Here is a 45,709-nt window from a genome sequence, read left to right on the forward strand (position 1 = left end):
TCATCGGGCTGATCGTTCTCTACATCATCGGCTTTATATCGATCCGCCGACTGATTGATCTTAAGGTTTGAAATGCTAGCTAACTTTGCCCTTTCGACATCTATGCGGATCGCCCTGCTGGTGCTGATCTTCCTTTTCGTAGTCGTCATTGTCATGCTTGCTTCGAACTACCTCCTAAACCGCTCGGCGGTGCGTGGAAGGCTTGACGAGCTCGGTTCGGGAAATCTAGGTACAAGCCAAGGTGCCAGTCTGCGACGCGATCGGATTGCGGTTGGCTGGGCAAAACTGACCGACCGAATCGAAAAAGCAGGTATTTCGCTCGTTGACTCCCAAGGAGACAAGTTGCGGGCACAACTTATGGCCGCGGGATATACCTCTCCGACTGCACCAAAGTTGTTCACCCTTATCCGGATGATCACGCTTTTCCTGCTGCCGGGGTTACTTCTGCTCTATATTTTTGTGAGCGGAATCGAAGTCTCAGCGTTGAAGCTCTATATTTTTGGCGTCCTGCTGGCCGTGTTCGGGCTTTACGTTCCCAATCTCTTTATCTCTGCAAAAGCAGATCGCCGCCGCGAGGCCATGATCAACGGCTTTCCAGACAGTCTGGACCTTACGCTGGTTTGCGTCGAAGCTGGACTCGGTATGGAATCGGCATTTGATCGTGTCGGCCGGGAAATGGTCCACTCGCATCCTTTGATAGCCGAACTCTTGTCGATGGTGACGTTGGAGCTTCGCGCAGGCGCTTCTCGTGAACAGGCATTGCGCAAAATGGCTGACCGCTCTCAAGTCGACGAGATCAAATCTTTCGCGACACTCCTGATTCAGTCCGACAAGCTTGGTTCCAGCATCGGTGAAACACTCAGGGTCTATGCCAATGAAATGCGCGAGAAGCGTCGGTTAAGAGCGGAAGAAAAAGCACATCGACTACCCGTTCTGCTTTCAATCCCATTGGTCGCCTGCATGCTACCAGTGATGATTGGTGTGCTTATGCTTCCAGCATTTATCAGGGTTATCCGGCAAGTTGCGCCAGCTATGGCGGGAGGATGAATATGAAAAATCACCGGCTTGAAATCGCATATTCCGTCGCTGCTTTCGCAATGCTGGGTGGATGCTCTGCCTTCCAGCCGCAGGCGAGACTTGAAATTCGCAGCGTGGAGACGGCACACAGAAGTTCGGATGCAACCGATCCGGTCGCCGAAGGCCGCGGCCTTCTCGCGCTCGGGCAAAATGCGAATGCGATCTCCGCGTTTCGCTCCGCCTTGCGCGAAGATCCTAACAGCGGCGACGCATATAACGGACTAGCCATCGCCTATGACCGGATCGGTCGACAGGATCTTGCCCAGCGCTATTTTGAGCTCGCCGTTTCGGCAAGCCCCGATGATATGCGATATCGCGGCAATCTGGCCCGTTTGTTCGAACGCACCGGCCAGCCCAAATTAGCCTTGGGGTTGGTCGACGCAGCCTCACCCCGAAACGATACAGCCCAAATGCCGGAGCATATAATTCCTGTTGCGGTCACTCCGACACAAAGTCCTCAATTTGTATCGGCCATTGCTGCAGTGGAACCGTCGGTTCATGTGATCGCTGCTCCGATCAATTTGCCGACTCTGGCGGATTTGGAAATCGAAGGCGCGATTGCCGAACAGCACGGAACGAAGACTGATAAAACAGATACTACCGTTCGGCTGGCAGGCTTAACCAGCAAGCCTGCAATCATTCCGGCAGTTTATCGGCCGAATGCGGCTTTGACCATTAATTCGGCGGCCATTGAAACACGCAACTTGCCGAAGCCGGGACCGCAGCGCAGTCCCCATCTGCCGTCCGAGCGACAGCCGGCCGATCTGCCGCGACAGGCCGTCATGCCTGTCCAGCGCGAAGGAATCCGCCTCGAACGTGTTTCGCTTGGCGAAGTGCGTTTGGTGACCCGGCTCTCGACGCCCAAACTTGCAAACGAGACCACCAATTTCGCCAGTTTCGGCGTGCGTCTTGCTACCTGGCTTCCAGGTGCAATCGCAGTCGAACGGCAAGGACACGAAGTTCGTTTGGCCGAAAGCCCGAATTTGAAAGGCGCGATTGCACGCGCGCAGATCGAAACAGCCATAGATGATGTCACACAGGAAGTTGAGGAAATAGCGAAACTGCAGACATTCACATATGCGTTCTTCCACGATGAGGGTGTGGAAGAGGTTACACTGGCCACATTATGAGCTTTACGATGCGTCGCTGCATCGGATTTCTGATTGCCCTGTCGCAATTTCCTTCCTTGGTTGCGGCAGATGACGACCGCCTGGATCTGCCAACAGCAGAGAGCCACCTCACCCAGATAGAGTTGGCAGTTTCTGCAGGGCGCGTGACCCAGGCCGGATCAATGCTGCAATGGCTTGAGGGACGGATGCCAGATGAGTTGCAGGCACGCCGATCCCTGCTGTTGGCCGAGTTGCACATGGCAAAGGGCGAAAGCGCGGCCGCTGCGGATGCTCTCGCCGATGTCGCTGCAGAAACTTCTGATCAATGCCGCTATGCCGGCATCGCTGGCTGGCTGGCCTATGGGCATCGCGATTGGAACCAAGCCATTTCAATGCTGGCAAAATCGGTCGAGGCCTGCCCGGACGATCCTGGTCGCTGGAATCTTCTTGGCCTGGCTTTGATCCAAAAGAATGAAACCACCGCCGCATTGGAGGCATTTGATCAGGCATTGACCGTCGCACCCGACAACCCATCGCTTTTGAACAATCGGGCACTGGCCTATGCCTATTCGGGCAAAACAAGCGCCGCGCTGGCTGATCTGGAACGGGCGGTATCGATGGGCAATGATACGGGCATAATAGCAAATCTTTCGATGATGCGCGCCAATGCCGGTTTGGACGCGCCGCTGGAACCCTTGCAAGATCCCCAAACACAAAGTGCCATTCTGGCAAAAGCGGGCGATGGTGCCCGCGCGGCAGATCGGCATGACGTCGCTCGCGCCTATTATGCTCAAGCATTGTTGCAGAGCGAGCGGTTTGACAAAGAGCTGTGGGCTAGGGCAACCTTACAATCTGCAGGACCCGAAATTATATCTGAGGATAGGACAATAACACCATGATTGAAAACGGCATTCTGGCAGCGGCCGCTTTCGTGCTACTTGGTGCGGCCTATTCGGATCTGAAACAGTTCAAAATCCCCAATCTCATGCCCGCCCTGCTTCTGGCGCTTTACGGCTGTTATGTCGCCATCGTCGGCCTGTCCGCATTCAGTTGGTGGCACGCAGCGCATTTTGCCATTGCCTTGATTGTCGGGATGGCGCTGTTTGCGATGAAGTGGTTTGGCGGCGGGGATGCAAAACTATATGCCGCCGTCGCCTTATGGTTCCCATTGCAGAAAGGGCCTTTTCTGCTGTTTTATGTCGGGATGGCTGGTCTCGTTCTGGCAATTATGTTCATGCTTACCCGCAGGTTCACAAAGGGAGCAGACGGAAAAAAACGCACCGACCGGCGCATCCCTTATGGTGTCGCGATAGCGGTTGGAGCGATCGCCTGCTGGCTGTTGCAAGCCCCTGGACAGCCGACGAAGATGAATGTCGGGGATTTGGACAATCGCGGCCTGCCCTCGCTGTAAAAGCTCATTTTCAGGCCAAACTCAAATGCACCCACAGCACATCCTCGCCTTTCATTGGCGGAAGTGACAGGCCTGATTTCGCCAGCCAGCCACCATATTGGGTGATAGTCGGCTGCCGCTCTGTTTCGATAGTGTAAAGGCGATCATCCAGAAGCATCGGGAGACGCAGTTGAGGTGCAAAGCGCAAGGTTTGCGGCGAGATCCGAATAATCTGGATCATCAGATCAGAGGGATCGCCAAAGGCCAGCCAGCTTATTCCATCGGCCCCCTCGCCGCGCCAGCACCGGCCATTGTGAACGAGGTCGCGACTTTGCTTATAGGCGGTTATGCCCGCCGATAGACGCGCCAGATCCTTCTCGCCCAATTTCCTCAGATCGAGTTCAATCCCGTAATGCCCCGCCCGTGCCACGCCGGACCGGAACCGCATCGATTGGCTGCGCCCTGTGCTGTGCGCGGGCGAAGCGCCGACATGTGAACCCATCAATTCGGGTGGCATGAATTGCAGATAGCCCCGCTGGATCGACACACGCGACACGGCATCGATATTGTCGCTGGTCCAGAAACGATGGGTGTGTGCGGCAATTCCGGCATCGATGCGCCCACCGCCGCCTGCACAGGCCTCTATCTCCACATCGGGAAAGGCCGCTCGAAAGCGCTGGAACAGAGCATAGGCGCCCAACACTTGCGAGCGGTAGCGTGGGCTGTTTCCGGCATGCGCCAGATCGCGATTATGGTCCCATTTCAGATAGGATATGGGAAGCGCCCGCAGGAGCGCCGAAATCTGCTCGAACAGATAATCGCGCACATCTTGCCTGCCCATGTCGAGCACAAGCTGGTTGCGCGCCGCAAGCAGGGGCCGCCCCGCAATCTGCATGGCCCAGTCCGGATGGGCGCGGAACAATTCGCTTTCAGGATTGACCATTTCCGGTTCTACCCAAAGCCCGAATTCCATACCCAGCCCGACAACATGCGATGCCAGAGGTTCCAACCCGTCCGGATATTTATCAGCATCGGGCCACCAATCGCCGAGCGAGCTGCTGTCATCGTTCCGGCCTTGAAACCAGCCATCGTCGAGCACAAAGCGCTCGACGCCGATGGCCGCGGCGGCAGCGGCGAGTTCCTTCAACGCATCAAGATCATGGTCGAAGTAAAAACCCTCCCATGTGTTGAGATGAACCGGGCGCGGCTTCATCCGGCCACCCGGCCAGCCGATGTGCTTGCGGATTGCGCGGTGGAATGCCCAGGCAACGCCATTGGCCCCTTCCCCGCTGCAGGTCGCCAGTAGTTCGGGCGTCGAGATTGTCTCGCCACTGCCAAGCCGCACTTCGCCCGGGGCAAGCCATTCGCCCATCTGCCAGTGCCAGCGCCCGTCATCAAGCCATTCGATTTGCTGAACATGATTGCCCGACCAGGCCAGTTGCGCGCCATAGGCCACACCCCCGGCGCATTCGACAACAGCCCCGGGAAAGCAATCATGCGAGGTCAGCCCACGGCGGTTCTCGCGCCGCCATAGCGACCGCGACAGCCGGTCCTCGATCGGCACGAACTCGCCATTGTGTCGGCCACCATAGGACCGCACCATTTGAGCATCATCGGGCAATGGGATATTGCCTGCCGCCAGCCACTGAACATCAAGCGGCGCATCGCCATCGTTTCGCAAAGATGTCGATAGCGTCAAAACGTCGGTTTCAGGATCCAAAACCGCGCGGATCGAAATGGTGAGCGCCGCAATTTCGTCCGTAAGGTGGAAGACCACGCCATTGCTGACAGGTTCGACGGCGCAGCTGGTAATGGCGTGGGCCCAATCACCGCCGTTTCGGTGCGCCAGCAACGCCGTTTGCCCGAACCATCCCAAACCAACGCCGGGGAAAACCGATAGAGGCTGGTCGAAATGCAGCGAGAAACTGGGCTCTGGTCGCGTATCCCGCAATTGTCCGGCGGGCATAGCATCCTCCGCCAGCCGGGGCCCCCAATAGCGCCACAATGGTGCCTCGTCAGGACGAGTTTCCCAAATCGCGGTGCAGCCTACGCTGTCTAGCCTGATATAGTCGGTCATGATGCGCATTCATGCGCCGCAAAGTGTGAATCTGCAAGACCGCTGACAATCGATTGCACGGCGTTTGGAGATTTAATCGTATGTCACGGAGGACAATTCTCGCAGGTGACGAATTTCATGGAGGAAAGTGGTGCCTCGGGGCGGATTCGAACCACCGACACGCGGATTTTCAATCCGCTGCTCTACCAACTGAGCTACCGAGGCATCTAACGGCGCAGCCACATGCACACCGCGATTTGGAGCGCCGCCTATAGGCAGGGCAGCGGGCGCTTGTCCAGCCCCAAAATCAAACCTCTTCGGGGAAATCGGGGTCTGCCGGTGGGCCTTTCATCCGATAGCCTTCCCCCAGCCACTGCAGCAGATCGCGATCCTTGCAGCCCTTGCTGCAAAAGGGTTTATGCTCCGGCACCTCGGGCTTTCCGCATAGCGGACATTTGGCGGTTTTAGCTTTGGCTGACATGCACATGGCCATAGCCGCTGACCGACGAGTCGGGAACCAGTTCGATTGCGGCGCCCAATTGTTTTTGCAGCGCCGCAACTTCGTCGGGCCAGCTGCGCAGCAAGTCGATAATTGCAGGATTGGCAACTAATTGCCTTTGGCCATGGCCTTTCGAATGCGCCGCTTCACGCAACAGGGCGATTGCGCGGCTTTCGAGCGAAAGACGCTCGGGCGTAATTCCGCAAAGAACTTCCGGGATCGAAGGGCCGGGACGCGGGCGAACGATCTGCGCAAAACCAAAGCCGTTTATGGCGGTCCGCTCATGGGGTCCAAGTGCCTTGCAAGCCTCGGCTAGGGCCGAATCGACCGAGAGACGGGTGCTTCTATCCGGCATCGCAAGGAAATCAATTCCCACTTGCCCACCAATGTCGAGCAATCGCAACAGGCGGGGTATCTCGCTGGCAGCCGCCAGATTGAGAGCTACGGCATCGCCACCGCCATCAATATCGATCATCGTCATCGCACGGGTGCGCTCAATCGAAATCTGGCCATTTTCGAACGCGAATTCACCGGAAACCGAAATCTGCTCCAGTTCATCAAAGTCGACCGCGTCAAAGGCAGCCGGCTCGATCGTTACCGCGATTTCGGCGTCGCCCAACATCTCGCGGAGCGAGGCAAGTGCTATCTGATCAGAAACAATTATGGTTTCGGCACCCGATGCTTGCACCATTGCAGATGGGAGTGAAGTTCTATGCGCATCCAGATCGGCAATCGCGATGTCTTGACGGGGCTTGCAGATAGCGCGTTTCCAGCGGCCGGGCTCCGCTATGGGTGGGCGACTAATTTCGACCACAAGACGCGTGCCTTCGGGCAGCATTGGTGCAGGTTCGAGAAATGCTTCACCATCTTCGGCAAACCGAACCAGTGCCTTTCGCAGACCTAAATTTTCGACAATGCGCGCAACCCGGATGTCACCCGAAAAAGTTGACGCGAAGGTGCCGACAGTCCGCAAGATACGAAACTCCGCGGGTTGGCCATTTTCGATCAACGCCAATCGATGCTCGCCGGGATTAACCTCCCAGAGCAGATGCGACTTCATTCGACCGGATAGCCTGACGCGTTTAGCAAGGCGCGCGTTTCGTAAAGCGGCAGACCGACGACGCCGGAATGGCTGCCTGCCATCCAGTCGATCAGCGCCTCTGCCCTGCCCTGAATGGCGTAGCCACCTGCTTTGCCGAGGCCTTCGCCGCTGGCAATATAGGCTTCCAGTTCGGCCGGGCCCAGCCGTTTGAAACGGACGATGCTGTCACTGACGCGGCTGCGCGCGCGACCTTCGGCATCGATCACGCACACCGCGCTCAAGACATGATGGCGCCGCCCGCTGAGCAGTTGCAGGAAACCGCGCTGCATGTCCGCATCGGCGGCCTGCGGCAAGATTCGACGACCGACGGCCACGGTGGTGTCGCCTGCCACCACAATTTCGTCAACCTCGCGCGATACCGCATGCGCCTTTTCCACCGCCATACGCAGCGCATAGACGCGCGCCGGCTCGCCTTTGCGCGGCGTTTCGTCGATGTCGGGGGACGCGATCCGGTCCGGAACCACGCCGATGCGGGCAAGCAGTTCGCGGCGACGGGGGGATGAGGATGCAAGGACTAGCCGCAAGGGCCGCTATCCTTCACTTGAAGCGATACGTGATCCGGCCTTTGGTCAGATCATAAGGGGTCATTTCGCAGAGTACCTCGTCACCAACCAGCACACGGATGCGATTTTTGCGCATCTTGCCGGCGGTGTGGCCAAGGATTTCGTGGCCATTTTCCAGTTCCACACGGAACATCGCGTTGGGCAGCAATTCGCGCACCGTTCCGCGCATTTCGATCAGTTCTTCTTTTGCCATTCGGCCCCTGTGAAGTTTCTGTAGTTCAACTTGGGAGCGCCCTTAGGCCTTTTGTCACAAAAAGGGAAGAGCATGCGGCTTCAATCGGTTCGTCGAAGATTACGGGCTTTTTGCCTGATAGCTGCGACAAATTGTGACATCTATGGGCTGTATCTGCGACAAGCTATCGCGATAAAGGCCACCGAAACCAAGAATATAACGGAACCCATAATGCCCTCTCCCCGCATTTCCCCGATTTCTTCCAGTCTGGTTGCGCTTGCCGCAGCTGTGGCAACGCCAGCAATGGCCAATGCGGTCGGCGAGGAAGCACTGGAAGCCTCCGAAAACCAGGCCCCGGTCGTCGATACCGAAGCTGCAGATGACGAGACAGCAACGCCCGACATCATTGTAACGGCAACACGGTTGCCCGGGTCGATCGATACCGACGCGCCACCCATCGATGAACTGTCCGAAGGTGACATTGCCGCTATTGGGGCTTCGTCGATCAGCGACCTGCTGGCCGCTGTTGCACCGCAGGCCGGTTCGGGACGCGGGCGCGGTGGTGGCGGTCCTCCTGTCATCCTGTTGAACGGACAGCGCGTATCGAGCTTCCGCGAGTTACGCGACCTCCCCCCCGAAGCGATCCGCCAAGTCCAGATATTCCCCGAAGAAGTTGCGCTGAAATATGGCTTCCGTCCCGACCAGCGCGTCGTCAACTTCATCCTGAAACCCGATTTCGCATCGTTTAATGTCGAATATGATTTCAAATTGCCCGAGAAAGGCGGCCTCACCACCAAGGAGTTCGAAGCCACCTTCACCCGCATCGGCGAGAATAACCGACTCAACATCGACACGCAGTTCGAAAGCAGTAGCCGGTTAACCGAGGACGAACGCGCGATCATCCCGAGCAATGCATCTGCGCCTTTTGCGTTGGCAGGCAATATCACGGGCAACGGTGTTGGCGGAGAAATCGATCCGACTTTGAGTGCGCTTGCAGGACAAATCGTAACCGTAGCGGCTATTCCATCGAACCCTACACTGGCCGGCTTTGCAGGCACCGCCAATTTAGCCGCATCGGGTGACTTGGGCTCCTTCCGGACGCTGCAGCCCAGTTCACAGCGTTTTTCAACCAATGCGACATGGAGCAAGGTGCTTGGCCCCCAGACCAATTTGTCGATCAACGGGCGTTTTGAAATGCAGGACCAGCAGAGCCTGCTCGGCCTGCCCTTTGCCAGCCTAGCCGTTCCAGCGACAAACCCCTTCTCGCCATTTGCAACAGATGTCACGCTCAACCGCTATTTCGCCGATCCGCGGCCTTTGACCCGCGATGTAAAAACGCAAACCGCACAAGGCGGCGTTTCGTTCAACACTCTGCTCGCTGACTGGCGGCTGGCCCTCACTGGGGACTATACCCTAGTCGACACCGAAACCGTTACCCAGACCAATGGCGATTATGCCGATCTGCGTGCAGGCATAGCGGCGGGGACAGTCAATCCCTTTGCGCCGGATTTGGGCAGAAATCTGCTCTTTGTCGCGCCCGACACTGCCGACAGCACGACAGGGACGCTGTCGCTGCGCAGCACCTTTTCGGGCACGCTGTTTGAGCTTCCCTCAGGCGACGTGCAGATGACGATCCGCAATGGCTATGACCGCCAGACGATCGACAGCAGCGCCTATCGACGTGGCGTGGATTCCGTCGTTGGACTCAATCGCGACAATATCAATAGCGCCTTCAACGTCGAAATTCCACTGGTTGACCGCGGAGTGGGTGCGCTGGGCGCGATCGGCGATTTTTCGATCAACGGTAATATGGGCTTTACCGACCTGTCGGATTTCGGCACGCTGATCGAATATGGCGCTGGCCTGCGTTGGTCGCCAATCGAGGGGCTGTCGCTTTCAGCATCTATCATCGGAGACGAGAACGCCCCCGGCCTTGGCCAGTTGGGCAACCCGACGATCGTGACGCCCAATGTCGCCTATTATGACTTCGCGCGCGGCGAGAGCCGGTTTATCGATCTTGTGACCGGCGGCAATCCAGCTTTGCTCGCCGAAAACCGCAAGGATTTGAAAATCGGCCTCGACTGGGCCCCGAAGTTCATCGAAGGTTTCAGCCTGCAGGTCGAATATTTCAAGAATAAGAGCGAGAATACGACCTCTTCCTTTCCGCTGCTGACGCCCGAAATCGAATCCGCTTTCCCCGGCCGCGTGACCCGCGATGCCAACGGGCAACTGATCCGGCTTGACCAGCGACCGGTAAACTTCGCCGAAGAACGCTCCGAACGCATTCGTTGGGGCTTCAACATGTCTGGCCCCATCGGCAAACAACCGCAACGCGGGCCAGGTGTCGGTGCGCCAGGCGGTGGCGGGCGCGGTTCCGGCGCAGGCGGCCCCGGTCGCGGACGCGGCCCCATGGGCATGATGCCCGGTGGTGGCCCGCCGAGCCGCTGGCAGATTGCGCTGTACCACACCTATCGCCTGCAAGACGAAATCCTGATCGCTCCCGGCGTGCCGGTGCTCGACTTGCTCGACGGTTCCGCAACCAGCAGTCTTGGTGGGTCACCACGGCACGAACTATCGCTCAACGGCGGCGTTTTTCATAAGGGCATGGGGCTGCGTTTCGAAGGCAGTTATCGCGGTGCAACCCGCGCCGATGGCAGCGGACTTCCCGGAAGCAGCGATCTCTATTTCAGTGACCAGTTCAGCCTAAACAGCTTCCTGTTCATCAGCCTCGACCAGCGCGGCAACCTGACCAAGAAGCTACCCTTCCTGAAAGGCAGCCGCATCGCGTTCCGCGTCGAAAATCTGCTCAACGACTATATCAAGGTTCGCGACAATACAGGCGCAACACCACTCAGCTATCAGCGTGGCTTCCTTGATCCGCAGGGCCGGGTGTTCGAACTCAGCTTCCGTAAGCGGTTCTAGCCAGACCCTTTCAGCTTGCGAATGACCCGCCAAGCATAGGCTTTGGCCATATTCTGTGCAGGGTAGCGGCCCGGCGCGCGCGGGCGCATGCCCGATTTGCGCAGGATGCTGTTGAAGGCGCGGGCATCTGCCTCGGCATAGCTCCAGTCGCTGCGCCAGGTGATCGACAGCGAGATAGATGGCTCTGGCCCGACCTTCACATGGTGCGGTGCCATCACAGGAACGAAGACGGCCTCGCCGGGTTGGAGTTGCCAGTCGGTTGCCCCTGCTGCCAGTTCATCACGCCAGACAAGGTTTCGATGTCCACCGGTGTGATAGCCTTCATGCGTTTCGTCAGGCGCATAGACGGGGTTGCCAGCCGGGAACTGCGTCATTGTCTTACTGCCCTTCAATTGCAGCAGGATGTTGTGCTCGGGATCGAAATGATAGGGCGTGACGGCATCGGGCGAAGACACAAAAATGAACCCTTGCGGCATCAGCATCGCCCCAGTCTTTGCCTCGATTACCGGCTTCAACTCACCAAGCAGTTCAAGCAGCAAAGTGCTATATACCGGTACCTGCTCGATATTTTTGAGCACCGCCCAACTGCGGCATGTATCGACATTGCGGATCGTATCGCCGATAGACAGACCATTGGCGATATCCGAATTCGGATCGACGCCCGTGGGCAGGTCGCCTTTATTATATTCGATCGACGCTACAGGCAGGCTCTCACTGAGCTTCGCCAGTGCTTCGAGTGTCAGCAGCGGATGATCGCGCAGATTATGCCGCAAACGGTGCGGTGTTTCGGGATAGTTGCGCGCAAATTCCGCGCGGATATCTTCATTGAAAATCTGGGTCATGACGACATCTCATTGTCTTTATGTATTTTTCCTGCATTGATCTGACGCAATCGGCCTTTCGCCTTTTCCGCAGCCAGCAAAAGGGCAAAACCTGCACGGCGGACCGGCCCGCCAATCGCAACCGAATATCGGCCAATCGCTCTGCGGCCAGACCAGATGCTGTCGATCATCGGATGATCCTGCGCCGCACAGCTATCGCACCATTCGATATTATCACGTTCGAGCAACGCCAAATTGTGAAGCTGCAGCAAGACTCCGGGCGAGAAACGCGCATAATCCTCGTCAAACGCGGTCTTGAAAGAGAATGCCCCCGGCGGTGTCAGGAAGTTGACCAGCATGGCGATAGCGCGCCCATTGAGACGCAGCGCGAGCAGTTCGAGCTTACCCTCATTGGCAGCACCGTGGAGCGCGCCACGAAACAGATTGCGGGTGCTATCGGCACAGTCGAGCGCAGAGCCATTGGCCCCTTTCCAGCCGCGCCGTTCAAGGGCGAGAAATTCGTCGATCCAACCGTCGATCTCCTCGCTGCCATCGGTGCGCTGAAAATCCAATTGCCCCAGTTCAGCCAGCCGGTTCTGCTGCCGCCGTAACTCCTTACGCTTCTTGCCTCGTAACGTAGCCTCAAGATAGGCTTCAGGTGAAAGACCATGTTCAAGCAGCGCCCGTTCTTCGCGGTGGAACAAGGCAAAACGGCGGCGTTGCTCCCGACATATCTCTTCCAAAGCCTTCGCTACAGTGCCGTCGAGTGCAAATCCTTTGAAGTGTGCGAACAGAGAACCGCAATTCTCTATATCAAAAAGGGATAGCAACGCTGTCCAAAATTGTCGTTCTTTGGTCCGTGCTACTAGTGAGGTTCCAAGAAAGGCATTGTGGTTTAGCCAGTTGTGCACGGTGCGCACTGGCAGTCCAGCATATCGGGTTTCGCAATGCAAAGGCATCAAGCCGATCATTTCGTCGGTGTGCCATATCGTGGCCAGATATATGTGATTATTTTTGTCTAAAGCGTCCAACGCGGCACAGAGGTACCACCGTTCGACAAAAGCATTTGGTTCGGTCGCCTCGGCAGCAAGCATGTCCCATTGGGCACAGTAAACTGGATCAGCAACAGCTTGCCTCCAAGCACACATTTCGGCGCGCAGAACATCTTGCGGCGCATGTGCAGTTTGCGCCGCAAGATGTTGTTCACTGGCATCTGCAGAAAAAGATGCGCCAAAAACGGTCATCAATCGAAATTTCCTTATTGCCATTTGGTGATAGCAACAAAAAACGAAAATTGTTCTAACGCGACCGATTAGGCGAAACGGCTTTGCCCCCTACTTTGTGGCAACGGTAATAGGAGGAGCCTTGTCCCCGTCGGCTTCTATGTAAGCAGGATTGTGCTTCATCAGCCACTTCTCCGCTGCCTCCAGCCATTCGATATGGACGTCATCATAGGGCAAATTGTGCGTATTTTTGGGTTGTTCCAGATATTCGAAATCCTGCCCCTGCTTTTTTCCGGCAGATTTCAATGCACGAACCAATATCCGCGCCTGACCGACAGGCACGCGTTGATCGCGTTCGCCATGCACGATCATGATCGGCGACCATTTTCCTTTTGCATTCCGGGCTGGCGACACCTCTGAAAGTTCGGCAGCGCCCTTTGCAAGATAGTTGGCGCCGAAAGTCCCGAGATAGTCGACATCATAGGCACGCATTTCAGGCAGATCATAAACACCGGCGCCAGCGATCGTGCAGCGCCAGCGATCAGGATCGCGTTGCGCGGCGCGTGCTGACGCATAACCGCCATAAGACCAGCCCATCATGCATGCGCGTTTGGGATCAACGACCCCCTCGCGCGCCAGATAATCGATCGCATCATTGAGATCATCCTGCATCCGCAGTCCAAAACCGTTTGCACGGCCTTTGCTAATCCATTCTTTGCCGTAACCGCCCGATCCACGATAGTTGGGCTGCACGACGACATAGCCGAGTTCCGCAATAGCCTGCGCCCAACTGTCAAAGCTAGCGTCATCTCTCGGGCCGAACGGACCTCCATGGGTAATCATGACTACGGGCAGGTTTTTCTTGCCGAGACGGTGACGCGGCAGGGTCAACACCGCCTCTATCGATTCGCCATCACTCGCCGGATAGCGCACCATCTTTACCGGATTGAGTTGTGCATTGCGCAGGGTATCGTCCGCATAGCCAAGACGACGGAAATCTCCGGTTTTTATATCGTAGAGATGATAGGTCCATCGCTGCTCGGGCTTCGCCAAAGCGACAATCAGTCGATCATAGCTCTTGTCATAAGATCCAATAACCGCATTTCCAGGACCATAATCTTCATCCAGAATCTTCTGGATTTCAGCCAGCTTGGGGTCGAAATATTTCACTCTGAACCGATCGCTTGTGTAGCTTACGCCTGCCAAGCGATTATTGTGATAGTCGGGAATCAAGGCCGAAACGTCATAGCCATCGACCGAAAATAATGGAGCGCCAACCGGTTCCATGGTTTTCATGTTCAGTTTATAGACTTTCTGAAAGCCGTCACGATTGCTGGTTGCCAACGCCATATTCGGTTCGTCGAGGAAAATTTCCGGATAGGATTCCGCTGAGGTGAATGTTGGGTCAGCTTTGTTGTAAACGGTCTCCAGATGACCGTTGCTGCCCGACCGATACATTATGCGAACTTTGCCGGTATCACGATCATTGCCCACCGAGGCTCTGATCACACCCTTTCCATCGGCAATCCACGAATCCACTTCTGGATTGGGTTGCATAACAGTATCAAATTTGCCGGTTCGAACCGCTACGTTAATGACTTCAGGCTTGAAACGGCGCTCACCATTTCGGAACGCACCGCGCTGCAGCAATATGGTTTCATTCTCATGGTCGACATGGAGTATGTTTGACCCGTTGGCGGTGGTTCCCTCCCACGCGAGAGGAGTGAGCTTTTTGGTTTCGAGATCATAAGCGATTAGCCGAGTCAGATCGGCGCGATTGCCAAAGAATGTCTCACGCGAGACAAGCGTCATAAGAACCGTTCGATTGCCTACCCAGCGCCAGTTAGCGACAGTACGGTCACCCACTTCACGAAATTCTTCGGTCTGCAGGAAAAAGTCTGGGGGCGAACCCGGCTTGTTCAGATCAATAATACCCAGAAAATCGACGCCCTTGCGGCCCATTTGTGTTACGATCTTCGTTCCGTCGGGAGACAGTCGGGGCGACTGCATGAAGGGTCGACGTCCAAAAACTTCAGTCGCTACACGCCCTTGCTCGACACGCTCGGCAACTCCGCTCGATTCCTGTGCGACGGCAGGGACGACCAACGCAGCATATACCAATGCTGGAACAGCGACGAGCAAATTGGCAAATTTCAGATCCATTCTTGAGAACTCCCCCAAAGCGATATTACTTTTGCAATAGTATCGCCTTGCATTTTTGAAGCAAGCAGCGGTCGTCACCCGTTTCCAAAATTCGACCAACAACAATCGATGATTGGTTAAACTCGATGGAATTCCAAAGAAAAACCCCGCCGGATCGCTCCGGCGGGGTCAATTTTTTACATATGAAGGATCAGATCAGACGGCGCCGTGCGCGAGTGCTGCGAGCAGCAGCAATGCGACGATGTTGGTGATCTTGATCATCGGGTTCACCGCTGGGCCCGCAGTGTCCTTGTACGGATCGCCCACGGTGTCGCCGGTCACGGCAGCCTTATGGGCTTCCGATCCCTTGCCGCCATGGTGGCCGTCTTCGATATATTTCTTGGCATTATCCCATGCGCCACCACCCGAGGTCATCGAGATGGCAACGAACAGACCGCCCACAATCACACCGAGCAGGAGCGCGCCGAGAGCAGCAAAGCCCTCTGCCTGGCCTGCAACCGCCGTGATGATGAAATAGACCGCAATCGGTGCCAGCACAGGCAACAGCGACGGGATGATCATTTCCTTGATCGCCGCCTTGGTCACCAGGTCAACCGTACGAGCATAGTTCGGTTTAGACTTGAAGGTCATGATGCCCGGATCGTTTGCGAACTGGTCGCGTACGTCCTTCACCACTTCGCCAGCCGCACGGCCCACAGCGGTCATGCCCATCGCACCGAAGAGGTACGGGAGGAGCGCGCCGAGCAGAAGCCCGACGATGACATAGGGATTTTCGAGGCTGAAATTAACCGTCAGGTTCGGGAAGAACTCGCGAAGGTCGGTGGTGTAGCATGCGAACAGCACGAGCGCTGCAAGCCCCGCCGAACCGATGGCATAGCCTTTGGTCACGGCCTTGGTAGTGTTACCCACGGCGTCGAGTAGGTCGGTCTTTTCACGGACGCTATCGTCCAGACCTGCCATTTCGGCAATACCGCCCGCATTGTCCGTCACCGGACCATATGCGTCGAGCGCCACGACCATACCCGCCAGTGCGAGCATCGCGGTTGCCGCAAAGGCAATCCCGATAACGCCAGCCAGCTGATAAGCAATGATGATGCCAGCGCAGATCACGATCGTCGGCATCGCGGTCGATTCAAGGCTGATAGCCAGACCCTGGATGACGTTGGTGCCGTGGCCGGTTTCCGAAGCCTTGGCGATCGACCGAACAGGTCGATAGTTGGTGCCGGTGTAATATTCGGTGATCCAGATGATAAGGCCGGTGATGATCAGGCCGAGCAGCGAGCAATAGAACAGGGTGCGACCGGTGAAACCGCCCACATCCGTTTCCATGCCACCCATGGCATAGCTGATTGAGAACCAGATCGCCGGAACCGAAAGCACGGCAGTGACAAGGAAGCCCTTGTACATCGCGCCCATGACATTGGTGCCACCGCCCAGACGGACGAAATAGGTGCCAATGATCGAGGTTACGACGCACACGCCGCCGATGAGGAGCGGAAGGCTCATCAGGTTCAGGAACAGCGCGCTGTCGGTTACGCCCTTCACCAGAAGCGCGATGAGGACCATCGTTGCACCAACGGTGACGACATAGGTTTCGAATAAGTCAGCTGCCATACCGGCGCAGTCGCCGACATTGTCACCGACGTTGTCGGCGATAACCGCCGGGTTGCGTGGATCGTCTTCGGGAATGCCGGCTTCGACCTTGCCGACAAGGTCGGCGCCGACGTCAGCGGCCTTGGTGAAGATACCACCGCCGAGACGCGCGAAGATCGAGATCAACGATGCGCCAAAGGCCAAAGCAACCAGCGCGTCGACAACTTCGCGGCTGTTGGGCGCGAGCATCGATACGTCGGTCAGATACCAGAAGAACACGGCAATCGCGAGCAAGGCGAGACCAGCGACGAGCATGCCGGTGATTGCACCAGCACGGAAGGCCATGGTCAGGCCAGCCTGAAGGCCGGTCTGTGCGGCAGCAGCCGTTCGCACATTCGAGCGCACCGAGATGTTCATCCCGATATAGCCTGCCACACCCGACAATACGGCGCCGATGACGAAGCCGATGGTCGGGATGACGCCCAGGAACGCAGCAACCAGCACAGCAACAACCACGCCAACAATGGCAATGGTGCGATACTGGCGACCCAGATAGGCTTGTGCGCCTTCCTGAATGGCGGCTGCGATTTCCTGCATTTTCTCATTGCCTGCCGAGGCGCTGAGCACCTGGCGGCTGGTGACGAAGCCGTAGACTATGGCCAAGCCACCGCAAATAATTGCGATTAATGTCAAAGACATGGAGATTCCTTCCCCCTAAATTCCCACTTTTTTTGCGACCGCGCCCGAGAGGACAAGGGCGCAAGCCGCGCTGCTATGCTGTGGATTAAAGGCTTAGGCAACCCTTAAAAGCCGCAGGAATCAGCCAAATGAGTCAATGGTGTTGATAACCGAGCGAGGGGGGCAGTGGTATGGGCAGGTCGGCCTCAAACAGCGCGATTCCCGAACCGACTATCACACGGCCGATAGCGGTTGCCGGAACGGGCAAAGTGATGCCCGAAGGTGCCGTGAAAAGCAGTTGGTAGTCGTCACCCCACGAGGTCGCCTGCAAGCGGCTATCTAGGCTGTCGCCGCGCATCGCGCGATAGGCGGCGCTGAGCGGGATCGCATCGATGTTGATCCGGATTTCAACCTTGCTTGCGGCGGCCATGCGTTCGGCATCGAGCAGCAGGCCATCGGAAACGTCCATCATCGCGGTCACGATGGCGGCCAGCGCTTGTCCCTCGCTTAACCTCGCCACAGGCCGGTGATAGGCAGAGGTCAGTTCGTCAACACCTTCCAACCCGGCTTCAGCAAGCTCGAAACCCGCCAGTGCATCTCCAAGCGTGCCGGTGACATAAAGCACATCCTCTGCCCGTGCGCCGCTCCGCGACGGCACTGGTAAATGTGTAGCAGCACCGACGGCAGTCAATCCCACCGCCCTTTTGTCACCCTTGTTTGAAACCGTATCGCCGCCCAGCAGCGGAACCTCATAGTGTGCCAACGCACGTTGCAACCCCTCGGCAAAGCGCTTGTCCCAGTTGCTGACTCCCAGCATGAACCCCAGCAGCACACCCAATGGTCGCGCACCTTTGGCTGCAAGGTCGGAAAGGTTCACTGACACCAGTTTCCATGCGACATCTGCAGGGTCGGCTTTGGGCAACCAATGCACATCCTCCGCCATCATGTCGTGGGTAAGAATTAGGGTTTCGCTGCCGAGATCGATAACGGCCGTATCGTCCATCAATCCGCGCGCCGCGGGGTCACGCGCTATTGCGCGCATCATTTCGATGAAGGCGGATTCAGCGGTCAGGCCCGCTTTTCCTTTGCCACGGCATCGAGCAAGCCATTGACGAACTTGGCGTCTTTCTTGTCAAAAAAGGCATGCGCCACGTCGACATATTCGTCGATCACCGCCCCGGTCGGCACATCTGCGCGCGCAAGCAATTCATAGGCGCCGGCACGAAGCACTTGCAGCATCGTCTTGTCGAGGCGCCCAATCTTCCATTGCTCACCCAGCTTGGCTTCGATCAAGGCGTCAATCTCTTCGCGCCGAGCATCAACACCTGCAACCAGATCATCAAAAAAGTCGATATCGGCTTCGGCATATTGCGCATCTTCGATTTCGGCACCCAGACGGTGGGCGTGAAATTCGGACAGCAGACGGGCGATCCCGATCGACTCCATGTCCATCTGGTAAAGCGCCTGCACGGCGGCGAGCCGCGCGGCGGCGCGGGCTTTGGAACGGGGTTTGCTCATAATCTCTTTCTCACGCTTTCGGCATGCGCGGGCAGGCCCTCGGCTTCGGCCAAGGCCAGAGCCGCCGGGCCAATCGCCTTCAGCGCCTTTTTGTCGAGCGCGATGAAGCTGGTGCGCTTCATAAAATCGAGCACCGACAGCCCTGACGAAAAGCGGGCACGGCGTCCGGTTGGCAGCACATGGTTCGGGCCAGCGACATAATCGCCAATCGCTTCAGGCGTCATGCGGCCAAGGAAAACCGAACCGGCATGGCGAACCAGATCGAACAGCTTTTCAGCGCGCTTGTCGTCGACAGCCAGTTCCAGATGCTCGGCTGCCAGCCGGTTGACCAGCGGCATGGCTGTTTCAAGCTTATGGACGACAACGATCGCGCCATTGGTCTGCCAGCTTTCGGATGCAACCTTTGTTGTTGCGAGCTGCGCGAGTTGCATGTCGACTTGCGCAGCCACTCTGTCTGCAAATTCGGCATCGTCGGTGAACAGGATCGACTGGCTGGTCGGATCATGCTCGGCCTGACTTAGCAGGTCTGCGGCGATCCATTCGGGCTTGTTTTTGCCATCTGCAACGACAACAATCTCGGACGGGCCGGCGACCATGTCGATACCGACCACACCATAAAGCTGGCGCTTTGCTTCCGCCACCCAAGCGTTGCCGGGGCCGGTGATCACATCAACCGGCGATATGCGGTCGGTACCATAAGCGAGCGCGGCAATCGCCTGCGCGCCGCCCAGTCGCCATATTTCATCGACCCCTGCCAGATAGGCGGCAGCCATGACGGTCTGATTGACCTCACCCTGCGGCGTCGGTGTGACCATCACAAGACGTTCGACGCCCGCAACCTTTGCCGGAATGGCGTTCATCAACACCGAGGATGGATAGGCCGCGCGACCGCCGGGCACATAAACGCCAGCAGCATCAACCGCGCTCCAGCGCGCACCCAGCCGCACACCTTCCTTGTCGCGATAGTCCCGATCCTTGGGCAGTTGCGCCTTGTGATAGGCCTTGATGCGCTGCGCCGCGAGTTTCAGCGCATCGCGCAGTTCCGGCGCCAGTGCCTGATAGGCGGCCTTGCATTCCTCCGCCGTAATCAGCCAGCCCTGCTCGCTCAGGCTGAAACCGTCAAAGCGCTCAGTCAGCTCCAGAAGGGCGACATCGCCGCGCGCGCGGACATCGCGGATCGTCTGCTCGACGATAGCCGAAACATCGGCCTCGGCCTCGCGCCGACCACTCACCAGCTTGTCAAACTGGCGGTCGAAATCCGGCTGACTGATCGAAAGCCTAAGCACCGACTGCCGCCCGGAATTTTTCGACCAGAGCTGCGACCCGTTCGTCGGTCTTGAAAGCAGCCCGGTTGGCGACAAGGCGCGCCGAGACATCGGCAATCTTTTCCACCTCCACCAACCCGTTTTCCTTGAGCGTTTTGCCCGACGACACAAGGTCGACAATGCGGCTTGAAAGGCCCAGCAGGGGCGCGATTTCCATCGCTCCGTTCAGCTTCACACATTCCGCCTGCACCCCGCGCGCGGCGAAGTGTTTGCGTGTCAGATTGGGGTATTTGGTCGCGACGCGGACGTGGCTCCAGCTACGCGGATCGTCGGTTGCTGCCAGTTCGGCAGGCTCTGCGACAGAGATGCGGCAATGGCCAATGTCGAGGTCGACCGGGGCGTAAAGCTCCGAATAGTCGAACTCGTCGATCACGTCCGAACCCACGATGCCCGCCTGCGCGGCACCATGCGCGACGAAGGTCGCAACGTCGAAGGCGCGCACACGGATGATCCGCACGCCCGAGTCGTTGGTGTCGAACATCAGCGCACGGCTCTCCTTATCGAAGAAGGCCGCTTCGGGTTCGATTCCGGCAGCCTGCATCAACGGCAAAGCTTCGTCGAGAATTCGTCCCTTGGGGATGGCAAAGATGATTGGCGCAGTCATTGTCGGCGCGCTTTACTTGTGCGATGCAGCAAGGGCAAGGAGTAGTGCATGTCCGAAGCGATACGAAATGCCTTTCGTCAGCAGGCCGCCGGATGCCGCGCGATGCACTCGCCGCTGACGGCAGATGTTCTCGATACATTGGCGATAATACTCGACCACAATAGTCGCACCGGGGCGCGAATAGTGGATTGGCCCGGCGACCCGATGGCAGACGCGCTGAAACTACGGATTGCCGGGGGATTGCACGCCTTGGCGCGGTCAGGTCAGGACGCTGAGTTGACGGCTTTGTATATAACCGGAGCGAGCGATTTTGACGCCGTGCTGAAGCGTGTTTTGGTCGAATGGGACGACTGGCTCTACCCGTGGCTCGACAGCCCTCCGCAAACCAACGAGGTCGGACGCAGCGCCGCCCTGATGGCTGGATTGATGGTCGCGGCAAAGCGACTCGCCATGCCTATCGAACTGCTCGAACTGGGATCGAGTGCCGGTCTCAATCTCAACCTCGACCGCTTCTACTACAATCTGGGGGGACTGAAGGCAGGACCGAGCGACGCAGCAGTACGCATTATGCCAGATTGGAAGGGCGATGCGCCCGACGGCAAATGGCCGCAAATCAATGCTCGAAACGGTGTAGACCAAAACCCGCTCGATGTCCGCGATGAAGCTATCGCTGCCCGGTTGCTCGCTTATTGCTGGCCCGACCAGCACGAGCGGTTGGCGCGGCTGGAGGCGGCGATTGCGACTGCGCGAGCGCATCCTCCGGCTGTCGAAGCAGGCGATGCCGCAGACTGGATCGAACGCAAACTGGCGGAACCTCAATCCGAGGGCATCGTGCGCATCGTCATGCACAGCGTGTTCTGGCAATATATGCCTGCCCACGCCCAAGTCCGGACCGAGGCGGCTATTCTGAAAGCAGCTGAAGCGGCGACCGAGGATCGCCCCCTCGGCTGGCTGTCATTCGAGCCCGATCCGCCCGCCATTTCGCCGATGCAATTGCAGCTGAGGCTGTGGCCCTCGGGTGACGAGCTGCATCTGGCCGCCTGTCACCCGCACGGCGCGTCGATCAGCTGGTTCGGCCGAACCGGTTAAACAACGGCCCCATCCAGGGGGCCCAGCGTTGCCAGCCACCGTGCAGCGAAAACCATTCCCATATGGCGGTAAAGAGCAGCACTGCAGTTGCAGACACGCCCACGGTCAGCGGTTGCCAATGCCCCAGCCAGCCACCTACGCCGACGACGGCCAGAGCGAATAGCCCGAGAAAGTGCGAAAAGGGCGGAATGCGCGCGCCTGACGTCACCCATTTGAACATCTGGTTGCCGAACAGAAACAGCATAGGTCCGCCAATAGCCACGATAATGAAGGACAGGTCGCTATGGCCGACAGGATGCGCGAGCATCTTCTCGTCTGCTACAGCAGTCACCACGACGCCAGCCACGATCGGAATGTGCAGATAGGTGTAGGCCGTCCGCGCAAGCAGACCGACATTCTCGCTTTCGGCAATCAGCTGCGAACCCCGTTTCGCGCCGATATCGAAATATATCCACCACATGGTGGCGATTCCGATAAAGCTGGCGATAAACGCTATCCATGTCGGCGTAGTTCGTTGCAGATCGGCAAAGGTCGCCCCGGTAAGCAACACCGCCTCGCCCAGCGCAATGATCATGAACAGTGCGCAGCGTTCGGCCATATGCGCGCCCGAAATGTCCCAATCGCTCGGTTTGGAGCGGCCATATCCGGGTGTAGGGAACAAGGTGTAGGGACCGGCATATTCAACAGCCAGGGCAGCGACCCAGAACAGCAGGCGCATGGTCGGTTCGCTAAGCGCACCCGCGATCCAGAGTGGCAGCGAAAGCAGAAACCAGAATGCTATCCGGATGAAGTTGCGTCTCCGTCCGTCATTCACGCCTGCCGATGCCCAGACCATGTAAAGCGTGCGGAATAGCTGCATGAAAACATAGGATAAGGCAAAGAGCAGGCCATTGGCTTCAAATGCTTCCGGAATGGCCGCAGACAGCGCCAGACCCGATGTCATCAATATGATCAGCATCAGCCGCACATGCGCGCGTTCGGGATCCAGCCAGTTGGTGACCCAGCTCGTATAGATCCACACCCACCAGACCGCGAGCAACAGCACCAGCGTTTCCAACGCCCCTAACGGTGTCAGGTGCGCCAGCAAACGGTGCGATAATTGGGTGATCGCAAAGACAAAAACGAGGTCGAAAAACAGCTCGATATAGGTGACAGGGCTGTGGTTATGCGCGTCGCGCGTGCGAAACAGATGCGGGCGTGGCTTGCTCATAGAGGCAGGTCTTACGCCAAAAATTTCTCCAATGCAGCAATCACCGCGTCGGGCTTTTCCCAAGTTACAAAATGGCCGCAATTAGCCACGCGTTCGATGTGGATATTGGGGACCAGTTCCTCGATGCCTTCGATATTGGACGGCGACAGCGCCTTGTCTTCCATCGCCCAGACCAGCAATGTGGGGATGTTCAGTTTGGGAAAGGCACCTGCTGCCCATTTAGGCACGTCCGCTGCTGCACCTATCAACGGAACCGTAATGTTTGAAGCGCGGTACCAGTTCAACATCGCAACCGCAGCGTCGCGATCTTCCCAGCCTGCTAGCAGTTCGCCATATTCATAGGCATCCATCGCCTCCGGTTTCTGCCAGCCCCAGACCCGTTGCAGCAACGGCAGCAACCCGCCCTTGGCAATGATCGCATCACTCGCTGAATCACGAAAAAAGCGGATATATTGTGCCGATGCCCGCTGGATGGGATCGTTGACTATGGCTCGTTGGTAAATGCAAGGATGCGGCGCATTGGCGATCATAGCCCGCGTCACGCGCCCAGCCCATTGCGGGCTCAATCCTCCTGCTTGGCCATTGAGCGCGACACTCCAGGCTATCGCACCGCCCCAGTCATGCCCGGCGATCGTGAAATTCTCGACATCGAGAGCATCTGCCAGCGCAAAAACATCAGCGGTCAATTGATCGGCAGTGTAAGCGTTGACGTCCGTCGGCTTGGAGGAACCACGATATCCACGCTGATCCGGCGCGATACAATAATAGTTTTCGGAGAGCGCAAGTAACTGATGCCGCCAGGTGCGATGAGATTCAGGGAATCCGTGCAGAAAAATTATCGGTTGATTTGATGGATCGCCAATTACGCAGCAATCGAGTTCCACATCTGTCGAAAGATATATGCGCCTTAAAGACGATTTCAGCACAATATTCTCCGCGACCCAGACCTACAAAGAATTGTATTAACAGGAAAAAGCGAAGCGTATTGTATAAATTTGTCAAATCTCGCTGCGCGTCAGCGGAATTTCGGGGATCGGGATCGATTCTATTTCATCGCCCGGAACTTTTGGAAAGCGACCGGCCTTCCAATCATCTTTCGCCTGATTGATCCGGTCGCGCGAAGAACTGACAAAATTCCACCAGACATGGCGCGGTGTCTTGAAGGCTTCACCGCCCAGCAGCATCACGTGCGCATCGCTTCCGGCGCGCAATGTCATCGGTACACCCGGCTGCAGGATATAGAGGCTGTGCGTTTCCAGCGGTTGCCCATCAAGGCTGGCTTCACCCATTGCGACAAGGACCGCGCGTTCGTCGGCTTGCGCGTCGATCAGCAAGGCGGCCCCTGCGTTCATTGCAATGTCCGCATAGATGGTTTCGGCATGCTGGGTGGTGGGCGCGGTCGCACCCCACAAACTGCCCATGATGATCCGCGCGGTCACTCCTTCGCCGTCGATCTGCGGCAATTGATCGGCTGCGACATGTTCAAAGGCTGGATCGATCTCTTCCTTGCCATCGGGCAGTGCAAGCCATGTCTGCATGCCCGAAATTGGCGAGCCGCTGGCGCGCTCGGCTGCAGGTGTGCGTTCCGAATGCACGATGCCCCTGCCCGCCGTCATCAGGTTGAGCGCCCCCGGCCGGATTGTCGCATAAGTGCCCAGACTGTCGCGATGGTCGATCGCGCCTTCGAATAAATAGGTCACTGTCGCCAAATTGATATGCGGATGCGGGCGGACGTCCATGCCCTGCCCGATATCGAAATGCGCAGGGCCGAACTGGTCAACGAAGATGAACGGCCCCACCATGATCCGCGCCTTGCTGGGCAGGGTCCGGCGAACCTTGAACATGCCCAGATCGTGCGAGGTCGGGGTGACTACCAGCATAACTACTCCCCGGGTGCCTGCGCCTTGATCGCCAGCGCATGCACGCGCTCACCCGGCAGATCGCCGAGCGCTTTGTTCACCATCCGCTGCCGCAACACGCGGTTGACCCCTGCAAAGGCGGCGCTTTCGATTTCGACGGTGAAGTGGCTTTCACCCGAGCCATCGTCGCCGCTATGGCCGCGATGCTTGCCGCTGTCGTTGATCACAGCAAGATATGTCGGGGAGAAGGCTGCGCTGAGCAACGCTTCCATTTCTGTTTGGATAGGCCCTTTTGTCATGGCTTCCCTCTTCCCATATCGCGTGTCTTTGGCCAAGGGGAAAGCATGTCTGCACCGCGCAATCCAGACCGATTCCATGGCCGTATGCGCGGGTCGCAGCAGGTGTGCCAGCACCCGCGCTGCCAGCATCCGGGCGAATTCCGGGCGCCGAACCCCTATGGCCGCCCTCCGGGTCCCAACGGTCCCGGCGACTATCTGTATTTCTGTCTCGATCATGTCCGCGAATTCAATGCAGGCTATGACTGGTTCGAAGGGCTGACTGCGGAAGAGATTGCGGCTGCGCAAAGTCCGCTAAACGTCTGGCCGAGCGAAACACGGGCGTTCAAGGCGAGTGGTGGTGCCGATTCGCCACCCCGCTGGGCCGATTTCCACGACCCGCTGGATGCCATTTCGGCGCGCTTCAAAAAGCGGATGGAAGCCGCAACACCGCAACCCCGAAGCGACGGCAAATTCCTATCCAGCGAAGATCGCAGCGCCCTAAAGACGCTAGGGCTTGGCCAAGATGCCGACCGCAAGGCGGTGCGCTCGGCTTACTCGCTGCTTGTCCGCAAATATCATCCCGACAAAAATGGTGGTGACCGCACCCACGAAAAGGCTTTGCAAGACGTGATTGCCGCTTATACGCACCTCAAAACCGCGCCAGCCTTTATCTGACGAGCTAGACCATGACCGACATACCGAACATCCAGCCTGACAGCCGGGCAACCACTATCCTCGATGCACCCGACACCCAGGTGAATGTGCGCGAGATGTTTGGCATCGACGTCGATATGGAATGCCCCGCATTCAGCGAAGCCGACGAGCGCGTGCCCGACATGGACGACAGCTATGTCTTCGACCCGGACACCACGCTCGCGATCCTCGCAGGCTTTGCCTATAACCGCCGCGTGATGGTGCAGGGCTATCACGGCACCGGTAAGTCGACCCATATCGAACAGGTCGCCGCCCGCCTCAAATGGCCGTGTATCCGGATCAACCTCGACGCACATATCAGCCGTATCGACCTGATCGGCCGCGATGCCATCGTGCTGCGCGACGGCGTGCAGGTGACCGAATTCCGCGAAGGCCTGTTGCCCTGGGCTTTGCAGACGCCGACCGCGCTCGTGTTCGATGAATATGATGCCGGTCGCCCCGACGTGATGTTCGTGATCCAGCGCGTGCTCGAAACCGAGGGTAAGCTGACGCTGCTCGACCAGAACCGAGTCATCCGCCCCAACCCCTGGTTCCGCCTGTTTGCGACCGCCAATACGGTGGGCCTTGGCGACACCAGCGGGCTGTATCATGGCACACAGCAGATCAACCAGGGCCAGATGGACCGCTGGAACATCGTCGTGGGCCTCAACTATCTGCCTGCACAGGTCGAGAGCGAGATCGTCCTCGCCAAGGCCGGGGGCGATGCCGCGCAGATTGCCAATATGGTCAAGGTCGCCGACCTGACCCGTCAGGGCTTTATCAACGGCGATATCTCGACCGTGATGAGCCCGCGTACGGTGATCACCTGGGCGCAGAATGCCGCCATCTTCAAGGATGTCGGCTTCGCTTTCCGCCTGTCGTTCCTTAACAAGTGCGACGACGCGGAACGGGCGCTGGTGGCCGAATATTACCAGCGGGTTTTCGGCAAGGACTTACCGGAAAGTGTAGCAGCGAAAGCGGGATAATATGACACTCGACATAGAGACGATCCGTTCAAAATATGCGGAAGAACGCGACAAGCGCGTTCGTGCAGATGGCAATGATCAATATGTCGAGATTGCGGGCAGGTTCGCCCATTATAAAGAAGACCCCTATATTCCGGTACAACCGCGCGAGCCGGTTACCGACCATGTGACCTTTGCCTTTATCGGCGGTGGCTTTGCCGGGCTGGTGACAGCCGCCAAGCTCAAGGAAGCTGGCGTCGAGGATGTCCGCATCGTCGAAAAGGGCGGCGATTTTGGCGGCACCTGGTATTGGAACCGCTATCCGGGCGCGCAATGCGATACTGCTTCGATGATCTATATGCCGCTGCTCGAAGAGACGGGGCATATGCCGTCGGAACGCTATGCCCACGCCCCTGAGATCCTCTCGCACTGCCAGCGCATTGGCAACACATTCGGGCTGTATGATAACGCCCTGCTCCACACCGAAGTCACCGCGCTTGAATGGGATGACGCCCATGCGCGCTGGGTAATCCGCACCAATCGCGGCGATGCCTTTACCGCGCAATTTGTTGGCCTCGGCACCGGGCCACTGCACGTTGCAAAGCTGCCCGGCATTGCAGGCATCGAGAATTTCAAAGGGCACAGCTTCCACACCAGCCGGTGGGACTATGGCTATACCGGCGGCAGCCCCGAAGGCGCGCCGATGACCAAGCTGGCCGACAAACGCGTCGCTATCATCGGAACGGGTGCAACATCGGTGCAGGCGGTTCCGCATCTGTCGCGCGATGCGAAGGAACTCTTCGTTTTCCAGCGCACCCCATCGTCGGTCGATGCGCGCAACAACGGGCCGATCGACCCCGACTGGTTTGACCAGATTTCGGAACCCGGCTGGCAATATAAATGGCTCGAAAATTTCGCCGCGCATTTCTCCGGCATCGGCATTCCGGAAGTCGATCTGGTCGCCGACGGCTGGACCGACATGTCGCGCCGGATGCGCGCCAAAATGGTCGATCTGCCGCCGGAGCAACTGAATCCGGAAGGCATCTTGGCTGCCTTCGAGGAAACCGATCACCAGAAAATGGAAGAAATCCGCGCGCGGGCGGAAGCGATCGTCAACGACAAGGAAACGGCGGAAAAGCTGAAGGCATGGTACCGCCAGCTTTGCAAGCGCCCATGCTTCCACGACGCCTATCTGCAGTCATTCAACAATCCGAACACCCATTTGATCGATACCGATGGCAAGGGCGTTGAACGGATTACCGAAAACGGTCTTGTGGTCGGCGGCAAGGAATATGAGGTCGATTGCATCATCTATGCGTCGGGCTTTGAAGTCGGCACCAGCTATCAGCGGCGCTCGGGCTTTGACACCATCGGCAAGGACGGCGTGAAGCTATCCGACTATTGGGCAGAGGGCATGCGCAGCCTGCACGGCATCCATGTTCATGGATTCCCCAACATGTTCATCGTCCATCCGGCGCAGGGCGCGAACCTGATTTCGAACGTGCCGCACAATCTGGTCGATTCCGCCAAGACGATCTCGACGATTGTCAGCCACACCCTGCAATCCGGCCACCGAACCAACGAAGTGACCAAGCAGGCGGAGGATGACTGGCTCGCCTTGTTGTCGACCGGCATGGGGCTGATCATCGGCGGCACCGATTGCACCCCCGGCTATTACAACAATGAAGGCCAAGGCTGGGAAGGAACCCCTGCTGCGCTGGGCACCGGCTATCCCGCAGGCGCGGTCGCCTATTTCAACTATATTGATGGCTGGCGCAATTCCGGCAAGTTTGAGGGTCTGGCTTTCGCCTAAAGACCTGAGCCAACGGCTCAGGTCTTGTGCGTCTCAATCTCCGTCCTGATGCCCCGCCGCTTCGCTGGCGCCCGCAGATCCGCTGCCACCGCCCTGCCCCGCTTCCCACCAATAGGCAGGCCGTTTGCGGTTGCCGGTGATTTCCTCGTTCAGCGTTGCCGCGTCGTAGAGGCGACCGTTGATGATCACCTTGGCGATCTTTTCGGAGTTGCGGATATCGGCGGTGGGATCGGCATCTAACACCACCAGGTCAGCCAGCTTGCCCGCCTCGAGCGATCCCACATCCTTGTCATAGCCAAGCGAGCGCGCGGATTCGATGGTGCCTGCACGCAGCGCTTCCACCGGCGTCATGCCGCCACGCACGAAGGACCAAAGTTCCCAATGCGCGGCGATGCCGGGTTCCTGCCCATGCGCGCCAATCGACACTGGCACACCTAGCCGCGCCAGCTTGGCCGCTTCACGCGCGCTTTCATCGTCGACATAATTGTCTTCGGGCGCAATGGTTCGGCGGGCATTATTTGCAATCAGCACCGATTCCGGGACATGCTTTTGCAGCAAGGGCTGCTTCCACACATCAGTATGCGCACGCCAATAGGGGTCGGCTGCGGGGCCGCCATAGGTCACGACCAATGTCGGCGTGTAACCCACTTTTGAGCGCGAGAAGAATTGCTGCACATCCTGATAAAAGGTTTCGACAGGGACATTATGTTCGACAGTCGTGTTGCCATCGGCAATCAGTGTCATGTCGAGCCCGAAGAGCGAACCACCCTCGGCGACCGAGCGCATATTCTCCTCAATCGCTGCCGCCACAACCTGCTGGCGCTGGTCACGACGGGGCTGATTGTAATTTTTGATGCTGTGCGCGCCTTGCGCCTTCAGGCGGCGGATATGCGCCAACGCGTCGGCCTTGCTATCGATCTGCGCATAGACATGCGGGTTCTTTGCGCCATAGACGATCTCGCCGGTCGAAAAGCTGCGCGGGCCGATTATCTTGCCCGCACGCACCATTTCCAGAGCCGGGAACACCAGCGCCGAACGGCTCGACGGATCATGCCGGGTTGTAACGCCCAGCGCGAGATTGACCGTTTCGGCCCAGTTCACTTGGGGGGTAAATTCGTCGACACCATAGGGCCCATGCGCATGCGCGTCGATCAGGCCGGGGATGATCGTCTTGCCGCTGACGTCGACGGTTGGCGTACCGGCCGGGATCGTCGTCGAGGCCAGATCGCCGACTAGGGCAATCCGGTTGCCTTCGATCAGGACCACCCCATTTTCGATGATGCCGCCATCGGCACCCGCCATCGTCACCACCCGCGCTCCTACCAGCGCCACGCGACCGCTTGGCTTATCGGCATTGACGCGCATGGAGAGCGATACGCCGGTTTTCGGCGGTTCGAACTTCACCGGCTTCGCATCCTTGGCGAGCGGCGCATTGGCGAATAGCGCGCTGCGATCGGCGCTGAACAATGTCGGCCCGAGCGACCAGTGCAGCTTCGCGCCACCCGTCGACCAGTGGATCCAATCCGCGCCATCGCCGCTGGCTTTGGTCACCGGCATCGGCCCGCCATTGGGCGAAGCCGTGACCGCCTGTGTTCCCGGCATCAACGGCATCACGAAAGCCTGATAATTTTGCCGGAAAGCGAAATGGGTGCCGTCGGGTGACACGCTATAGGCATTGACCATTTCCCCCTCGGCATGGGTGCGCTTTGCTTCACCGTTCAGGTCGGAGCTGACGAGTTTCGCGCCCTTTCCATCGCTGGTGGTGAAGAAAACCCGGTCGCTCGATGCGCCAAAATGCGGTGCTTCCCCGTCGCGCGAAATGCGCGTAGCCGCGCCGCCGCTTGCGGGCACGCGATATATGCCCGGCTCGGCGGAGGCGCGAGGGTTTACAAGGCCTCCTCCGCTGCCCTTTTCAAAGACAATCGTCTTGCCATCGGGCGCGAAGCGCGGGCGGGCATAATGGCCGGTCGCCTTGGTTATCGCGCGGCTGGTGCCGCCACTGGCCGCCACGCTGTGGATGGCGCCCAGTTCCGCATCGGTCCAGCGGACAAAGGCTATGCTTTTGCCGTCTGGCGACCATGCAGGATAGGCCTCCATTGCCGCATTATCGTTGGTCAGACGGCGGGGTTCGCCGCCAGCCATAGGTTTGACCCACAATTTGCCCAGCGTTTCGAACAGCACCTTGCTGCCATCGGGCGAAACTACGGCTCCGCGCGGGATTTTGGTTTCAAAGCTGTCGGGCGCAACAGCGACTGGCGGACGCGGCGGGTCGATCACACCACGGCTATCCTCAATCCGGAAGGGGATGATTTCGCTCGCCCCACTGCCGATATTCAGTTTGCGCAGCTTCCCGCCCGCCCAAAACACAAGCGCCGAACTATCAGGCGTCCACGCCATATTCGGATAAACGCCGGTCACCGCCCAGGTTTCCTGCACATCCTGATCGAGCGTGTCGAATATCTTGCGGTCCGTGCCTGCCTCCAGATCGCGCAGATAGAGCTTTGACCGTGTTTTTTCGCGCCGCACATAGGCCAGCTTCTTGCCATCGGGCGAAGGTGTGGGACGCACCGCACCACCTTCCCCGCCGACAACAGTTTCGGTCTCGCCGGTTTCTATGGTGTAGCGTTCGATCGCGAACAGTTGATTGTTCGAATCCTGCGCATATTCGAAAATCGGCCCGGGCGTCGTGTTGCGTGTATAATAGATATGTTTGCCGCCGGGCGCGAAAATCGGTTCGCCCAATTCCTTCTGGTGGGTTTCATTGGGCTTCTTGACCAGCGGCACACCGGCGCCACCCGAAACATGGTAGAGCCACACTTCGCCCGTGCCCAATGAACGCTGCGTCGTGAAGTGCTTTTTCGCCGCGATGAACTGGCCATCGGGGCTCCAACTGGCCTGATTCAGCAGGCGGAAATCTTCCTTGGTCAACTGGCGCTTGTCCGAGCCATCGGCATTCATCACCCAGATATTGTCGCCACCGCCACGATCCGATGTGAAGGACACCCGTTTGCCATCGGGCGAGAAGCGCGGTTGCGTTTCATAGGCCAGCCCTTCGGCAATACGCGTCGGCGTGCCACCTGCAATCGGCATCGTATAAATGTCACCCAGCATGTCGAACGCGACCGTCCGCCCATCGGGGCTGATATCGACATTCATCCATGTGCCCTCGTCGACCGAAATCGGGATTTCACGGATCGTCAACCCGGGGGGTGCCGAAACATCCCACTTCGCCTCTTCCTTCTTGTCCTGCGCATAAGACGGCGTCGACAAAATTCCCCACGTTGCGGCTAGTGCCAAAGCCGAACGTGAAACCGAAGCGAGATGCATTTTCATGAAAGGTCCTCCTGTTGACCGCTATTGGGTGCGCCGTGGAGCAAGTCAATGCGCTGCAAAAGTTCGTTTCGACGAACGACGCACTCGCCCCGTCTCACCTCACCCCCGGCCATTCATCTGCCAGCAATGTGTAAAATGCAGTCACCAAAAGCAACAGGAAGGGATTCGCTGTTTCGGGGGCAGTGGAGGTCGCAAATGTCGGGAGTTTTTCGCGAAGGGCATAATAAGCCCCGCCCGCGGCGCAGGGAGCCGCTCAAAATTGGTCCAAGTCCAAATCCCTGGAAGAAGCGAGCCGCACTGGGCATTCCGCTGCTTTTTCTAGCGCTTGTTTCAATGTTAGTCGCAACGCGCGGCACAACCGCAGATGAGGTCGATCTGGCCAGCACATTCAGTTCTTCGGGGGGCTAACCGAAGACGCGGTCTGCCTGCGCCACGGCATCCGATGCGCGCAAGGCAGACAAGATGCGCATCAGGTGAGGAAGGTCGTGCACTTCGAGGTCAACCTCGAAGGTGTGAAAGCTCGCGTCGCGCGATGTCATCCGCAGATTGATGATGTTCGCTTTGTGAAAGCCGAAAATTCCGGCCATTTCCGCCAACATGCCGGGGCGGTTGTGGATGATCACGCGCAGCCGAGCCGAACCACCGTCACTGCCCTGCCCCCAGCTCAGGTCGAGCCAATCGCCTTCGGTATCGCCACTCAGCCGCTCGCAATGGATTGTATGGACTTCGACCGGTCGGCCTTCCCGGCGCAGCCCGACGATACGATCGCCCGGAACAGGGTGGCAGCATTCACCCAATTCGAACGAAACGCCCGGCGTCAGCCCGCGAATTGAAATGGCGCGTTCTTGCGTAGGCCAGTCTTTTTCGTCTTCTCCGGGATCGAAGCCCGGTACCAGCGCCTCCATCACACGGCGGTCGCTCAGCTTGCCCGAACCGATGGCCAGCATCAGTTCTTCTTCATTGTCGAGCTGCACGCGGCCCAATGCCGCTTTGATGGCTTTTGCGCCGATCTTTCCGGGTAGTCTCGAACAGATATCCTCGAACAACTGCCGTCCGAGCTGGATAAGTTCATCGCGTTCCCGATGCCGCACATGGCGGCGGATCGCCGCGCGCGCCTTGCCGGTTGCAACAAAGTTCAGCCAAGCAGGCTCGGGCTGGTGCGCCTTGCTCGAAAGGATTTCGACCATATCGCCATTGTTGAGCAGAGTGCGCAGCGGCACATGCCGCCCGTTAACTTTGGCCCCAACAGCGCGGTCACCAAGGTCGGTGTGCACCGCATAGGCAAAATCGACCGGGGTTGAACCCTTGGGCAACTGATGCAGCGCGCCCTTGGGCGTAAATGCAAAGATGCGATCCTGATACATCGCCATCCGCGTGTTTTCGAGCAGCTCTTCGGGGTCCTGGCTGGTTTCCAGAATCTCGATCAGGTCGCGCAGCCACCCTGCCTGCCCGTCAGGGGCATCATCCTGTTTGTAGGCCCAGTGCGCGGCGAGGCCATATTCGGCGGCGCGATGCATTTCCTGACTACGGATCTGCACCTCGACCCGCATATTCTGCGCGAACATGATCGTGGTGTGGATCGAACGATAGCCGTTGCGTTTGGGTGTCGAAATGAAGTCCTTGAAACGCCCGGGCACCATCTGCCAGCGACGATGCAGGGCACCGAGAGCCCGGTAACAGCTTTCGGTATCGTCAACGATGACGCGAAATGCATTTATGTCGCTCAGCTGCTCAAACGCGACATGGCGTTCCTGCATCTTCTTCCAGATCGAAAAAGGATGCTTCTCGCGACCCGAAACCCGTGCCTTCAGCCCGACACGCTCCATCGAGTTGGCGATCGACTGGCTGATTTCCTCAATCAGCTTGTCACCATTTTCGCGGATTTGCGCCAGTCGCGTCGTTATTGTCTGAAAGGCTTCGGGTTCCAGCTGCTCGAATGCCAGCAGCTGCATCTCGTGCATATATTCATACATGCCGATCCGCTCGGCGAGCGGAGCATAGATGTCCATCGTCTCCTTGGCGATGCGGCGGCGCTTTTCGGGACTCTTAATGAAATGCAGCGTCCGCATATTGTGCAGCCGGTCGGCCAGCTTGACCAGCAGCACGCGGATATCATCCGAAATCGCGAGCAGGAATTTGCGCAAATTTTCTGCCGCCCGCTCGTCCTCGGTCTGCGCCTCGATCTTGGATAGCTTGGTGACGCCATCGACCAGCCGAGCAACTTCGGGCCCAAAACGATTTTCGATGTCCTCAATCGAAGTGAGCGTATCTTCGACAGTATCGTGGAGCAGCGCGGTGATGATGGTGTCTTCATCCATCTTCAGTTCGGTCATCAGTCCGGCGACCTCTACCGGATGGCTGAAATAGGGATCGCCGCTGGCGCGTTTTTGAGTGCCATGCATCTGGACGGTAAAGACATAGGCGCGGTTGAGCCGATCTTCATCAACCTCCGGGTCATAAGCGCGAACCCGCTCCACCAGTTCATATTGCCGCATCATTACAGCCAAAATGTGCTTTTTGCGCTGCGATGCAACAGGAAAGTGGCTGCGGCCCAAGAAACTTGCCGAACACGATGCTCCGACACCGCCGATCTGAAACAATGTGCGGTCAGTTCAGCGATATACCGCCGCTGTTGCGACGGGTTACCGGAAAGAATTTGCAAAAGGATCCCCCTTCATTATCGTCTGGCACCAGAGGGGAGAGGCATCATGCAACAAATGACTTTCGGCAGCCACTTTAATCGCCTTGCCAGCGCGCTTGCACTTGCGTCCGCATTCTGTGTTGCGGCACCTTCTGCCGCACAGGACGGCCAGAGCGGCACGATATCCGTTTCCTACGCTCCGGGGATCAATGATGCTTCGGATGAGCTGGCCTCAATTCTCCGCGATGCCGCTGTTTTTGAGGATCTTGCGGGCGGTATCAGTGAGACCATCCACTTACCAGCGGATATGCTGGTGGAATTTCGAAACTGCGAAACAGCCAATGCTTTTTATGATCCCAAATCCCAGCAAATCGTGATGTGCTATGAACTTATGGGCATGCTCGCGCAGAACGCCGCCGCAACCGGGAAAAATGATGAAGAAGTCGGTCAGGACATGATGTTCGCCAGCATTTTCTTCTTCTATCACGAAATGGGCCACGCACTCGTTCATCAGCTCGATTTGCCCATTACCGGCAAGGAAGAGGATGCCGTCGACGATATGGCCGCCCTGCTGCTGCTTGAGAATAACGAAGACGGCAGCGGCGGGGTGATGATCGCCTCGGTGGTGCAGCAATTTGGCGAACTTGCGACAAATATGGAGGATATGGATTCCCTGCCATTCTGGGGTCAGCACTCATTGGATGCGCAACGCATGTATCATCTGATCTGCATGATCTATGGCAGCAATACCGAAGCCTATGCCGGTTTGGTCGGCGATGACGTCTTACCGAAAGAGAGGGCAGACGTCTGCCCCCATGAATATAAGCAGCGCGCGCGCAATTGGCAGCGGCTTATGGAAAACCATCTGAAACCGGAGCCGGAGGCGGAGCCTACCTAGGGCGTTTTCGAAGACGGATAGCTATCGGTCAGACGTCGGCGGCGATACTCAAACTGAACCGTCGACCGCCATTGTTGATGAAAAAGCCGTTTCCGCCCGCAGCCCAACCGTAAGTGTTGAGCACATTGTCGACATTGAAGCGCGCCAATACGGGTACTGTCCCCACCGTTGCACGATAACGTGCGCCCAAGCTGCCTACCCATCGCGCCGGAATGAAGAGCGTATTCTGCACATTGGCTGGCCGGTCGCTTGTGCGCTCGAAACGCCCAGTGAACGTCAACGCCTTGTGCCAAGGGAAAGTCCAGTTGGCGTTGGCAATGGTGTGCAAGCGGAAGCCTCCGACGGGTCGACTTCCGATCAGGCCTGCACGCACCTCTTCCCCGCTGATCCGCGCGTCGAGATAGACTGTGCCAGCAACGACACGCAGGCCAGGGGCGATCTCTCCAGAAATCGAAAGCTCCGCGCCTTTGTGCCTGATTTCACCCAGCTCGCGGAACCGCGACGCTGCATCCAGATTGAAATAAGGTTTGCGGACATCGAACAGCCCCGCAATCATTGATACATTAGGGCTGATATTCCAGCGTATCCCTAAATCCTTTTGGTCGGTGCGGATCGCGGGCGGTGCTTCGTTGCGATTGATGGCGTTGGCGGGAGCGACATCGCTTTCCTCAAGTCCTCGCGTATAGCCACCATATAGTGCGATACCGCTCGACAGATAAACGGCGGCATTGAAGCTGAACAGCCACGGATTATCCTTGGTTTCGGGCAATTCGCCTGCCGGTGTGGTTACCAATTTCGAATAGCTCACTTTTTGCACACCGGCGCTCAGTTCACCGATTTCATGCCATCGAAGCTCATAGCCAAGTCCGACATTCGTTTGTTCAACCTTGTCGAAGGTTTTTGCCCCAAATATGGAAGCTGGTTCAGGCCGGAAATCTTCAACACCGGTAACACTGGCTCCCAAATCGATCAGTGCCGACCCGCCATAAGCCCGGCTTAACGAACGCCCGCGCATCGAAGCGATAATCGTGTGACGGCGGCTGTCTTCGACAAATGCACGCGAAACCCGGATTTCGCCCGACGTGGAGCGACTATAATCGTCACGATCCGCGACGACGATGCGTTGGCCGACATTGCCATTGGCATCTGCATCGAATAATAAATCGGCGTGGGTTTTGGCAAGATCACTGTTTGACCGGAAAAGCCCGGTCGCAATGTCGAAACCGCCTGACTTTGCGCGCGATACAACGCCAAAGGTTTCCAGACGCCCCGCATTTTCCGCCCATTTCTGCCCAAAATAGGTGGAGCGCTTGTATTTCTTGGGTAAAAAATCGCCACTCGTAAAGATAAGCGGCTGCACATCTTCGTCGCTGACATCGATGCGCCCCCAAAAGGGTTGGATTGAAATATTCTTATGCGGTTTGAAGAGCAGCGACGCACCATAACCCTCGTAATTGGGCGAACTTCCAAAGGTCGAACCGTCTTTGGAAATGGCTATTCCAGCGGTAGCGCCTAATCGGTCTCCATCGATGGGGATCTGCACATCAAGTTCGGCGGAGCGCCCCCCGAATGGGCCATAGGTCAATGCGGCGGACGCGATAAATTCGCCGCCCGGCTTGCGGAGCGAATAGTCAGCAATTCCGGTCGGCGCGGGAAAAGGATAGCCTTGAGCCGAAATACCAACGCGCATGGTCGCGCCATCAAGCAGGCGATCGGTAACGGCCGCGCGCTGGTCAAAATACAGTCCTTCGATGCGTAAATTTCCGGCTGCTTCGGGGGAAAAGCCTCGCACTAGGCCCGGATTGTAAAGCCCGATCTGCTCATCTCCGACGGATTTTCCAAAGGCATCTTCAGCGCTGGTGACCGCATTATCATCGGTCCGCTGGGCAATAGCAGGAGTTGTCAGAAATGCGCCGAGTACGGCGAGCGAAATTGTCCGGTTTCCCCTAGTCATATCCAGCGATTGGCAGAATTTGTGAAAAGCAGCATTGATCGGTCGACTAACTGCATTCCTGCTCGACCAATCAACATCGAAACAGGACGAAAGCGACTAACAACAAAAAGCGCCGGCCGCGCAAGCTGCACAAGGGGGAGAGGAGGCAGCGAGCGCAATCCGGCGCAGTTTGTTTCGGCCTTTGGATCAGGTGAAGGGGTGGCCTGTCACCTGATCGCGGTGTGTGAGAGCGGCCGAATTTCTCTCATATTCGTCAGGATCAATCCTTTGCGAGGACGACCTTTTTCTTGGCATTGCAGGTGGCGATGTCGTCTGCTTCGAGAAGACGATCGCCAGCCTTGAAGCTGGTCACTTCGCCGAATTCCTTGGCAACGCTGGCGCACACATTGCGTGGAGCCGAGCTTGCAAGCGGTGCGCGGCAGCTGGTGCCTTCGCACTGGAATACTACGCCGCGAACAACAGCCTTGGAGCTGACAGCAGGCTGTGCCAGTTCAACGGTGTAGAAACGACCGGCGTTGGCATGTGCCTGCGGGGCTGCGAAAAGGAGAACTGCGCTGGTTGCGACAGCGCCGACGAGCGCGCCGAAGCGCGAAGAAGTTTGGGAGAGGTTCATGTCTTCAATCCTTTATCTGGACCTTGTTTGTCAAACCCGACCATCCCATATCGGGCTTGGCCTGGATTTGAGCCCCTGGAAAACCAGTTGCGAATCGCCATCTATTCCACTAGGTTTTAAGTTGCAACTGAAAACTGATATTCGGCTGGCAAATTTTCGCAGGCACATTAGGACAGATCCATGGGGAAATTGAGAGAGCCTTTAAGCGATATCGACAATTGCGGCCTGCCCGCCGCACTCGAAGCGATTGGCGAACGATGGTCGTTCATGATCCTGCGCGCGGCCTTTAACGGCGTCCGCCATTTCGAAGAGTTCCTGACCGAGATCGGCATTGCGCGAAACATCCTTGCCAACCGCCTCACCCGCCTGACCGAGGCTGGCATCCTGCACCGAAGCCCCTGCCCCGATGATCGCCGTCGCGTCGAATATCGGCTGACCGCCAAGGGCCTCGATTTTCTGACGACGATGATCGCGCTGCGCCAATGGGGTGAGCGCTGGGCGACGGGCATACCTTCAAATCCGGTCTTGTGCGATGCCCGCGACCATAAGCCAATCCTGCCGGTAACGCTTCGCGGCCATGACGACCGCATATTGTCGCATATGGACCTGTGCTGGATCGATGCCTCTGAAGTGAAATCCGGGGGGCGATCATCGTCGTCGGACGAGCCGGCAAACGTCCGCCAATTGGGTTCGGGCTGACACCGAATCCGCCTGTTGCATCGCAACATTGAAATTTTATTGCGAATCTGTTATACACATTCGCAAGCACTAGATTCCCGCCCCGACAATGGCGGTCAGAAAAGAGAGTTTCAGACGACAGGCACCGGCATTGCGGCAGAGGCAGCACGACTGATTTTGCCCGCCCAAGATGCCCAATATACAATCCAGAAAGGGTCCATTTGATGGCGACTTCCGCTATATCTTTCGACGTTGGCGACTATGTTGTTTATCCCAAGCATGGCGTCGGCCGGGTTATCGAACTGCAGAACCAGGAAATCGCTGGTATGCAACTCGAACTCTATGTTCTGCGCTTCGAGAAAGAAAAAATGACGCTGCGCGTTCCGGTCAACAAGGCCGAGAGCGTTGGCATGCGCAAGCTTTCTTCGGACAAGACGCTCAAGGAAGCCATGGAAACTCTGAAGGGCAAGCCCAAGGTTAAGCGCACCATGTGGTCACGCCGTGCACAGGAATATGAAGCCAAGATCAATTCGGGCGACCTTGTGTCGATCGCTGAAGTGACCCGCGATCTGTTCCGCCCGGACGACCAGCCCGAGCAGAGCTATTCCGAACGCCAGATTTTCGAAGCGGCATCGAGCCGCCTCGCCCGCGAACTCGCGGCGATGGAAAAGACCGACGAACCGGCAGCGCTCAAGAAGATCCTCGACGTGCTCAAAGTGTCCGCACCGCAATGGTACGAAAAGGCCGAATAAGCCTCCATTCCAAACGCATCAAAGGCTCCCTGCTTGGGAGCCTTTTTTTGTTTGTGCCTCGCTCGACTGGCCATCCTGCCGTTTGACCGGAGCGATCGCAAAATGCATAAGGCCCGCTACTTGCCGCATATTGCGGCCTGACAGGTGCAAGGAAACCGCATGCAGCGCCCCATAGGCCCAGCCATATTGGCAATCGGCATATCGTTGATGCTATCGCAAACGCCTTACTCAGCCCGTGCCGCGACCAAATCCTTTCTGGTCGGCAGTTTTGACGAATTGATCGTCGAAGGCGATATCATCGTCAAGCTCGACAATATGAAGGCGCCGTCGGCCAAAGCCAGCGGCGATCACAGTCTGGTCGAGGCGTTGAAAATCGAACGCAACGGATTGACCATAAAGATCCGCGTTCAGGATTATGAGGGCACCACCCAGAAAGCAAAGATCGGCGCGCCGCTGGTTGTCACTCTGGGAGGGCGCGGCGTCCGCAAGGTGAGCGTCGACGGCAGCGCCCAGCTGGACATCAACCAGATCCGGGCGCCCGGAATGGTGGTTGCGCTCAAAATGTCAGGCGCAGGGCAAATTAATGTCGGCAAGATCGAAAGCGACCGCGTCGAGGTGAATCTCGCAGGCACAGGCGGTATAAATATTGCGTCGGGCAAAATCCGAGCGGCACGCCTTTCGGTGAGCGGTAGTGGCAAAATGGATGCTTCAAAAATGCCGCTGATGCAGGCAGTTCTCTTCCAGCAAGGCAATGCGACAACGCATCTGCTGATCAACGAGAAGGTCGAGATATCAAACAGCGGATCGGGAACAATCCAGATCGACGGCAGCGCGACCTGCTTTGTGCGCCAGCCCGGTTCGGCCAAAATCGTCTGCGGGAAAACGGCGCAATGATTGGCTCACAATGGATTTTGGCATCATCGGTCGCCATAATGCTTGCAAGCTGCAGCGGTCTGGCAACGGGCGGCAGCAGTGCAGCCGAAGCCAAAGGCTGCGCAGCCGGTGCGACGCTTGATCCAAGCGAAGCAGGGTTGGAGCAAACCCGGCTCTGCATAAAAAGCGGCGCCAAGACCCACGCCTTCACCGTCGAAATCGCCCGCAGTTCGCAGCAACAGGCCAAGGGCATGATGTTCCGCACCGAACTCGCCGACAACAAGGGCATGGTGTTCCTCTTTAACGAGCCACGCATGGCGAGCTTCTGGATGAAAAACACCGTTATCCCGCTCGACATCATTTTCATCCGGGCTGACGGGAAAATCGAAAATATTGCCGCCAATGCGGTTCCTTATTCGACCGACCCCGTCGAATCGACTGCGGCGGTCACCGCCGTACTCGAACTGCGCGGCGGCCTGTCTGCGGAGCTGGGCATCAAGCCTGGCGACACTGTCCGCTGGACGGCCAAGTAAACGCCTTTTTGATTGCAAGGCCGGGCACTTCCGCCTAATCGGCGGCGCATGGGAATCTTGGCTAAAATCTTCACCTGGTGGGACGGCGCTACCGTCGGCACGGCCTTTTACAGCGCGCGCAAGGGCGTGCTTGTGGGTGAAGACGATCAGGGCAATCGCTATTATCGCTCGAAAGACGGTGCACGCCGCTGGGTCATCTACAATGGCGCCAATGATGCAAGCCGGGTCGCTCCCGATTGGCATGGCTGGCTACACGGAACATTCGAAGGCGAACCCGACAGCTATTTGCCGCCCAAGCGCAATTTCGAACTGCCGCAGTCGGCAAATCCCACTGGCAGCGATGCTGCTTATAGGCCGCAGGGCGCGCTTGAACGTGGCGGGCATCGCGCGGCGGCGACCGGCGACTATGAGGCATGGAGCCCCGACGCGGCATGAGCCGGTTATTTCCTGCGCTGCTTATCTCTGCTGCTTTAACCCTGTCAGGTTGCAACAGTGGAGAGCCGCAGGCCGAACCCAAAGCCAAAGCAAAAACCACTGCCAGCGCCGATAAACCGGTCGCGGTGGAGGGAGTGCAAATCGGCACACCGATGGCCGAACGGGTGGCCGTCATCGGCCTGTTGAACAAGCGCAACGGCCAGACCCGCGACTTTGAAGTAAAGCCCGGCGAATCCGTTCGCTTTGGCAAAGTCGTTATCCGGGTGCGTGCTTGCGAGAAGACGGCGCCTTGGGAAACTTATCAGGATCAGGGTGCTTTTGTGCAACTGATCGTACGTCAACGCCCCGCAGGCACCAACGATGCCGAACGCTGGGCTCAGGTGTTTTCAGGCTGGCTGTTCAAGGAAAATCCGGCGGCCAATATCGTCCAACATCCGATTTATGACGTCTGGGTCAAGGAATGCAGGATGAGCTTCCCCGGCGAAGAAACGCCCGTCGAGGAGCCTAAAGACGAATCTGCCAGTAACCGGTCAAGCGCGCCCCAGTCTGCCCCTGCGGACAAGGCACCAGCGGCGGCACCCCCTGCCCCTGCAGACGATGAAGCGACCAGCGGCGAAGGCGAAGCCACCGTCGAAACCTGAGATCGCAGGTCAGCCAACGCGACCTCCAGCAGATCAAGATAGTGCTTCTGGCTGATTTCAATCGCCCCCAGCGACTGCAGATGTTCAGTTATAAACTGGCAATCCAGCAGCTCAAAACCACCCAGCTTCATCCGCGCAACCAGCCAAGCCATCGCCACTTTGGACGCGTCGGTCGCGCGTGAGAACATGCTTTCGCCGAAAAAAGCCCTCCCCATCGCCAGCCCGTAGAGCCCACCGACCATCCGACCCTCCACCCAGCATTCGACGCTATGCGCCAGCCCTAAATGGTGGAGCCGCAAAAATGCGTCTTCGATTTCGGAATTGATCCAGGTTTCCTGCCTGCCTTCGGTGCTTTCCGCACATAGGCGGATCACGCCGGCAAAGCCCCTGTCACACGTCACAACAAAACGGTCCTGCCGGATGGTTTTGGCGAGCGATTTCGAGACATGAAAGCCGTCAAGCGGCAGGATGGCGCGATGCTTTGGCTCAACCCAGAAAGATTCCTTATCCTCACGCGAATCCGCCATGGGGAAAATGCCGTGGGCATAGGCGCTCAAAAGCAGGTCGATATCGATCGGCACATGCCCACCCTATCAATATTTGCGCCGAATGCCAGTTTCGGCTAAGGGCGCGAAAGAACCCCGGCCAGCCCGAACTCACCGAGTCCCGCTGGCACCGGGGTAATTTGTTTTTTACGGGATATGCCGATGACACGCCGCCGCAAAATCTATGAAGGCAAGGCCAAGATTCTATACGAGGGCCCCGAACCCGGCACGCTGATCCAATATTTCAAGGATGATGCGACCGCGTTCAACGCCCAGAAAAAGGGCACGATCAGCGGCAAGGGCGTGATCAACAATCGCGTGTCCGAGCATGTCTTCACCCGCCTTGCCCATATCGGCATCCCGACGCACTTCATCCGCCGCCTCAATATGCGCGAGCAATTGATCCGGCAGGTAGAAATCGTTCCTATCGAAGTGATCGTACGCAACGTCGCCGCTGGCACCTTGTCAAAGCGTTTGGGCATCGAAGAAGGCACCCCCCTGCCGCACACATTGCTCGAATATTGCTACAAAGATGACAGCCTTGGCGATCCGCTGGTCGCCGAAGAGCATATCGCCTGTTTCGGCTGGGCGAGCCAGGAAGAGATGCAGGACATCTCGTCAATGGCGATCCGCATCAACGATTTCATGAGCGGCATGTTCGCGGCGATCGGCATCCGCCTGATCGACTTCAAACTCGAATTTGGCCGTCTTTATGATGGCGATTTCAGCCGCATCATCCTTGCCGACGAAATCAGCCCTGACGGCTGCCGTCTGTGGGATATCGAAACCGGCGAAAAGCTCGACAAGGACCGTTTCCGCCGCGATCTGGGCGGCGAAGCCGAAGCCTATCAGGAAGTGGCCCGTCGCCTTGGCCTGATGCCCGAGGAAGGCGAAGGCGCAGTCCTAGATATGGTCACCCACCGCCTGCGAAAGGGCAAATGATTTCGACCAATGGCGATTGCCATTGGCGGAAAATCGGCGATAAACGGCGTATGGGGAAATCCTTTGCCGTCATAGCCTTGGCGTTGCTTTCGGGCACGCTGTTCGTCGCAACACCTGTTTCGGCAGTGCCTGCCCCGCCATCGGGTGCGACGCGAACCGCGCCATGGAACAGCGAGTCCACCGAACTCGAAGCCGACAGCCGCATCATATATGGCCGCCTGCCCAACGGCCTGCGCTATGCCATCCGCCGCAATGAACGCCCCGAAAATCAGGTGCTGGTGCGGCTCGCGTTCGAATTCGGCTCGGCTGCCGAAGCCGACGACGAACAGGGCCTAGCGCATTTCATCGAGCATATGGCGTTCAACGGATCGACCAATGTGCCCGAGGGCGAAATGGTCCGTATACTCGAAAGGCTCGGCCTCTCCTTTGGCGCAGACACCAATGCGTCGACCGGTTTTGTCCGCACCCAATATAAGCTCGATCTGCCCAAAGCCGATCCAGCGCTGATCGAACGCGCGCTATTCCTGATGCGCGAAACGGCGAGTGAAGTGACATTCGACCCGGACGCGGTCGACCGTGAACGCGGCGTGGTGATCGCCGAAATGCGCGACCGCGAAAATTTCGGTTTCCAGCGCAACCGCGCAGCGAGCGAATTGCTTTATCCCGACAGCTATTTTTCCACGCGCTACCCGATTGGCAAGCTGGAAGTGCTGCAGTCCGCCAGTGCCGACAAAATGAAAGCGCTGTATCGCAAATATTATGTTCCCGATCGCGCACGTCTGGTAATCGTCGGGCCGGTTGATCCGAAGGCGGTCGAACGCGAGATCATACGTAAATTTTCCAGCTGGCAGGGCTCGGGAGCCGCCTTGGGAAAAATCGACCGTTGCGGTTTCGACAATGATCGCCCTGCCAAAGCCGCCTTTTTCAATCATCCCGAGGTCAATGAAGCACTCAACATTGAACAGATTGTGGCAGACAAAAAACGCGCTGACACATTCGAACGCGCGTTACTTGACTTGAAAATGGGTATGGCAGCGGCGATAGTTTCCGACCGGATTTCGCGCAAAAGCCGCAACGAAGATATACCGTTGCTCAGCAGCGGCCTTAGCTTCGCCGCTGGTTTTTGTGATCAGCATGCGCGCATCGGGATGACAATATCGGGCAAGGACGGCAGCTGGGACACAGTGCTGCCCATTGTCGAACAGATGGTTCGGCAGGCGGTCGAACATGGTTTTTCGGAGCAGGAAATAGCCGAACAGATCAAACGCTATGATGCCGCGTTCGATAATGCAGTCAAAAGCGAACCGACCAGCGTGAGCAGCAGCTTTGCCAATGAATTGACCAACCTCGACGAGGATATTGTGACCAGCGCCGACTACCGGCTGCTTTTGTGGAAACAACTACGCCCGTTCATGACCAAGCAGGCCATCAGCCAGGAATTTGCCAACTGGTACGGGCGCCTTGATCGCCCGCGCATTTTCCTGTCGAGCAAGAAAGCCGACGCGGCGACGCCTGAAGCCCTGTTGGCGGCCTTTGCCGAAAGCCGGAAACAGCCGGTCGCTGCTCCAGCCGAGCGAACCGCATTGGAATGGGGCTATTCCGATTTTGGCCCGCGTGGCGCGGTGGCCGAGGGCGAAAGAATAGCCGACCTCGATATTCGCACCATCCGCTTCGCAAACAATGTCCGGCTCAACATCAAGCGCACCGATTTCGAGAAAGACAGGGTCCGCTGGACGCTGCGGATAGATGGCGGCAAGCTGTCGATGCCACACTCCGACCAGCCATTGGGCATGTTTATGGACAGTGCTTTCGCCAGCGGCGGGCTTGGCAAATATGACATCGACGATCTGCGCGTAGTGCTCGCGGGTACGACCGCCAGCCCCGGTTTCCTGTCTGCGCCAACCTATTTCGGGGGTGCTGGAGCAGTCGTTGCCAAAGATCTTGAGCGGCAGATGCAATTGCTCACCGCCTATGTGACCGATCCGGGCTATCGCGAAAACGCCGTCCGCCTGTTCCGCAGGCCCCTACCTGAATTTTATGCAAGGCTCGATGCGACGCCGGGATCGGCTCTGGCATTTGGTCAGGCACGCATCATGAACGGGGATGATCCACGCTTCGTGCTGCCGCCGCTGGAAGCCCTGCTTTCCGC

39 protein-coding genes, 1 tRNA gene and 1 pseudogene are annotated in these 45,709 nt (G+C 57.8%); 18 read left to right on the forward strand and 23 right to left on the reverse strand.

All coding sequences use genetic code 11. The annotated features are described in order from the left end of the window. Positions 1 to 102: 102 nt before the first annotated feature. Genes ABL922_RS07325 through ABL922_RS07340 form a run of 4 tightly spaced genes read left to right on the forward strand, consistent with a single transcriptional unit; the run spans position 103 to position 3,597 of the window. Positions 103 to 1,047 (forward strand): type II secretion system F family protein, encoded by a 945-nt coding sequence (locus ABL922_RS07325; protein ID WP_349023557.1) that lies wholly within the window; start codon positions 103 to 105, stop codon positions 1,045 to 1,047. A 2-nt stretch (positions 1,048 to 1,049) separates the two neighbouring features. Continuing rightward, the gene (locus ABL922_RS07330; protein ID WP_349023558.1) at positions 1,050 to 2,207 is read left to right on the forward strand and encodes a tetratricopeptide repeat protein; all 1,158 of its coding nucleotides are present in this window, start codon (positions 1,050 to 1,052) and stop codon (positions 2,205 to 2,207) included. Beyond that, positions 2,204 to 3,085 (forward strand): tetratricopeptide repeat protein, encoded by an 882-nt coding sequence (locus ABL922_RS07335; RefSeq protein WP_349023559.1) that lies wholly within the window; start codon positions 2,204 to 2,206, stop codon positions 3,083 to 3,085. Before ABL922_RS07330 ends, ABL922_RS07335 begins: the two co-directional genes overlap by 4 nt. Beyond that, entirely contained in the window at positions 3,082 to 3,597 is a 516-nt protein-coding gene (locus ABL922_RS07340) for a prepilin peptidase (RefSeq protein ID WP_349023560.1), read from the forward strand. The genes ABL922_RS07335 and ABL922_RS07340 overlap by 4 nt, the downstream gene beginning before the upstream one ends. Positions 3,598 to 3,607: 10 nt before the next feature. Here the strand turns inward: ABL922_RS07340 and ABL922_RS07345 are convergent, their stop codons facing one another. The 6 genes from ABL922_RS07345 to infA form a co-directional block, all read right to left on the reverse strand. After that, the gene (locus ABL922_RS07345; RefSeq protein WP_349023561.1) at positions 3,608 to 5,653 is read right to left on the reverse strand and encodes an alpha-galactosidase; all 2,046 of its coding nucleotides are present in this window, start codon (positions 5,651 to 5,653) and stop codon (positions 3,608 to 3,610) included. A gap of 128 nt (positions 5,654 to 5,781) precedes the next feature. Beyond that, positions 5,782 to 5,857 (reverse strand) — tRNA-Phe (locus ABL922_RS07350). A gap of 82 nt (positions 5,858 to 5,939) precedes the next feature. Further along, complete coding sequence (gene yacG, locus ABL922_RS07355) at positions 5,940 to 6,113, reverse strand: DNA gyrase inhibitor YacG (protein WP_349023562.1); 174 nt, start codon at positions 6,111 to 6,113, stop codon at positions 5,940 to 5,942. Then, entirely contained in the window at positions 6,097 to 7,191 is a 1,095-nt protein-coding gene (locus ABL922_RS07360) for a ribonuclease E/G (protein WP_349023563.1), read from the reverse strand. The genes yacG and ABL922_RS07360 overlap by 17 nt, the downstream gene beginning before the upstream one ends. Beyond that, complete coding sequence (locus ABL922_RS07365; protein ID WP_349023564.1) at positions 7,188 to 7,757, reverse strand: nucleoside triphosphate pyrophosphatase; 570 nt, start codon at positions 7,755 to 7,757, stop codon at positions 7,188 to 7,190. The genes ABL922_RS07360 and ABL922_RS07365 overlap by 4 nt, the downstream gene beginning before the upstream one ends. A gap of 13 nt (positions 7,758 to 7,770) precedes the next feature. Continuing rightward, entirely contained in the window at positions 7,771 to 7,989 is a 219-nt protein-coding gene (infA, locus tag ABL922_RS07370; protein WP_349023565.1) for a translation initiation factor IF-1, read from the reverse strand. Between the two features lie 210 nt (positions 7,990 to 8,199). Here infA and ABL922_RS07375 point away from each other — a divergent pair, with 210 nt between their 5' ends. Beyond that, positions 8,200 to 10,890, forward strand: a complete 2,691-nt coding sequence (locus ABL922_RS07375; RefSeq protein ID WP_349023566.1) for a TonB-dependent receptor — start codon at positions 8,200 to 8,202, stop codon at positions 10,888 to 10,890. Here ABL922_RS07375 and ABL922_RS07380 read toward each other — a convergent pair. From ABL922_RS07380 to hisG, 8 genes are all read right to left on the reverse strand, one after another. Next, a complete protein-coding gene (locus ABL922_RS07380; protein ID WP_349023567.1) occupies positions 10,887 to 11,732 on the reverse strand; it encodes a transcriptional regulator in 846 nt (281 codons plus the stop codon). The genes ABL922_RS07375 and ABL922_RS07380 overlap by 4 nt on opposite strands. Further along, entirely contained in the window at positions 11,729 to 12,541 is an 813-nt protein-coding gene (locus tag ABL922_RS07385) for a GNAT family N-acetyltransferase (protein ID WP_349023568.1), read from the reverse strand. Before ABL922_RS07385 ends, ABL922_RS07380 begins: the two co-directional genes overlap by 4 nt. Positions 12,542 to 13,045: 504 nt before the next feature. Beyond that, positions 13,046 to 15,097 (reverse strand): alpha/beta fold hydrolase, encoded by a 2,052-nt coding sequence (locus ABL922_RS07390; RefSeq protein ID WP_349023569.1) that lies wholly within the window; start codon positions 15,095 to 15,097, stop codon positions 13,046 to 13,048. Between the two features lie 195 nt (positions 15,098 to 15,292). Next, positions 15,293 to 17,389, reverse strand: coding sequence for a sodium-translocating pyrophosphatase (locus tag ABL922_RS07395; RefSeq protein WP_349023570.1), 2,097 nt, complete (start codon positions 17,387 to 17,389; stop codon positions 15,293 to 15,295). A gap of 133 nt (positions 17,390 to 17,522) precedes the next feature. Continuing rightward, positions 17,523 to 18,440 (reverse strand): thiamine-phosphate kinase, encoded by a 918-nt coding sequence (thiL, locus tag ABL922_RS07400; RefSeq protein WP_349023594.1) that lies wholly within the window; start codon positions 18,438 to 18,440, stop codon positions 17,523 to 17,525. Beyond that, positions 18,437 to 18,886 (reverse strand): transcription antitermination factor NusB, encoded by a 450-nt coding sequence (gene nusB, locus ABL922_RS07405; protein WP_349023571.1) that lies wholly within the window; start codon positions 18,884 to 18,886, stop codon positions 18,437 to 18,439. The genes thiL and nusB overlap by 4 nt, the downstream gene beginning before the upstream one ends. After that, complete coding sequence (gene hisD, locus ABL922_RS07410) at positions 18,883 to 20,172, reverse strand: histidinol dehydrogenase (protein WP_349023572.1); 1,290 nt, start codon at positions 20,170 to 20,172, stop codon at positions 18,883 to 18,885. The genes nusB and hisD overlap by 4 nt, the downstream gene beginning before the upstream one ends. Beyond that, positions 20,165 to 20,815 (reverse strand): ATP phosphoribosyltransferase, encoded by a 651-nt coding sequence (gene hisG, locus ABL922_RS07415; RefSeq protein WP_349023573.1) that lies wholly within the window; start codon positions 20,813 to 20,815, stop codon positions 20,165 to 20,167. Before hisG ends, hisD begins: the two co-directional genes overlap by 8 nt. 48 nt (positions 20,816 to 20,863) lie before the next feature. Here hisG and ABL922_RS07420 point away from each other — a divergent pair, with 48 nt between their 5' ends. Continuing rightward, positions 20,864 to 21,904 carry a DUF2332 family protein gene (locus ABL922_RS07420; RefSeq protein WP_349023574.1) on the forward strand — a complete coding sequence of 347 codons (1,041 nt, stop codon included), beginning with the start codon at positions 20,864 to 20,866 and terminating at the stop codon, positions 21,902 to 21,904. Here the strand turns inward: ABL922_RS07420 and ABL922_RS07425 are convergent. The 4 genes from ABL922_RS07425 to ABL922_RS07440 form a co-directional block, all read right to left on the reverse strand. After that, entirely contained in the window at positions 21,879 to 23,114 is a 1,236-nt protein-coding gene (locus tag ABL922_RS07425; protein WP_349023575.1) for a low temperature requirement protein A, read from the reverse strand. The two genes, ABL922_RS07420 and ABL922_RS07425, sit on opposite strands and share 26 nt — an antisense overlap. An 11-nt stretch (positions 23,115 to 23,125) precedes the next feature. Next, positions 23,126 to 24,040 carry an alpha/beta hydrolase gene (locus ABL922_RS07430; RefSeq protein ID WP_349023576.1) on the reverse strand — a complete coding sequence of 305 codons (915 nt, stop codon included), beginning with the start codon at positions 24,038 to 24,040 and terminating at the stop codon, positions 23,126 to 23,128. A 72-nt stretch (positions 24,041 to 24,112) separates the two neighbouring features. Then, complete coding sequence (locus ABL922_RS07435; RefSeq protein WP_349023577.1) at positions 24,113 to 24,994, reverse strand: pirin family protein; 882 nt, start codon at positions 24,992 to 24,994, stop codon at positions 24,113 to 24,115. A 2-nt stretch (positions 24,995 to 24,996) separates the two neighbouring features. Beyond that, the gene (locus tag ABL922_RS07440; RefSeq protein ID WP_349023578.1) at positions 24,997 to 25,272 is read right to left on the reverse strand and encodes a BolA family protein; all 276 of its coding nucleotides are present in this window, start codon (positions 25,270 to 25,272) and stop codon (positions 24,997 to 24,999) included. A gap of 45 nt (positions 25,273 to 25,317) precedes the next feature. Here ABL922_RS07440 and ABL922_RS07445 point away from each other — a divergent pair, with 45 nt between their 5' ends. From ABL922_RS07445 to ABL922_RS07455, 3 genes are read left to right on the forward strand one after another with little or no spacing between them, the layout of a single operon-like run. After that, positions 25,318 to 25,926 carry a DnaJ domain-containing protein gene (locus ABL922_RS07445; protein WP_349023579.1) on the forward strand — a complete coding sequence of 203 codons (609 nt, stop codon included), beginning with the start codon at positions 25,318 to 25,320 and terminating at the stop codon, positions 25,924 to 25,926. Positions 25,927 to 25,937: 11 nt separating this feature from the next. Further along, complete coding sequence (gene cobS, locus ABL922_RS07450) at positions 25,938 to 26,930, forward strand: cobaltochelatase subunit CobS (RefSeq protein ID WP_349023580.1); 993 nt, start codon at positions 25,938 to 25,940, stop codon at positions 26,928 to 26,930. 1 nt (position 26,931) lies between these two features. Beyond that, positions 26,932 to 28,722, forward strand: coding sequence for an NAD(P)/FAD-dependent oxidoreductase (locus ABL922_RS07455; RefSeq protein ID WP_349023581.1), 1,791 nt, complete (start codon positions 26,932 to 26,934; stop codon positions 28,720 to 28,722). A gap of 33 nt (positions 28,723 to 28,755) precedes the next feature. On the opposite strand, the gene ABL922_RS07460 is transcribed toward ABL922_RS07455, so the two are convergent. Both ABL922_RS07460 and ABL922_RS07465 read right to left on the reverse strand, forming a co-directional pair. After that, a complete protein-coding gene (locus tag ABL922_RS07460; protein ID WP_349023582.1) occupies positions 28,756 to 32,055 on the reverse strand; it encodes an amidohydrolase family protein in 3,300 nt (1,099 codons plus the stop codon). A gap of 404 nt (positions 32,056 to 32,459) precedes the next feature. Beyond that, entirely contained in the window at positions 32,460 to 34,553 is a 2,094-nt protein-coding gene (locus ABL922_RS07465) for a bifunctional (p)ppGpp synthetase/guanosine-3',5'-bis(diphosphate) 3'-pyrophosphohydrolase (protein ID WP_349023583.1), read from the reverse strand. Positions 34,554 to 34,565: 12 nt separating this feature from the next. Here ABL922_RS07465 and ABL922_RS07470 point away from each other — a divergent pair, with 12 nt between their 5' ends. Next, positions 34,566 to 35,594 carry a DUF4344 domain-containing metallopeptidase gene (locus ABL922_RS07470; RefSeq protein ID WP_349023584.1) on the forward strand — a complete coding sequence of 343 codons (1,029 nt, stop codon included), beginning with the start codon at positions 34,566 to 34,568 and terminating at the stop codon, positions 35,592 to 35,594. A 28-nt stretch (positions 35,595 to 35,622) separates the two neighbouring features. Here the strand turns inward: ABL922_RS07470 and ABL922_RS07475 are convergent, their stop codons facing one another. Together ABL922_RS07475 and ABL922_RS07480 are read right to left on the reverse strand one after the other, a co-directional pair. Further along, positions 35,623 to 37,548: a TonB-dependent receptor gene (locus ABL922_RS07475; RefSeq protein WP_349023585.1), complete on the reverse strand. Its 1,926-nt coding sequence runs from the start codon at positions 37,546 to 37,548 to the stop codon at positions 35,623 to 35,625. Positions 37,549 to 37,807: 259 nt separating this feature from the next. Continuing rightward, positions 37,808 to 38,161: a hypothetical protein gene (locus ABL922_RS07480; protein ID WP_349023586.1), complete on the reverse strand. Its 354-nt coding sequence runs from the start codon at positions 38,159 to 38,161 to the stop codon at positions 37,808 to 37,810. Between the two features lie 180 nt (positions 38,162 to 38,341). Between ABL922_RS07480 and ABL922_RS07485 the strand changes: the two genes are divergently transcribed. The 6 genes and pseudogenes from ABL922_RS07485 to ABL922_RS07510 form a co-directional block, all read left to right on the forward strand. Then, positions 38,342 to 38,860, forward strand: coding sequence for a helix-turn-helix domain-containing protein (locus ABL922_RS07485; RefSeq protein WP_349023587.1), 519 nt, complete (start codon positions 38,342 to 38,344; stop codon positions 38,858 to 38,860). A gap of 203 nt (positions 38,861 to 39,063) precedes the next feature. Continuing rightward, on the forward strand, positions 39,064 to 39,591 hold the full coding sequence (locus tag ABL922_RS07490; RefSeq protein ID WP_298600434.1) for a CarD family transcriptional regulator: 528 nt from the start codon (positions 39,064 to 39,066) through the stop codon (positions 39,589 to 39,591). 159 nt (positions 39,592 to 39,750) lie between these two features. Further along, positions 39,751 to 40,485 (forward strand): DUF2807 domain-containing protein, encoded by a 735-nt coding sequence (locus ABL922_RS07495; RefSeq protein ID WP_349023588.1) that lies wholly within the window; start codon positions 39,751 to 39,753, stop codon positions 40,483 to 40,485. 38 nt (positions 40,486 to 40,523) lie between these two features. Next, on the forward strand, positions 40,524 to 40,997 hold the full coding sequence (locus ABL922_RS07500; protein ID WP_349023589.1) for a DUF192 domain-containing protein: 474 nt from the start codon (positions 40,524 to 40,526) through the stop codon (positions 40,995 to 40,997). A gap of 48 nt (positions 40,998 to 41,045) precedes the next feature. After that, positions 41,046 to 41,432 (forward strand): NADH:ubiquinone oxidoreductase subunit NDUFA12, encoded by a 387-nt coding sequence (locus tag ABL922_RS07505; RefSeq protein WP_349023590.1) that lies wholly within the window; start codon positions 41,046 to 41,048, stop codon positions 41,430 to 41,432. Between the two features lie 152 nt (positions 41,433 to 41,584). Further along, positions 41,585 to 41,836: pseudogene (locus ABL922_RS07510) on the forward strand (DUF2155 domain-containing protein); the annotation flags it as partial. 35 nt (positions 41,837 to 41,871) lie between these two features. Here the strand turns inward: ABL922_RS07510 and aat are convergent. Beyond that, positions 41,872 to 42,654 carry a leucyl/phenylalanyl-tRNA--protein transferase gene (gene aat / locus ABL922_RS07515; protein WP_349023591.1) on the reverse strand — a complete coding sequence of 261 codons (783 nt, stop codon included), beginning with the start codon at positions 42,652 to 42,654 and terminating at the stop codon, positions 41,872 to 41,874. A 126-nt stretch (positions 42,655 to 42,780) separates the two neighbouring features. On the opposite strand from aat, the gene purC reads away from it, so the two are divergent. Then, positions 42,781 to 43,560, forward strand: a complete 780-nt coding sequence (gene purC, locus ABL922_RS07520; protein ID WP_349023592.1) for a phosphoribosylaminoimidazolesuccinocarboxamide synthase — start codon at positions 42,781 to 42,783, stop codon at positions 43,558 to 43,560. Positions 43,561 to 43,610: 50 nt separating this feature from the next. Next, positions 43,611 to 45,709 (forward strand): pitrilysin family protein (locus ABL922_RS07525; RefSeq protein ID WP_349023593.1); only part of this gene is annotated, 2,099 nt, incomplete at its 3' end.

The sequence above is a fragment of the Sphingorhabdus sp. genome (assembly GCF_040079335.1).
GTDB lineage: Bacteria > Pseudomonadota > Alphaproteobacteria > Sphingomonadales > Sphingomonadaceae > Sphingorhabdus_B.

Coding starts and splice junctions, on each gene's coding strand:
- ABL922_RS07485 (WP_349023587.1), top strand. CDS start 38,342: ATGGGGAAATTGAGAGAGCCTTTAAGCGATATCGACAATTGCGGCCTG.
- ABL922_RS07425 (WP_349023575.1), bottom strand. CDS start 23,114: ATGAGCAAGCCACGCCCGCATCTGTTTCGCACGCGCGACGCGCATAAC.
- ABL922_RS07475 (WP_349023585.1), bottom strand. CDS start 37,548: ATGACTAGGGGAAACCGGACAATTTCGCTCGCCGTACTCGGCGCATTT.
- ABL922_RS07330 (WP_349023558.1), top strand. CDS start 1,050: ATGAAAAATCACCGGCTTGAAATCGCATATTCCGTCGCTGCTTTCGCA.
- ABL922_RS07465 (WP_349023583.1), bottom strand. CDS start 34,553: ATGATGCGGCAATATGAACTGGTGGAGCGGGTTCGCGCTTATGACCCG.
- ABL922_RS07495 (WP_349023588.1), top strand. CDS start 39,751: ATGCAGCGCCCCATAGGCCCAGCCATATTGGCAATCGGCATATCGTTG.
- ABL922_RS07395 (WP_349023570.1), bottom strand. CDS start 17,389: ATGTCTTTGACATTAATCGCAATTATTTGCGGTGGCTTGGCCATAGTC.
- hisG (WP_349023573.1), bottom strand. CDS start 20,815: ATGACTGCGCCAATCATCTTTGCCATCCCCAAGGGACGAATTCTCGAC.
- ABL922_RS07455 (WP_349023581.1), top strand. CDS start 26,932: ATGACACTCGACATAGAGACGATCCGTTCAAAATATGCGGAAGAACGC.
- yacG (WP_349023562.1), bottom strand. CDS start 6,113: ATGTCAGCCAAAGCTAAAACCGCCAAATGTCCGCTATGCGGAAAGCCC.
- ABL922_RS07490 (WP_298600434.1), top strand. CDS start 39,064: ATGGCGACTTCCGCTATATCTTTCGACGTTGGCGACTATGTTGTTTAT.
- ABL922_RS07435 (WP_349023577.1), bottom strand. CDS start 24,994: ATGCTGGTAGTCACCCCGACCTCGCACGATCTGGGCATGTTCAAGGTT.
- purC (WP_349023592.1), top strand. CDS start 42,781: ATGACACGCCGCCGCAAAATCTATGAAGGCAAGGCCAAGATTCTATAC.
- ABL922_RS07345 (WP_349023561.1), bottom strand. CDS start 5,653: ATGACCGACTATATCAGGCTAGACAGCGTAGGCTGCACCGCGATTTGG.
- ABL922_RS07360 (WP_349023563.1), bottom strand. CDS start 7,191: ATGAAGTCGCATCTGCTCTGGGAGGTTAATCCCGGCGAGCATCGATTG.
- ABL922_RS07420 (WP_349023574.1), top strand. CDS start 20,864: ATGTCCGAAGCGATACGAAATGCCTTTCGTCAGCAGGCCGCCGGATGC.
- ABL922_RS07505 (WP_349023590.1), top strand. CDS start 41,046: ATGGGAATCTTGGCTAAAATCTTCACCTGGTGGGACGGCGCTACCGTC.
- nusB (WP_349023571.1), bottom strand. CDS start 18,886: ATGAGCAAACCCCGTTCCAAAGCCCGCGCCGCCGCGCGGCTCGCCGCC.
- cobS (WP_349023580.1), top strand. CDS start 25,938: ATGACCGACATACCGAACATCCAGCCTGACAGCCGGGCAACCACTATC.
- ABL922_RS07335 (WP_349023559.1), top strand. CDS start 2,204: ATGAGCTTTACGATGCGTCGCTGCATCGGATTTCTGATTGCCCTGTCG.
- ABL922_RS07390 (WP_349023569.1), bottom strand. CDS start 15,097: ATGGATCTGAAATTTGCCAATTTGCTCGTCGCTGTTCCAGCATTGGTA.
- ABL922_RS07340 (WP_349023560.1), top strand. CDS start 3,082: ATGATTGAAAACGGCATTCTGGCAGCGGCCGCTTTCGTGCTACTTGGT.
- ABL922_RS07325 (WP_349023557.1), top strand. CDS start 103: ATGCGGATCGCCCTGCTGGTGCTGATCTTCCTTTTCGTAGTCGTCATT.
- ABL922_RS07500 (WP_349023589.1), top strand. CDS start 40,524: ATGCTTGCAAGCTGCAGCGGTCTGGCAACGGGCGGCAGCAGTGCAGCC.
- ABL922_RS07480 (WP_349023586.1), bottom strand. CDS start 38,161: ATGAACCTCTCCCAAACTTCTTCGCGCTTCGGCGCGCTCGTCGGCGCT.
- ABL922_RS07440 (WP_349023578.1), bottom strand. CDS start 25,272: ATGACAAAAGGGCCTATCCAAACAGAAATGGAAGCGTTGCTCAGCGCA.
- ABL922_RS07460 (WP_349023582.1), bottom strand. CDS start 32,055: ATGAAAATGCATCTCGCTTCGGTTTCACGTTCGGCTTTGGCACTAGCC.
- infA (WP_349023565.1), bottom strand. CDS start 7,989: ATGGCAAAAGAAGAACTGATCGAAATGCGCGGAACGGTGCGCGAATTG.
- ABL922_RS07375 (WP_349023566.1), top strand. CDS start 8,200: ATGCCCTCTCCCCGCATTTCCCCGATTTCTTCCAGTCTGGTTGCGCTT.
- ABL922_RS07380 (WP_349023567.1), bottom strand. CDS start 11,732: ATGACCCAGATTTTCAATGAAGATATCCGCGCGGAATTTGCGCGCAAC.
- ABL922_RS07445 (WP_349023579.1), top strand. CDS start 25,318: ATGTCTGCACCGCGCAATCCAGACCGATTCCATGGCCGTATGCGCGGG.